Raw genomic sequence first — 57,671 nt, forward strand, 5'->3', positions numbered from 1 at the left:
CATCGAATTTACTCAATGATATTCAGCTTTTCGTCCGAACCGCTTGTCTCTCGCGGCCGGAATAAGAATATACCATGGATTCTAATTCAAGTGCAAGCATTTTTATAAAATTTTATTCATTCCAAAATATTGAAGCATGTCCAACACGGCTTCTCCTGGCGAAACACGGAAGGATTGATGATTCGTAAAAAACAAAAAACTGCGTAAAATAACGCCGTTGGCCGTTAACAGCCCACAAAGCATTGCTCGCAGGAGGTGAACCAAATGTCCAAGCAGCAAGGTCATGCGAATAAAAACACGCAAACCAAGTCTTCCGATAAGAAAGGCAATTCCTCCGGCAACAACCACTAATTAAAAAAGCAGAGATCTATGCGCAAAGATCTCTGCTTTTTTTTTACAAGTCGTACTTGCTTCCATTAAGGGCGGACTTCATATACATGGAAATAGTATCATCTTCCGAAATAAACCCTTACATTAATGGAGGTTAAGCCTGAGGATGCCCTTTCCAAGCAGTTCGCAATTCGTTCCCTTGAAACAGAACAATATAAACGTAGTTGATCCTGTCCGTGATGTTAACCCGGATGAAACAGACATTGTTGGAGACTCCCAGTTTCCCGCTGCTTATTATGCGTATGACGGAACCAACGTTTATTTTCGCATACGTCTAAACACGGACCCCAGGTTCAAAACGAGCTTCCGCAATTTCGCTTGGGGCGTATTGTTCGACACCGACAACAACCCGGCTACTTACGAATGGGAACTCGTCGTAAACGGATTAGACAACGAGGTACAGCTGATCGTAAACACCGTCAAGCTGCCAAATCTGATAACCGACCAGGCGGAAGGAACCGACGGCAAAGGTAAGCCAAGCTTCAACGAAGCGATTTGCAATTTCGATATCGCAAGAGCCCAGCCCGCTGATGACGGCTCCCAGCTAGGCAGCGCAACCAATTATTTTATCGATTTCTTTGTTCCCGCACAAACGTTATTCTCCCTCCTTGGCATTTCCGCTCAGACTTCCATTCGGTTCTTGTTTTTTACAGCAACGAACAATAACAACTTCAATAAAGACTTTATTGGAGTCGGCCAAACCTTAAGCACATTATTCTGCGATCCGGTTACCGTTGCCGGTGGAGACGTGCGGGCGAAGCTGACCGTCACGCAAACCGTACTTCCTTCCGTTTCCCCTGTCGTCGCCGGCCAGAGCTCAAACTTCACGGGAACAATAAACGTTGCAAATACGGGAAGAAGCCAGGCAACTACGATTTTTCTCCAGGCGCCATTCTTGTTCGATAAGACCATTTCATTATCCGTCTCGCAAAAAACGCAAGGTACTACAGCATACAATATTACAGCAAATACATTAACCTGGTACATCGGCAACTTGGCCGCAGGAGCGGCAGCTACGCTGACCTATCAAGCTTCCGTCCAATTCAATGCGGCTGGCTCCAGAACGGTTGATTCCAAAACGGTCACCGCAGTCGACAGCTTTACCGGCGGCACTATCAATACGCCAGCATCCTCGGCTGCGGTATCCGTTGTCGCTCTTGGCGGGGTAACCGGTACAATCATCGACAAGTCTACCGGCTTGCCGCTTACCGGGGTAAACGTCCAAGCCACGGCTGTACCCGCAGGCACAAATACCGGTCAGACTACTTCAAATGGCGGAGGCATATACGGCCTTCCCCAGCTTTCTGCCGGAAACTACAATCTTTCCTTCAGCTTGAATGGCTATCAAACCGCTGCGGCAGCAGCAACCGTTGTCGCTGGAGCCGTTCAAACCGTAAACATCACTCTTGTACCGATTCCGGCTGTCGTCCAAGGTACGATAACGGCTTCGGGCACCGGCGGTCCAATTGCCGGCGCGGTTGTGAGTGTTACGGATTCGATTGGCGTGCTGACAACCCAGACTGTTACGAACGCCGCAGGTTCTTACGTCGTAAACGGATTGACTCCCGGGTACTACCGGGTTAGCTTTTCCGCCGATCAATATCAGGCACAAGACTTTCCCGTTACCTTATCGGTTGCTGAAAACCGGCTATTAAATGCCGCGTTAGCGCCGAATCCGGGAACGATCACCGGAGCAGTCACAAACGCACAGACAGGAACACCATTACCCGGCGTGCTGGTTGAAGCTCTCGATAATCGCAACAGCATATTGGCCTCCACTACCACCGATGCCTCGGGCAATTATACGATTGCCTCGCTGTCTCCCGCTACAAATGACAGGCTTCGATTATCCGCAGATACTTTCGTGGCGCAAGTTATCGGTTTTTCTATAGCCGCAGGACAAACCAAAACCGTTAACGCCGCGTTATCGCCCGTCGCTGGAGCACTGTCCGGTACCATTACAGATGCCGTAACGGGGGCACCGCTAGCAGGAACAAGCATCCGGGTCTTTACCTCGGAAGGCATCACGCTTCAAACCACTTCCACGGCTGCAGACGGAAGCTATACGATTCCTTCGCTTGCGCCAGGCTCCTATTCCATAGTCATCGCCGAGGAAGGTTATGCCGGCCAGACGATTGGCGCCATGATAAAAGCCGCTTCTACAACAACGCTTAATGTCGGGCTTGAGCAGCTTGCCGGCGCAATCAGCGGACGGGTTACGGATTCAGTAACGGGGGCATCCGTTCAAGACGCGATTATCCGGGTCTTTTTAAATAATATTATCGTGGTCAGAGTAGCCACTCTGGAAGACGGGTCTTATGATATCGGGAATTTGGCTCCCGGCGTTTATTTTGTCACCATTAGGGCTGACGGGTACGGCGGTCAATCCTTTAGCGTAACGGTCAATCCAGGCCAGACGACCACCGAAAATTTTATTCTATTCCCTATTCAGGGTTCGCTTACAGGTACGGTAACAAACGCTGCGGGCAATCCTATTGCCGGCGCGATCATCTCGCTTAATGTCAACGTTGCTGGAGGCGGCTTGCTTCTTACCCGCTTTGTGACCCAAACGGACGGCACTTATCTGATCGAAAATTTACTGCCATTGCAGTATCTCGTAACTGCGGCTGCCACCCCTTATCAAAGCACTTTCCAAAGCGTTGCCGTTGTGGCGGACACCCGCTCGGTTCTCAACTTCGTGCTTGAGCCAAACCCCGGCTCCGTTATGGGAACCGTTGTTGATTCAAACGGTGTGCCTGTAGCAGGAGCGGCTGTCGCGATCAAGATGCTGTCGGGAACAGGCGTTGTTATCGCTACTATTTTCTCCGATTCGGACGGACATTTCCTGGTCAGCACCCTTACTCCAAGTATTTATACCATTCTGGCATCTGCCGCCGATTTCCAAACGGCATCCGCTACTCTGGGCGTTACGTCGGATCAGACTGCCAATGTCCAGTTGGTTCTTTACCCGGATCCGGGAAGCATCGCCGGACAAATTACGGATGCGGTCACCGGCACAACCATATTAGGCGTAGCCGTAACCCTCACCGACAGCAATAACTTTCTCGTTGCTTCATTAATTGCGGATACAAAAAGCGGATACCAATTCGACGGCCTGCCTCCGGGCAGCTACACGGTAGCCGTTCACGCTCTGAATTACGAGGGAGAAGTGCTGGGAGGCATCGTTCATTCCAACTCCATTTCACCAATCAATTTTACCCTTCAGCCAAATCCCGGCACCTTGGCAGGAGAAGTCTCGCCGGCCATAGGCGGCGCAGTCGTTCAATTGTTCAACAATAATAACATTCTTATATCTTCCGTCTTCACACGGCCAGACGGTACCTTTACTTTTATCGGGGAAAAAATAGGCTCATATTATGTGACGGCGATTGCCATGGGCTACTCCTCTCAAGCTGCAGGAGCTTCCATTCTTAGCGGACAGACGACCCATGTAACGATTAATCTCTCGCCTAACCCCGGTCAAATATCCGGCACTGTCATTGATCCTGCGGGCAATCCGATTCCGACAGCTGTCGTGAAAGTACTAAACAGCAATGAATCCGTACGCGGAATCGGTCCGACGCAAGGAGACGGCAGCTATGTCATTGATGCAATACCTGCTGGGACTAAAACAGTCATTGCATCCGCTCCAAACTTCAGCACCCAGGTACAAGGCGCATTTGTGGACCCCGGCGAAATCGTAAACGGAGTTAACTTCGTGCTTACGCCGGACCCGGGCACACTTAGCGGACAAATCACCGATCAGTCAACAGGGTTAGTAATACCTGGCGCAAGCGTCGAAATCCGGCTTGGCGAGGCTACCGGCCTCTCGATTGCCTCCGCAACCACAACGCCATTCGGCAATTTCCAAATAAGCGGCCTGCAGCCCGGTTCGTATACCGTTATTGCCAAAGCCAATCATTTTGCAACCGGCGTACTCGGAACATCCGTCGAAAGCAACGGATTCTCTTTGGCAAACCTGGCATTAAGTCCATTATTCGGCGTAATTAGCGGTACGGTAACCGATACGGCTGGCCATCCAATCGGAGCAAACGATACAAGAATAAAGCTCTACTCCAAAGACGGCACCTTGATTGAGACTATATTCGTCGAGGTAGACGGAACCTTTCTCATTAACGGCGTATCGGCGGGTGAATATGTCCTTTCGGTATCTTCTCCTTTCTTCGAGACGGAAACCATCGGCCTTACGGTTAGAGCAGGCACTACAACCTCCGTACAGATTCAACTAACACCGCAGACCGCGACAGTAATCGGGACGGTTAAAAATAGCGCCACCTCAGCTCCAATTAGCGGCGGCCTTATCATTCTTACCGATATTGACGGACTTCCCGTTGATACGGTCTTTACCGATGATACGGGCAGCTTCACGATTTCGGGCGTCCCTGCAGGCAACTTTGTCATCTCGGCTGTGGCATCCGGCTTCGGGACCGGAGTATCGGCCGTTGTCACGCGAAGCGGCCAAACTTCCGTTACGGGTCTGCAGCTTACCCCGCTTCCGGGCGCAGTCGCAGGCTTCGTCAGCGATTTGACCAATGGAGCCAACGTAGCGGGAGCTGAAATCCGGATAACCGACGCTTCTACAGGCGCAGTGGTCGGTACCGTTCTTAGCGATAACGGCGGAGAATACGCATTCCCGGCATTAGCTCCGGGCAGCTATAAAGCAATCGCCAATGCACCCGGATACGCTGCCGAGTTTGGCGGATTTACTATAGCTTCAGGCGAGACTACCCGCTACAGCTTTGCCCTGCAACCATTACCTGGACGGTTAATAGGCAGCGCGATAAATAAGCAAACCGGTGCACCGCTAGCCGGCGTTACGGTCCAATTGCTTCAATACAACAACTTCGGGCCGCCTCTTTCTACGTTGTTAACCGACAATAACGGTCAATTCGATCTTGGCGAAGTAGCCGCCAGCAATTACGCCTTAACTGCTTCGCTGCAAGGATTTACGACCCAGCAATCCTCTACCCTTGTTAACCGGGGGGAGACAACGATCGTCACTTTTGCGCTTGCTCAAATAAAAACCGGAGTCGGCGGTACGGTAACTACCGGTCCGGGACGCCAGCCGCTCCCGAACACCTCCGTCACCATCGTCGATAACAACGGCGTAACCGGAGGCAACGGAATAACTGACAGCAACGGCGAATACGTTATGCCTAGCATTCCGGCCGGCGAGCAGACCATTGTGGTAAGCCAGCCATCCGCGGGTACTTCAACAACGGCCATTCCGGAGCAGCTCGGCCAGACACAAACCGCTAACGTTGCCATATCGGCAGTTGGCCAATCTTTCCCTATAACGGGTATCGTCACGAGCAATGTCGATGCCGCTCCAATACCAGGTTCCGTTGTTCATGTATTGGATGCTTCGACGAAAATAGCGGTTCAAACCGCCATTACGGATCTTAATGGTTCTTACACGACAAACCCTGTTCCGCCAGGCACGTACAACGTTACGGGAACTGCGCCTTCGTACGGCTCTGCAGCAACTTCGCTGACGACTAATGCAACCACTATTTCAAGAGCAGACCTTACGCTAAGCGCAGCATTCGGAACGCTTCGCGGCACGATCAGAGATACTTCGGGCAACCCGCTGGATTTGGCGCTCGCCGAGATTAATACGGCCAACCGTGAATTGATCCGGCAAATCATCAGTAACAGCAGCGGTCAATACGCCTTCTCCAATATTGCGGCAGGCATGCCAACAGCGGAATTTTCCTTCCCGGGCAAGCAAACCGCGGTACGCATGCCAACGATCCTCGACGGTCAAACAACAATCTTGGATATCACTCTTATTGACGAAGAAGAGGAATAGCTAGAGAAATTAACCAGCGGTTCCTGCGCATTTGAATGTTCTTCCGATCGCTGTTGCCCCCGAATTTCTTCATTCCAAACCGCTTTAGCGGTTGAAATTCGGGGGCAAAGGCGAACACTACCGTTTCTCCAGAATCATTCAAAATGCTCCCTCACTCGGTTAATGGAGGGGAACAAAAAAGAAGGACCACGGAAGTTAATCCGTGGTCCTTTCTGCTGCACTACCTCATAATAAGCATCCTGCTTCGGTGGGCCGGAAGGAGATACATCTCCTCATGAGATACTCATCCCCTCCCCAACTAGCCTCCGATTATCGATTATCTACTTTCTCCGGATACATATCATGATTAAACAGCCGCTGCTCGGCCATTTGCTCGTATTTGGTACCCGGCTTGCCATAGTTGCAATACGGATCGATCGAAATGCCGCCGCGCGGCGTGAACTTGCCCCATACTTCGATATAACGAGGCTGCATCAGCTCGATCAGGTCGTTCATAATAATGTTCATGCAGTCCTCATGGAAATCGCCATGGTTGCGGAAGCTGAACAGGTACAACTTGAGCGACTTGCTCTCGACCATTTTTACATCGGGAATATAGGAAATATAAATCGTCGCGAAATCCGGCTGGCCCGTCATTGGGCACAGGCTCGTGAATTCCGGACAGTTAAACTTCACGAAATAATCCCGGTAAGGATGTTTATTATCGAAAGCCTCCAGCACCGCGGGCGAATATTCCATCGGATAACGTGTTCCCTGATTGCCCAGCAGGCTGATTCCTTGCAATTCCTCTTCGTTTCTTCCAGACATTGAATTGTCTCCCTTCTTCCTAAACACCGCGTTTGTTGCCCCATACCAGGGCATGTAGCTGCGGAAGCACTCTCACGTTCGTCATATCTTCGCGTTTCATAACTTGGTCAATAAGCCATTCATAGCGTTCAATCAGCTTGGCCGCCAGCTTCCCGTTATCTCCTTCGATCAGATCGTCATTGCCCATCTGCACAAAAAAAGTGACGTTCGGGTAACGGTTATGCACCTTGGCGGCATAAGCCAAATCCTGTTCATCAAAGACAACAACCTTCAAGCTGAAAGGATTACTTCCACCTGAAAGCTTTTCAACGATTTCGTCAAGCACTTCCCAATTCGTCGTCATGCCGGAGCTTGGCGGCTTCGGCGACAGTGTCAGCTCATCAATAGCAAGCAGCCAATCCTGCCAACGGCTGCCTTGCGTCTCAACCGCAACGCGAACGCCGTCGCGATGAAGGGCTTCCACCAGCTCATCCGCATTTTTCAGCAAGGCCGGATTGCCGCCCGACAAGGTCACATGGGAGAAGGTATTCCCTCCGAGCTCCCGGAGCTCGCCTACAATCTCGCCTGCGGTCAGCATGCGGATATCGTCTTTCCCCGTTCCGTCCCATGTAAATGCGGAATCGCACCACGAGCAGGAGTAATCGCAGCCTGCGGTACGGACAAACATCGTCTTTTGCCCGATAACCATTCCTTCGCCCTGCACGGTTGGCCCGAATATTTCCATGACCGGAATACGTTTCTCAGCCATGGCTTGCCGCCTTCTTCGGACGGTAAATGCAGTAGCTGGTCGGCGTCTCTCTCAGGAAAACCTGTACGCAGGTCGCCTTATTCGGCATTTCGTCGAGAAAAGCTTGGACAATCTCGTAAATCGTTCGGGCGACAACCTCAGTGGTTGGAAAACGGTTCGGGTCGTTGTTGTCAAATACGTCTGTATGATCATTCAAATACGTATGGTCAAAGCGGTTATGAATAAGCTTCTTCACCGCTGCGAAATTCACCAGAAATCCGGACGAATCCAGCACATCGCCGGCAATCGTCACGTTAGCGAAATACGTATGCCCGTGCACGCGCGCGCAATGTCCCGCTTCCTCGGCAGGAATGGAATGCGCTGCGGCAAACTGCATGTCTTTGTTTAATTCATATTGAAAGGAATGCTGGACGCTTGGATAAATTTGCTGAATCATTCCGCTTTCCCCTCCTCTTTGGAGGCTAAGTAACGGTTCAGCCCCTGGCTCCGTAGCTTGCAGGCCGGGCATTCTCCGCATCCATCCGCAATTACGCCGTTATAGCAGGTTAATGTCTTGGTCCGTACATATTCAAAAGCGCCAAGCTGGTCAGCCAGCTCCCATGTCTCGGCTTTATCCAGCCACATCAGAGGCGTCTCGATCACAAACGGGTAGTCCATCGACAAATTAAGCGTTACATTAAGCGATTTGATAAAAATATCCCGGCAATCCGGATAACCGCTGAAATCCGTCTCGCATACGCCGGTTACGATCGCTCTTGCTCCGATCTGCTTCGCAAGCACCGCCGCAAAGGACAGGAACAATAAATTCCGGCCGTCTACAAACGTAGTCGGCAAGCCGCCTTCCTGATGCTCGATCTCGATATCCGAGCGGGTAAGAGCGTTAGGTGTCAGCTGACCTAGCAGCGACATGTCAAGCACATGATGCCTTACCCCTAGCTCTTCGGCAATCTGCGCGGCGCATTCCAGCTCGAGCGCATGACGCTGCCCGTAGTTGAAGGTGACCGCTTCTACCTCTTCGTAGCGTTCCAGCGCCCAGAACAGACAGGTTGTGCTGTCTTGCCCGCCGCTGAATACGACTACCGCTTTTCCTTTTTTCATCTTCCTTCTCCTCCCTTAAATGAGGGAGAGACCCTTCGAACAAAACCCTGTACACATGTCTCAAAACGAAAAAAATGGAATCAGAATAGATTCCAGTTCTTAGTTTTTTATAGAGGGAGTTCGCGAACCTCTCCTGAAGCTTCCGCTCCAGCATTTATTCGAATGTACCTACGTACTATACCATATCTCTAGTTATCCGGCTATATGCCAATTAATCGAAATCCTTGTGATGCCATTCGTCTTCCGGCAAGCCAAGATCTTCGCCGGAGAAACGCTGCTCGCGGAACGGATCGGCATAATTATGGAAGCCGTTTCTTTCCCAGAAGCCCGGACGGTCTTCCTTCATGAATTCAATCCCCCTGATCCACTTGGCGCTTTTCCAGAAATACAAATGCGGAACAAGCAGCCGTAGCGGCCAGCCATGCTTGGCGGTCAGCTGTTCACCGTCGAAGCTATGCGCCAGCAGGATGTTGTCGTGCAGCAGATCCTCAAGCGGAAGATTCGTCTCGTAGTCCTGATCGGCGTGGATCATGACGTATTTGGCTTCCGGATTCACTTGAACCAGCTTCATCAGATCCGTGAATCGGACGCCCTCCCATTCGGTATCCAGCTTCGACCAACGGGTAACGCAATGAATATCGTTCATCTGCTTTATCTGAGGAAGAGCCATCAATTGCTCGTATGTAAACACCTTTTCCTCTTCCACTTCGCCAAATACGCGCAAGGTCCATGTGGACATATCGTACTCCGGCACTTCCCCTTCATGCAGGATCGGGAAGCGGTCCGTCGTTGTCTGACCGGGCGGCACGCGATGAGCCAGCTCGGGAGCGACATTCGCCTTGAGTGAAGGAGCTTTCTTCAAACGTTCCGCTTTCTTGCTTGTGTTCATGTTGTTAGCCTCCTGAAAAGAATGATCACCCTAACAGCTGAGAGTAGGCCGTTCGCGATGATACTTGCTTCGTAAGCCTAAGCTTATGTATTTCCATTCTACTATAGCATGCAAACCGTGACTTGCGCCTTTCGGCTATTGACACCAATTTGTAACAATGATAATATTTCCATACAATTCCGAGTGGATTAATCAAATTAATTTATTCTATTTATTTCAATGGAGGTTTTGAATGATGAATGTACGGAACAAATGGATCTTTTCCGGATCGCTGGCATTATCCCTTCTTTTCTCTGCCGCCCTGCCCCTGTCCGCAGCCCAAGCTGCGGCAACGCCAACAGTCTTGCAATCTTCTACTACATCTATAACAGAATACGAGCAGTTCTTGCAAGAGAAATTCGGCATTGCTTTCCAGCAAGGAACGGTTACTAAGGGACAATTCCTTCAACAGATAGCCAAGGTGCTTCATCTCGGGACTGCCAAATCCCAACCGGTCTTCAGCGATCTTGGAGCCGACAGTCCTTATTATTCATCCGCAGCGGCATTATATGAGCAGGGGATTATCACTTCTCTAAAAATCGAGGCCGATAAGCCGCTCCAAGCAACCAGCGCGCTTTATATCGCCGTAAAAGCAGCCGGCCTGGCCGAGCTTGCCCATTCTTACCCGCAAAGCAAAATAACCGACGCGCTGAAGCAAATCGGCTACTCGCCTGCAGGACTTAGCCTGTCCGCCGCGCAAGAGCTTGCGGCTGCCGTGCATAGCGGACTGCTTCCTTCCTCCTTCTATAAAGAAGTGAAAGGAAAAGCCGCATCGGCTGATCTGGCGGAAGCCCTTCTCGTACAGATTCTTTCCATTAAAGGAGAGTATAAGCATTATATCGGTTATACTTCAGATGCCGATATCTACGGCAAGCTGGCGGATGCCTACAACACCTCCGATATCATTCAGTCGCCTGAGCTCCAAACGGTAGTGGATACGGCCCTTAAGCAAAATCTCGTTACCGGCTACAATCTGAAGGATAACCGTTTCGACGCCAACTTCGTCGATTCGCTCACTCTTACATACGGCCACGATAACCTGAAGCATGCGGTTCAGCTGATCGGCTTGCTCCGCAGCGAAGGAATCCGCGCCAAAGTACAATTCGAGCCTAAAACTTCCGCATTCATTTATTTGAAGGAGTGGGGCGAGCCCGTTCAAACGGAGAACTATAAGGTCGTCCAAATCGAGAACGGCAATTACATCGCTTACGCCAAAGAATACGATCTGAAATTCGAATTCGCGAATGCCGCGGACAAAGCCCGCTTCCAGCCGGTTATTCTGCAGTACGCAAAGAAAAACAGCGAGGACCAGACCGGCCTTATCGCCAGCTCATGGTGGCAGCCGCTCTACTATTCCGCAACCAAGCTGGATGACTATATCCAAATCACAAACAACAAAATTACAGGAGCCGGCCACTATTACGCGCAATCCTTCTCGTTAAACGAGCCGTCCGCCGCTATTGCGGAAGGATTCAAAAAACTTGCCACTGGCCTCGACATCCAATCCTATCCGATTTGGGTCGACAAACCATTCTTTAATTATCTGAACGGCGAATCCCTATAATCCGATAGTAAAAAATAAGGACTGTCCCATAGCCATCTGGCTGTGGGACAGTCCTTTTATGATCATTTATTCTTCCGATGCTTCGCTCTTCGGATCCAGATTCGCTGCCATCCGGATGAAGATATCCGTTGCTTTATCAATATCGTCAAGCTCGAAGCCGTCATACAGTTTAAGCATAATACGCTCGCGCATTTCCATGACATGATCCACCAGCTTGCGGCCTTCGTCGGTTACGCTTAGCATAACGATACGACGGTCGTACTCGCTCCGCGAACGCTCCACGTAGCCCAGGTCGATCAGGCGATCCGAAATTCCCGTTACGGCGCCGCTTGTAATACGAAGCCATTCTGCCATGGCAGATGCCTTCTGGGGTCCATGCTGCGCAAGAATAATAACCATCTTGCCTTCCGTCATCCCAAGGCCGTGAACATTAAACCGGTTATATTCCGCGTTAATCAGCCTGCGCAGCTTGCGGAAAACGTCATCCATCTCTCTTAGTTTAAGAAGCTTCTCCTGATCCAGATTCATCCATCCACCCTCGCTAATACATTCATATCTATAAATATACCGTGTTTTGAACGCATAGCCAAGTCCAGCCCTAAGAATTAAGCAAACCAACCGATTCTTTGCTGAGTACGATCTTCCTTGCGCCTTGCCAGAGAAAGCGCATAGCCTCTTGCAGCGGCCATGCCGCGGTAGACGCAGCTGCAGCGACAAGACCGTAACGGTGCGTGTCGGACAGTCCAATCACAACCGGATGCGAGCCGTATTCTGGCAGTTCCTGAATAAGCTCTTTCATGGACGCAATCTGCGAAGCCGTTAATCGATCGGTAAACAGGCAAAAGGTCGCCATATGCGTCATCTCCTCCCAACAGCCGGGAGCCGCAAGCTTATGTTCGCTAGGCACGATCCGTTGCCGCTGGGCGAATATCAGCTCATCCTTGCAATAAACGGACAAGCTGTTCCGAAATTCGCCGTATTGGAACTTCTCTTGGCGCAGCGTACGTCCCGGACAAAGAATATCCGCCTGCATCCACACGGCTCCGGATTCCAAATAGACATTGGTTTCGCTGCGCAGCCTGGCGTCCTTAAACAGCATAACCGGCTCCGGCATATGTTCAATAACCGCTTCTGGACCAAGCCGGAAGGTCTGACAAATCGAGGACCCCACCGCCCCGCCATCAAGCGGACTGGGATGAACCTTCATATAAGACTGGGTCGTGATATAAGCATGCGAGAAGTCATGCGCCTGCCATTCCATTTCGTACCGGTCCCCGGCCAGCAGACCGGGAGAAGAATCCATAACGATTACAGCCAACTGCTCTTGAAGCGGAAAACTCTTGGCGATCTTAATGGGCGAGGTATGATACTTATCCGAGAGCCGTGTCGCGCCTTCCGTAAAATGAAAGGAAGCGCGCAGCACAGAGTTCCGTACCGCGCGCTCTTCCCGTAAATCTGCAGCCATTCCTAATGCTTATGAGGCATGGAGCCGAGCTGCACGATATGGGTGTGCGCTTCACCTCTCGCATGCGCAAGCTCATGCTCCAGCCAGCCAACGATTTCGGCTACCCCATCGCCGCCAAACATGTTGGAAAAGACAAACGGACGATCGCCCCGCATCCGCTTCGAATCCGCATCCATCACTTCCAGGCTTGCACCGACATACGGGGCAAGGTCGATCTTGTTAATCACAAGCAGATCCGAACGCATAATGCCAGGGCCGCCTTTGCGCGGAATTTTTTCCCCTTGGGCAACGTCGATAATATAGATGAAGAGATCCACCAGCTCCGGGCTAAAGGCAGCTGCCAGATTGTCGCCGCCGCTCTCGATAAAGATCAGGTCCAGCTTCTCGAATCTGCTCTGCAGCTCTTCAATGGCTTCGAAGTTCATCGACGCATCCTCCCGGATAGCCGTATGCGGACAGCCGCCCGTCTCTACTCCTAGAATCCGTTCCTCGGGAAGCACTCCCGTATTTACGAGAATCCTCGCGTCTTCCTTGGTGTAAATATCATTCGTAATAACGGCCAAGCTGTATTTCTCGCAAAGCTCCCTCGACAGCCGCTCCACCAGCGCGGTTTTGCCCGAACCAACCGGACCTCCGATTCCGATCCGAACCGGACGCGATCCATCGATAACCGGCTTCTCCCATTCTTTATGCGTATGACCTTGACCTTGGCACATTGCAATTCCCCGCTTTCTCATTATGGTTATGACATAAATAAACGCGAATACAAACCCTCATGCCGGATCATGGCAAGCTCTGCCATCGGCATATTCGAATACGCCTCCTCGGGTTGCATCGACATGGCCAGCTCCGTTGCTTCGTCTATTCCTAACGACAACCTTGCAATAAGCGATTGCCCCTCGGTCTGCCCGATGGACATAAGCCTTAGGGCGCTGTTCACGCATGTAACCACGCAAGTGTACAAATAGCCTTGAATAGCCCGTTCTTCCTCTACGCCAAGCCGCCAGCAGATATAACCGTGTACAAGCGGATGGGTAGCCTGACATTTCTTATGCCGCAAAGCTTCATTGAATAACGACCAATCAAGCTGAGGATGAATGGCAGCGGCAAGCTGCAGCAGACGGCGGCCCATCTTCTCCATGCCAACTCTCGTCTCTACCGCAATCCGCTGCACATGCACAAGCCGCTCGACGGCAAACAACCGGTTCCAATCGTCATGAGGAGCATCCCTGTATACGGCCCGGATGATCATCGCATCCGAGGTTGCCCAGCTTTGCCGCATCATAACCGAAGCATATTCATATAGCTGCGAGCTTTGAACGATCCGCCCTTCCTGCACCATCGTCTCGAGACCAAACGAGTGGGAAAACCCGCCGATTGGCAGGGCAGAGTCCAACAGCTGCTGCATGGCGAGCCAAGCCGCGGAATAACCCATCAGCTAACCGCCCTTCCTTAGAATAAAAAGTAACGCTGAGCCATCGGCAGCGACTTCGCCGGCTCGCAGGTCACAAGCTCCCCATTCACCGTTACCCTGTAGGTCTCGGGATCAACCTCGATCAAAGGCGTTGCGTCGTTATGAATCATATCCTTCTTCGTAACGGACCGGCAGCCCTTTACCGGCTCGATCCGTTTCTGTAGACCAAGCTTCTGTTCAATGCCGTTGTCAAACGCCGCCTGCGAGACAAACGTAATCGAGCTGCCGTATACGGCCTTGCCGAAGGAAGCGAACATCGGACGGCCAAACACAGGCTGAGGGGTTGGAATGGACGCATTGGGATCGCCCATTTGAGCGTAGGCAATACTGCCGCCCTTCAGCACCAAATCCGGCTTCACGCCAAAAAACATTGGCTGCCAGAGCACCAGATCCGCGAATTTGCCGACTTCGACCGAGCCAACCAAATGCGAAATGCCATGCGTGATGGCCGGGTTGATCGTATATTTCGCCACGTAACGCTTGATGCGAAAGTTATCGCTTACGGTATCGGGCGACAGCGGCCCGCGCTGCCGCTTCATTTTATCCGCCGTCTGCCAAGTCCGTATAATCACCTCGCCAACTCTCCCCATAGCCTGGGAATCCGAGCTGATCATGCTGAAGACGCCGATATCATGAAGAATATCTTCCGCCGCTATCGTCTCCGGCCGAATCCGGGAATCCGCGAAAGCCACATCCTCCGGTATACGGCTGTCCAGATGATGGCAGACCATAAGCATATCCAGATGCTCTTCTATGGTATTGATCGTAAAAGGCCTTGTCGGGTTGGTGGAGGAAGGCAGTACGTTCAATTCCCCTGCCGCTACGATAATATCGGGAGCATGACCGCCGCCCGCGCCTTCCGTGTGGTATGTATGAATCGTGCGGCCGCCAATCGCCCTAAGCGTATCCTCCACGAATCCCGCTTCGTTCAGCGTATCCGTATGAATCGCAACCTGAATGTCGTATTGATCGGCTGCCTTGAGGCACGCATCAATGGCCGCCGGAGTGGTCCCCCAGTCTTCATGCAGCTTCAGCCCAATCGCTCCCGCTTCAATCTGCTCGATTAACGGAGCAGTAAACGAAGCATTCCCTTTGCCCGTAAAACCAAGATTCATCGGAAACTGCTCCGCAGCTTCCAGCATTCTGCGCATATGCCAGGCGCCCGGGGTAACGGTTGTTGCGTTTGTTCCCGTCGCCGGTCCCGTACCGCCGCCTATCATCGTAGTGACGCCGGAAGAGAGAGCCGTCTCGATCTGTTGGGGACATATAAAATGAATATGCGCATCTATGCCGCCAGCCGTAATGATCTTCCCTTCGCCTGCAATCACCTCGGTACTTGCGCCAGCTATCATGCCGGGCGTAACCCCGTCCATAATATCCGGATTGCCTGCTTTGCCAATCCCGACAATAAAGCCGTTTTTAATCCCGATATCAGCCTTCACGACTCCCCAATGATCGATAATAACGGCATTCGTAATAAGAGTATCAAGCACGCCTTCATCCCGAAGAGCGCCGCTTGATTGCCCCATGCCGTCACGGATAACCTTACCGCCGCCAAACTTGCACTCATCGCCGTAAACGGTATAATCCTTCTCGATTTCGGCCCATAGCTCGGTATCTGCCAGCCGTACCGCATCCCCTGTCGTTGGTCCAAACATGGCCGCGTATCTATGCCTGTCAATGACGCTCATCCGCCTTCTCCTTCCCATGCGTTGAGACGCGCGCGGACTTCCTCCGGCAGCTTGCCGGCTTCCGCCTTGCCTTGGGATAGTCCGTTTAACCCGTAGGACAGCTTCGAACCGCCAAGCTCAACCAGCGTAACCGGTTTTTCTTCCCCCGGCTCGAACCGGATCGCCGTACCGGCAGGAATATGAAGCCTCATGCCAAAGGCCGCTTCGCGGTCAAACGATAAAGCCCGGTTTACTTCAAAAAAATGAAAATGAGAACCTACCTGAACGGGGCGATCGCCCGTATTCACAACGATCGATTTCACCGTCCGGCGTCCGGCATTCAGAACAATGGAGCCAGGCATAATCCTGTATTCTCCCGGTATCATTTAAGCTTCCTCCTTGGCCGCGCCAGCTTAGCTGGATATGGGGTGGTGAATCGTAACCAGCTTGGTTCCGTCCGGGAAGGTCGCCTCCACTTGGACCTCGTGAATCATTTCCGGAATTCCGGTCATGACGTCTTCACGCTTTAAAACCTTTGTTCCGTATTCCATTAATTCCGCTACGGTCTTCCCGTCACGGGCGCCTTCCATAATCTCCGAGGTTATAAGTGCCACGCTTTCCGGATAATTCAGCTTAACTCCCCGGTTCAAACGTCTCCTGGCCAAATCGGCCGCAATGGTAATTAGAAGCTTCTCCTTCTCGCGTTCAGTTAGCTGCATGCTACCACCTCTCCCAAGTGTATTAGTTTCATTATAGACAGCTGTCAGTTTGAAGTAAATGGAATTATGTTAGGTAATATGACATAAATATGATCATTTCAAATAGATAACCTCATTCATACAGACATAACTCCCCAAAATATGACATGAACTTGTCGAATTAACGGTTAATTTGTAGAAAATAAATAAAACAAAAAACCCGCTGGAAGATTCGCTTTCATCAAGCGCCCTTCCGCGGGTTTTATTTTTGCTTATTTCTTATTTTTTCGCTACATATTTACGGATGTCGAATGCTACGGCTACAACGATGATCGCGCCTTTGATGATCAGCTGCCAGTAAGGGCTCACGCCGATGTAAGTCAGACCGTAGTTGATTACCGTAAAGATCAATACGCCTGCGATAACGCCTTTCACGCGGCCAACGCCGCCTGTTGTGGATACGCCGCCGACTACGCAGGCCGCGATCGCATCAAGCTCGTACATGTTACCGTAGTTGTTTGTCGCGCCGCCGGTACGCGCTGCTTCCAGAACGCCTGCCAGACCGTACAGAGCGCCGGCAATACCATAGATCCACATGAGACATTTCGCTACATTAATACCGGATACGTGAGCGGCTTGGATGTTGCCGCCGATCGCGTACATGTTTTTGCCGAGAGTCGTCTTGTTGAAAACAACCCATACGATAAACGCTACGAAGATCGCGATCAATACGATGTAAGGCAGAGACCAGTCACCGCTGCCGATCGAACCCGTACCAAGCTCGCTGAAATCTTTGCGAAGACCGCCGATTGGCTGCGATTGGTTAGGCGGCATATCGAAATACAGGGAGTTCGCGCCGTATACGGCAACCATTGTACCCAGCGTTGCGATAAATGGCGGAACGTTAAATTTCGATACGATTATACCGTTGATCAAGCCGACAATGAGACCTACAACGACCGCAATCAGGATCGGAAGAATCAAAGGCAGATGCGGCAGGTTCGGGAAAAACTTGTTCGCGTAATCCGCGCTTTGCAGCATCGATGCGGATACAACCGCCGTCAAACCCACTACGCGGCCGGCCGACAAGTCCGTTCCCGCCGTAATCAGGATAAACGCTGCGCCTAAAGCGATGATAAGACGCGTCGACGATTGGACGAGCATATCCCGGAATGTCGTAATGGACAGGAAGTTCGTGTCCATAATCGTAATGGCAGCGATAAGAAGGATCAGAACGATCCAGATCGCGTTTTGTGAAAATATACTTCTAGCTCTTGAACCTTTTGTAGCTTCCATGAGTTGTTAATCCTCCTTCAAATCCTCATCATTAGCCCGTCTGAGCGGCCAGCCTCATAATGCTTTGTTCTGTCGCGTCTTTGCCGTCGAGGATACCCGTTGCGCGGCCCTCCGACATAACCATAATCCGGTCCGACATACCAATAAGCTCAGGCATTTCAGACGAAATCATAATGATGCTCTTTCCTTGCTTCGCAAGCTCGATAATGATCTGGTAAATCTCATATTTGGCGCCGATATCGATACCGCGGGTCGGCTCGTCCAGGAGCAGAATGTCCGGATCCGTCAGCAGCCAGCGTGCGAGAAGCACCTTCTGCTGGTTACCGCCAGACAGGTTGCGGATCAGCTGGTTGACCGACGGCGTCTTGGTTCTGAACTTCTCGACGCCTTTCTTCGCTTCAACGCGCATTTTCGATTCATTCAAGAAGCCAAAAGGTCCTCTGTACAGACCCAGGTTGGCGATCGCCGTATTCTCGGTGATGTTGAGCACCGGGAAAATACCTGTTACGCGGCGTTCCTCCGTCAGAAGCGCGATTTTATGCTTTTTCGCATCGATCGGAGATTTGATCGTAATTGGCTTGCCGTCTTTGTAGATCACACCGGATTTCACGGAACGAAGTCCAAACAAGGCTTCGATCAATTCGGTACGCTGAGCGCCGACAAGGCCGCCAACCCCGAGAATTTCGCCTTTGCGAAGCTCAAAGGATACGTCTTTGAAAGAATGAGGGAGTATGGAAGTGAGGTTCTCCACCTTGAGCATTACCTCTCCCGGCACGTTCGTGCGTTCCGGGAAACGCTCCGACAGATCGCGGCCTACCATGCGCTGGATGATCATGTCGATCGTCAGCTCCTTGGATTCCCAAGTTCCGATGTATTTACCGTCGCGCATGATCGTTACGTCATCGGAAATACGCAAAATCTCTTCCATTTTGTGCGAAATATAAATGATGGCTACGCCGCGTGCACGCAGCTTGTTAATAATCGCGAATAAATGCTCAACCTCGTTGCCCGTCAAGGAAGAAGTAGGCTCGTCCATAACGATAACTCTCGAGTTGAACGACACGGCTTTCGCAATTTCAAGCGATTGAATTTTGGACACCGACAATTCGCCGACAAGCTGGTTCGGATCAATGTCCATGTTCAAATCTTCAAACAATGCGACTGTGTCTTTGTACATCTTTTTATGGTCAATAAACCGTAACGGACGAACGCCCGTCATCGGAAATCTGCCAAGCCAAATGTTCTCCATTACGCTGCGCTGAGGCACCGGATGAAGCTCCTGGTGAATCATGGATACGCCGCTGTTCAAGGCGTCCTTCGAGTTTTTGATATCTGCTTTTTGTCCATTGAGGAAAATCTCGCCCGCGTCCGGATGATAAATCCCGAACAAGCATTTCATCAGCGTTGATTTGCCCGCGCCGTTCTCGCCCATCAAGGCGTGAACCGTACCCGGCCGAACCTTCAGCGTTACGTTGTCAAGCGCTTTAACGCCAGGGAACGTCTTCGTAATATTGTTCATCTCAAGCAAATAAGGATGCTGCTCTGCCATTAATATAGCCTCCTTTAATCCGGCTCCCATCCAAGAAGCAAGGTACAAAAAAACAGGGGGCGACGGAAGTGCGGTTGTCGCTCCCTGTTTTCGTTTCGTTATTTTTATTTTTCTGAAGCTTGTTAGTGTCTATGCAATTACTTAGCGGACTCTTGCGTTACTTTTTGGTAAGGAATCCAAACGTATTTGCCATCAGTGATGTCGTAGCCCGTGTTTTCTTTGGTAGGAGTTTCGCCTGCTGCCAGAACCTTCATCAGCATAACCGTAGCTTTACCTTGGTTGTCGGCATCGTTCAGAACCGTACCAAGCATCGTGCCGTCTTTCAGGGCTTGCATTGCAGGGTCCGTTGCGTCAACGCCTACAACCGGCATTTTCTTGTCGCCTTTGAAGTAGCCTGCCGCTTTCAGAGCTTCGATTGCGCCGAGTGCCATGTCATCATTGTTTGCGATAACCGCTTCGATCTTGTCGCCATGGGAACCAAGGAAGGCTGCCATTTTCTCTTGACCTTTAACGCGGTCCCACATTGCCGTATCTTCAGCCAGCTTTTGAACCTTGATGCCTGCATCTTCGATCGCTTGAACGGAGAACTTCGTGCGAAGCTCAGCGTCTTGGTGACCCGGTTCGCCCTTCAGCATGACGTATTGCAGAACGCCGTCGCCGTTTTTGTCCGCTTCAGGATGCGACTTCCAGTAGTCGGCGATGATTTCGCCTTCCATTGTGCCGGACTCTTCCGCTTTTGCGCCTACGAAGAACGCTTTGTCCCATTTTGCAAGGTCGTCGGCAAGCGGTTCGCGGTTAATGAACACGACTGGAATGTCGGCTTTTTGAGCTTTGTCGATAATAACGCCCGCTGCCGTACGGTCAACCGGGTTAATCGCCATTGCTTTTACTTTTTTCGTGATGAACAAGTCAACTTTATCGTTTTGAGTCGGCTGGGAGTTTTGGCTGTCAACGATATCGACCTTAACGTTACCCTCAGCTGCTTTGCTGATCGAGTTCCGCACGCCGCTCATAAATGTATCGTCAAATTTGTAAATCGCTACGCCCGTTTTAGGAAGGCTTCCGCCGCCGGTGCCGCCGTTATTCGAGTTCGAGCAACCTGCTGCCGTAAGTGCCATTGCTCCCGCTACGAGAGCCACTGTCCATTTTTTCATCTCTGTAATACCCCCCGAGTGAATTAAGTAATGCGAGCTTGCCGTATTGCTTGCTTGCTGCATCCTTATTATGTCGAAATTTGAAATGGATTCGAATCTAATATTCTCATCTTTTTTATTAATATTCTCATCAGTTTCTAATCACTGAACGACAGGGAATAGAAGCTTCTGGTTATCCTTCCAGAACATGTTTTTCTTGTCGATCAGCTTGTTCTGAATTTCGACCCGGGACGGGACTTTATGACCAAGCGCGGCTTCCATTGCATATTTCATTCCGAGGTACCCCATACTGAAAGGGTTTTGCACGATAAGCTTTTGCAGCTGATTCTCCTGCAGCAGCTCCAGCAGCTCCGGCGAGCTGTCAAAGCCGACAAGCTTAACCCGATTCCCCGCCTGCTCGTTCCTCAGCTCCATGGCAGTGCCAATCGAAGCTTCCGTATTTAAAGCGATAATGCCGTCGAGGTGCCGCTTACGCAGCTCCTCTGCTACCGTCTGGCTGCAAATATCTTGTTCGCCGCCGCATGTCACCTGGTCAACGATACGGATATTCGGGTATCTGGAGGCAGCATCAAGAATGCCTTGGGCTCTTAGCCTGCCGTTAATCCCCCCGGCTGCATGGGCGATAATGGCGATATCACCTTGCCTTCCGAGCTGATCCGCCAATTCGCGGAGTGCTTGCCCGCCTGCCTCGTAGTTATCCATGCCGATATACGATCTCGTCTTCCCCGAAGTAAGCACGCTGTCGATGGCAATAACCGGTATATGCCGCTCTGCGGCTTCCTTCAGGAACGGAGCGAAAATCTCGTCATCGCTGGCGGCAAGCACGATCGCATCGGGTTTTGTTGCAAGCGCCTGCCTAGCGGCTTGCATCTGCCCGTCGGCATCCGTTTCATCGTAAGAAGCGGTCGTGTACATCGTAATGCCGAATTCCTTAACCGCCGCCTGGGCGCCAAGCATGACATTTTGCCAGTAATCACCTTCGCTTGAACGCAAAATAACTTGAATCGTTATATCCGAAGGTTTCTGTTTCCGTTCCAGAATTCCAGGGTTGAAAGCGGAAATAAGCAGAACGAGGGCTGTCACGGCGAGTAATATACTAGCAATCATCCGTTGTCTCCGGTTCATTCTCCCTGCTCCCTCCCTTCCGCCTGCTTCAGTTCCATAGCCGGGAATCGAACCGTAACGGTTGTTCCTTCCTCAAGCTCGCTTTCGAAATGCAGGCCGTAAGCCTGACCGTAAAATAACCGAATCCGTTCCTGTACGTTCATCACGCCTACTCCCGAGCCCTTGGAGCTGGTCACATGGCCGGCATTGACCTGCTTCAGCCGCTCCTCGCTCATGCCAAGACCGTTATCACTTACTTCAATAACGATATCCTGGCCATCGAGCTTGGCAGACACCCGTATTTGGCCTTTGTCTACCGAAGGCTCGATGCCGTGGACAAGAGCGTTCTCGATAAGCGGTTGAACGATTAGCTTCAGAGTGGCGTAACGCAAGACGGCGTCTTCGGCCTCAATGGAAAAATCAAATTTGTTCTTAAACCTCATTTGCTGAATAACGAGGTAATTCCGGGCATGCTCAAGCTCATCGGCGATTGCAATGACGCTTTTCCCTTTGCCGAGACTAATCCGGAACAGCTTCGATAAAGAAGTGATCATCGTGGTCACTTCTTCGTTCTTGTTCATCCCTACCATGCGAACAACCGAATTAAGCGTATTGTATAGAAAATGTGGATTAATCTGGGCTTGCAAAGCCTCAAGCTCATAGGTGCGTTTGCTTTCCTGCTCCGTCACGATCTGCCTCATCAGCTTCTTGATCGTGCCAATCATGATGTTAAACCGGTCGGCCAGCTGCCGGACTTCAAGCGGACCTTCGCCAACGGCCGTCTGTTCAAAGTTGCCGTGCTCCACATTTTTCATGGACAGCTCAAGCTGCTTGATGGGCTTGGATATCCGCCGCGAGACGATGCTCGTGAGCAGCACAACAATCAGAATTAATGCAAGAAGGAGCTGAAACATGGATCTGTTCAGCTCCGAAATGGAAGTCATGGCTTCATCCTTGTAGGACACGCCTACAACCTTCCAGCCTACGTTGCCGATTGTCTGAACACTGATGATTTTGGTAGCGCTGGAGGTTTTGTCGATAAAGCTGCCATACGTATGTTTGAGCGCGAGCTCAACGTTCTCGTTTTTCAATCCGGCATAAATAAGCTGCAGCTGGGGGTGATAAACAATATTGCCCGCCGACTCATCCAGAATGTAGACATAACCTTTCTCGCCGAGACTAACTCTGTCGGACAGCTCGTCTATCGTGTTGAAGTTAACGTCAAGCAGCAGAACGCCTTGGATCGGCTTGCCGTTATGAATCATCGTAATACTCTTGCTAAGCGAAACGACCCATCTGAACTGCTCCTTATACAGATTTTGCACATGCGGCAGCGAGATGGACAAATGGTTGGGCGTATCCAGCGCGCTTTGGAACCAGCTTTCCGTTGTGACGTCCAGAGCGCTCTTCATCGTAACGTCGGGCAGGTCCATGACAAGCTGCCCTTTGTCATCGAACAAAGCAAGGGATACCGTATCCGCGCGGGTAGACATCATCGTCGCCAGCTGGCGGTGGAGACTCTGCGAGTCCACGTCGCCGCTTTGCGTAATCGTGTGGTACATCATGTTGAATAGATCAGATGTCGCCTGCACGTTATTTTCCAGGCTGTAGCTGACCTGGTCGACAATCTGCTGGGAATTGCGGAAGGCGTTCTCCTCCGCCGTTGTGGCAAACCGGCTGTACAGCACCGTGCTTACGACAACGATAATAAAGACCGAGAACAGGATGAGGGAGACCGATAAAATGTATTGAATGCTTCTGCTATTCCCGTTTTTCATCTGGACGACTCCGCTAAGCCGCTGCGGTATTCCTTGGCGGATACTCCCGCGTACTTCTTAAAGCAAAGACTGAAATAGTTCGGATCGGCAAAGCCAACCTTCTCCGCGATCTCGAAGGTTTTCAGCTCCGTCGTTCTTAGATATTCCTTCGCCGCTTCCATGCGCAGCTGCAGCAGGTATGCGCCGTAGGTCATCTTCACTTCCTTCTTGAACAAGCTGCTGAAATAGCCCGTGCTAATATGAAGATGCGCGCAGACAACGTTTATCGAGAGCTCACGGTCGTTGAAATGGCTTCTCGTGAATTGAATCGCTTCCTCTACGATATGCTTGTACGAATGCTGCCTCCGGCTCGCAATTCGGCTTCTTACTTTGCCGCAAAGATCGGTGAACCAGGCTTTGGTTTCATTAAGCGTATTCAGCTTCTGATATTGATCCAATATGCCCACCGCAAAGATAGGGTCGTTGTCTTTGCCGTCGTCGATCATTTTGGACAGCTTGATAATAGCCGTTACCATCTCGAGCAAATAATGCTCGAAGTTATGCACCGGTACCGGCGCCTGCACGCGCGAGAGATCGTCAAACAGCTCATCGATGACATCGGCCAGCTCCTGCTCCGTTCCCACCTTGATGGACCGGACCAGGTTCTGTTCTTTCCATTCGTCAAAGATCAGCTTCTCCTGCACGCGCTCTTCCATATCGTCGATGCAAATAATTTGATTAATCCCGAGAATTCTGCGGTAATCAAGCGCCACCTCTGCCGCCTCATACGAATACTTCAGGCTGCGGATATCCCGAGTGAACGTCCCGACTCCAATCATGACGGGGAGCTTCAGAAATCTTTCGATGCTCTGCAAAATTTCCTTCAGTACATCCTGGGTCGCTTCCATCACTTCATCGTCCCGGCCATCCGGACTAACCGTAAACAGGACAACCTGATCCTGGTGGATAAATACTTTGCCCAGCTTATGTCTTGTCCAAATCTCACCCGCAATGTTCGCAATGGAGAATAATTTCAGATCAAGGTCCTTTATGGAGGAGACGGCATGAAGAGGATCAAGCTCCTCCTCCGGCTTGTCCGAATGAAGAACGGAGATCACCGATACGACATAACCTTCTCCGTCCAGCTCCATTCCGTATTTCTCCGCTTTCTCTCGGATGCTTGCTAACGACTGATGGCGGGTAATCAAGGAAGAAAGGAATTTTTCCCGGACAATCGGCAAGGTCATGCGGTAATGCTCCCGCAGAAGCTCGACGTTGTTCCGCATCTCCCTTTCTTCATCCATCCTCTGCTTCACTTGAAGCACCGTTTCAGTCAATTGGCTCCCCGAAAAAGGTTTCAGCAGGTAGTTTTCCACTTGCAAATTAATGGCCTGCTTGGCATATTCGAATTCGTCATGCCCCGTCAGAATGACGACGCGGGTAATCGGATACATTTTTTTCACCCAATCGGCAAGCTCGAGGCCGTTCATATAGGGCATGCTAATATCGGTAATGAGCACATCCGGCTCCATTTTTTCTATAAGCTCTATCGCTTCTTTCCCGTTCCCGGCGGTTCTAACCTCGGAGAAGCCGCAGCTCTCCCAGTCAATCTCCATCATTAGACCTTCCGTTACTTCCGGTTCGTCATCAACGAGCAGCAATTTATACATGATGTCTGTTTCTCCCTTCATCAAACCAGTACTCATTTTGCCACAAATAAAAAGACGATAACATTAAATTTGTCGAAAATTGTAGGCAGTTAGAGCGTAATGACCATAATAAGCCTTATTTGCTCTGTTTTACAAGCATTTACGGCCTTTCGCGGCTTCTGCTCTTGTAGCCAAGGTTTGTCCGATATGATAAACTCAAAGGTATGACATTACATGGGAGGGACTAGCATGGCGCCTAAGAAAATGAGATCAGACATGATTAAAAAAGGATTTGACCGCGCACCTCACCGCAGTCTTCTGCGGGCAGCAGGCGTAAAAGAAGAAGATTTCGGCAAACCGTTTATTGCGGTTTGTAACTCTTATATCGATATTATTCCAGGTCATGTCCATTTGCAGGAGTTCGGCAAACTGGTTAAAGAAGCAATTCGCGAAGCGGGCGGCGTGCCGTTCGAATTCAACACAATCGGCGTAGACGACGGTATCGCGATGGGTCACATCGGGATGCGTTATTCCCTTGCCAGCCGCGAGATTATTGCGGACTCCATAGAAACAGTAGTTAACGCTCACTGGTTCGACGGAATGGTCTGCATTCCTAACTGCGACAAAATTACGCCTGGCATGATGATGGGTGCCCTTCGCGTAAACATCCCAACCATGCTCGTAAGCGGCGGACCAATGAAAGCCGGCAGAACTTCTGACGGCCGTGCAATCTCCCTGACTAGCGTATTTGAAGGCGTTGGCCAATATATCGCTGGTAAGATTGATGAAGTAGGTCTTACTGAACTAGAACAATTCGGTTGTCCGACTTGCGGATCTTGCTCCGGAATGTTCACAGCTAACTCCATGAACTGTCTTGCGGAAGGCCTTGGCCTTGCAATGCCAGGTAACGGTACGATTCTTGCTGTATCGCCTGAGCGTAAAGAGTTCGTTAAAGAATCGGCTCGCCAGCTGATGAAACTGATCGAACTTGGCATTAAACCGCGTGACATTGTTACAAAAGAAACTATCGACAACGCATTTGCTCTTGATATGGCTTTGGGCGGTTCAACTAATACCGTTCTACACACGCTTGCAATTGCGCATGAAGCTGGTATAGAATACCCAATCGAACGCATCAATGAAATTGCAGAACGCGTTCCGCATCTTGCGAAAATTGCTCCAGCATCCGATTACCATATCGAAGATGTTCATGTTGCAGGCGGCGTAAGCGCTGTTCTTAATGAGCTGCTCAAAAAAGATGGCGCATTGGATGGCACGCGTTTAACGGTTACTGGTAAAACACTTCGCGAGAATGTTGAAGGCTGTGAAATTCTAGATACCGATGTTCTCCGTACGATCGATAACCCGCATAGCGAACGCGGCGGCTTGGCTGTATTGTTCGGCAACCTGGCTCCAGGCGGCTCGATCGTTAAAGTCGGCGCTATTGACAAATCGGTTGGCGGCTACCATAAAGGTCCTGCAATCTGCTTTGACTCCCAAGACGATGCACTGGCTGGCATCGCCGGCGGCAAAGTGAAAGAAGGTCATGTTGTCGTAATCCGCTACGAAGGTCCTAAAGGCGGTCCTGGCATGCCAGAGATGCTTGCTCCAACTTCGCAAATCGTTGGTATGGGTCTTGGCACTAAAGTCGGCCTGATCACCGACGGTCGTTTCTCCGGCGCATCCCGCGGCATCAGTATCGGCCACGTTTCTCCTGAAGCGGCGGAAGGCGGCCCGATCGCCTTCGTTCAAGACGGCGACATCATTGAGCTTGATATGAACAATCGTGGAATTAACCTGTTGATCAGCGACGAAGAAATGGAAAAACGCCGCGCCGCATGGCCTGGCTTTGAACCAAAAATCAAACGCGGCTACCTGGCTCGCTACTCGCACCTCGTTACGAATGCAAGTACGGGCGGCGTAATGAAGATGTAGTTCGCAGAATTAGAGTTGAGCAGCTCCTTTGGGGGCTGCTTTTTTTGTTTTATGTGGGATGTACAGCAGCACTCCGCAGACGTATATCTCTTCCAATCGCTGTTGGTTCCGGATTCCTCTGATTCAACTATTAGCAAAGTTGGAATCCGGCAACCAAAGGCGAACGCTTCGCTTCTCCAGAGATATACGTCTGCTCCATTGGAGCAAACGACAGCAGCAGAGGCGACGTCGCTGACTCCATTCTGCTCCTTTTGGGGAGGAATGGAATGCACCTGTGCCTGATGAACCCGGCACAGGTGAAAGTTTGGCTGACAGCTTTTTAAGCTGTCGCGCCTCCCTGTCGGGAGAAGCAACCTAATCCAAACCTAAACCAAACCTAAACCTAAAACCTAAACCTAAACCTAAACCTAAACCTAAACCATACCTAAACCATACCTAAACCAAATACCCCAACCACCCAAACATCCCAACACCTTACTAAGACCAAAGCTATCCACGTTCCAAGCAACATTTGCATCAAATCTTCTAATTTCAAGCTGATTCACTACAATTGCAGATACCGTCCTCCCCCTATCTACAAATTAACCTGTTAAGAGCAGCATCTCCACAACGTTTACATAGGACACATCAACCTACTCGGCTACCTTCTCTCCCATTGCTTAACGATGTGCGGCATCGTTAAGGTGATTCAAATTGGCGTGAATAAGCGGCTTAACGATATGGCATATCGTTAGGAAGGCGGGATGTCGGGGATTTTCGCAGAAACAGCTGATTTCGGGCTGGCCTTACGATGTGCGGCATCGTTAAGGTGGTTCAGTATGGTGGGAATGAATGGCTTAACGATATGGCATATCGTTAAGCTAGAAGAGGGATAAAAAAGCCTGGCAGTCGTTGACCGCCAGGCTTTGTTTAGTTTAGATAACGGATGGGTTGCTGTCCATTTCGGAAGCATCCGTATTTTCGAGGGAAGGTGCCGACTTTGCCGCCGCTACTTCCTGATGAGGCTTGGCGCCTTTGGCCGTGGAAGCATGCGCTCCGTTTACGGCAAACATCAGAAGCTGCTCCAGCGGCATTAACAGCATATGCGGTTTGATGGAATCCCGCTTTGCTTTGCCCCTTGCGTTGCGCTGTTTATTGGTAAGAACGCTGGCAAGGATTTTTAGATATATCCGCGTCGTCCGCGCGAACATGCCGTCCGGCAGAGGCTCCACCTGGAAGCCTAACCGGTCCGCGCCGCGATGGATCATGGTCACGCCATAGATCGCGCGCACCCCATCTACTTCCGGGTCCTTGGCGAGCGTTCTCGCAAGCTGCGGCAAAGCCTGTTCCATTTCCCGGAGCAGCCTAATTCCCGTCGCTAACGGCGAGCCCGATTGCAAGGCAATCGAAGACAGCATCTTATTGTCGAAATGAAGCTCAACGATTTTGTCCCCGTGCCTCAAGAAGCCGTTATCCGCCAGCTTAACCGGCTCCCCATGGTACTTGATGACACGGTAATGGAATGCCGCATTCTCGCCCCCGACCGTTTTCAACCGGAAAACCACGTGGTACAGCTTCTCGTAGAGCAGCCATGCTCCAACCAACGCATTCTTCATTACAGACTGCTTCGGCGTTTTCTCTGTCAATTTCATCATCTCCGCTATGCCGACAAATCGAAAGCCCCGCTTCGTCGCTACTTCCATATAAGCTTCAAGAGCAAGCAGCATATTCGCCGGTGCCGTAGGATCCGCGCCTGGCGTACGGCCGCAATCATGCAGCAGCAATACTTCTCCGGGGCGCATCTTCTTCATCATTTTCCGCTTGAGATTCTCGGCGCCAAGTTTAACGTTCCAATCCCCGAAAATGGCCGACCACAAGATGATTTGCATCTTATTGCGGTTCATGAAATCAAAGACGTTAACAATCCCCCAAGGCGGCCGATAAAAAGCGGAACGAATCCCGACAGCCTCCCGTATTACGTCTGAGGTACGATCGATCTGACTGCGAACCGTCTTTGGCCTCATAAACCAGTTGGTCTTATGAACATAATTATGAATACCGATTATATGTCCTTCCTCATGCATTCTCCGCAGTATTTCCGGATGCTTCTCTGCATGTGAGCCTACTACAAAAAAAGTGGCTTTCGCCTTATAACGGGCAAGCAGATCAAGCAGCTGGGGCGTATATTCAGGATCCGGACCATCATCGAAGGTTAAAGCGATATCGCTTGTGACACGGCCTTTCTTGAATACGCGAAATCCGAAAACACGGCTGATTAGCGCAGGGATAAAGGCATACAAGGACAAGAAGTAAAATGCCCAAAGCAGCAATTGTAACATTTTCTATACCCCACCGTTTATGAAAGTTATAAACACGATACCTTTAATTGTACCATATGAGCATTAATTATAGGCATCGTTTTAAAAATTATAGTACAATCACAACAGGGATTTGATTCCTGTACGAGAGGAGATTATTGTATGCTTCCGTTTTACAAGAAATACTGGCGTACTGCATTCGACATAGCACTTATTGCCCTAACGGTGTATCTGGTTATGTTCGCCTTCAGCTATCTGTACAAGATCGCGACGCCTATTTTCTTTGCCTTTGTCATTTATCTGTTTATCGAACCGCTGGCCAAGCGGCTGAACAAAATCGGGATCAAAAAATCGATCGCTTCCGGCATATCCGTGCTGGTGTTCTCCCTCATTATTATTGGCCTTTTTTCCGGACTAGCCTACATCATTACAAGCCAAGGCGCCGACTTCATCAAGGTGAAATTGCCACAGTACCAAGAGCTCTTCAAGGAGCAGGTGCAGGATGATTCCAGCGTGTTCCAGCAAAAGCTTCAAGCACTGCCTCCCGAATGGGTCAATAAAATCACCGAGTACATTAACGGAGCAACGGAATATTTGCCGAAGCTGGCCAATATTATTTTCACCGGTCTGATCGGATATATTTCGTCCTTCTCTACTTTTCTCTTCAACTTTGTAATCGGGATTATTCTGGCGTACTTCCTCAGCATTGAGATTAAAGTATGGAAAAAAACCGCCAACGACAAAACGCCTAACACGTTCAAAAAAGCTTTCTTCTTCCTTAGAGAAAATGTATTTAAAGGAATTGGAGCTTACGTGAAGGCTCAGGCAAAAATGATGAGTATTACGTTCCTCGTTATTTTCGCTGCGCTGCTTGTTCTTAGAGTCGAAAATGCTTTCGCAATCTCCTTAACGGCCGGAATCTTCGACGTATTGCCGCTTCTTGGCGTCAGTACGCTGTTTATTCCTTGGATCATTTATTTGTTCCTGGTTGGTCAAACGACGCTTGCCGTATGGCTGTCCGTGCTTTTGGTTGCCGTTGTTCTGACGCGTCATATCGTAGAGCCGAAAATTACGGGCGATACGCTGGGCGTATCCGCCTTCACGATGCTATCCTGCATGATCGTATCGCTGCATTTATTTGGCGTAGCAGGCGTCATTTTGTCGCCAATCATCATCATTCTGATCAAAGCGCTGTACGAGCAAGGCTTCTTCCACCGCTGGATCCGTACGCCGCAAGGCGAGTTCGACGTTCATCCGTTCCCGGCTGCCGCCGAGGAGGAAATCGACGGCAAGCAGCCTTCAACGGGAGTATAAGGCGAGAATGTCCATGACGCCGCGAAACAGCTCCGTTGCCTGATTACTGCTATCAGGCGGACGATTCTCCGCCAGCACCGCAACCGCATAACGGGGCTTTTGGGCCGGACCGTATCCCGTGAACCATTGGTTCACGCGGGGCGCTCCGGCCCTTATTATTTCGGCGGTGCCGGATTTGCCGGCTACCGCCCACAGTCCTTGGCGGATCGACCGGCCTGTTCCATGGTCGACAACCGCCTCCATGCCGCGAAGCAGCTTGCGCGCGGTGGCCGGACGAATCCGGCCATCCGCCGCCGAAGCGCTCTTCGCGGGGATGGTCACCATCCGCTGGCCGTTGGCATAGCGGATTTCCCGGACAAGGCGCGGCTCCATCACGCGCCCGTGGTTAAGCAGCGTGAGGACCAGATTCGCCGCCTGCAGCGGCGTCATCAATACATCACGCTGCCCAATGGCGGAATGCGCCATTACGCCGCCATCCGTCTTGACGCCGGCCACAGCCGGGAATAACCGCCCGGCTTCCTCTTCCTGTAGCAGCCGGAGGGGATGATGGAACGGCCCAAAGGCCCGTTCCGAATGCCACCCGGCCTGCTTCCCAATTCCCAAGGCGGTTGCTGTACGCTGCAGCTGCTGCGCGCTTAACCGTTCCGCGATTGTCGCGAATACGATATTGCAGGACTGCGCGAGTCCCTCCTGCAGCGTAAGCGTGCCATGCCCGCCCTCTTTCCAGCAGGACAAGCCGTATTTGCCGTATTCCCCGTTGCAGGTAAAACGCTCCTTCTCGCTTGTCACTCCAGCTTCCAGAGCGGCAGCTTCGGTTACCAGCTTAAAAATAGAGCCGGGCACGGCCGCCTGAATCGCATGATTGGCCCACTCCTTCTCGTCATCCAGCTGCAGCGGCTCCATCTGCGGCCTGGATATCATCGCCACAATATCTCCGTTTTCCGCGTCCAGAACAACAATCGCCCCTTCCTTGAGCGGTTTGGCATCGATATAGGCCTCAAGCCTGTTCTGCAGCTCAAGATCAAGCGTGGTCTGAACCTGTAGCGGATAATACGGATTTCCCGGCCCCGTAACGCGGTAATTAAGCCCCAGCAACGGCCCCTTGTTGCCGTCCGTAAAATAAGAGACCGATGTAGCGCCAGCGCCATGCAGCAAATTATCCAAAGACTTTTCAAGACCCGAACCGCCTATCAGCTCGTTGATTTTCCGTTTGCCTGACTCAAGCTCCTTCGCATACGCCAGCTCTAGATGCTCCGGATGCTGGCTGATATACCCAAGCGCCTGCTTGGCGGCAAATGCCGAAAAATAACGGTTCCGGTATGGCAGAGCTCTTACTCCGTTCAAATGAAGCAAAGCCAGCTTCTGCAGCTGTTTGTCCGATAAGCGATAAGGAAGCTTGTCCTTCCCCTTATGCCAGAAAGACGGCTCCCGCAGCTCCTGCCACCAGCTTACCAGCTGTCCTTCCGTTACATTCAGCATCGCGGCAAGCTGCCGCACATTCTGATGCCACTTTTTCTCCGTTTCGGCATCTTCAAACCTCATATTCACGGGAAATAAGGCAAGCGTATAATACGTCTCGCCCGTGATTGGCTTATTATATCGGTCTACGAAATCTCCCCGGCCTGAATCCAATACAAGATTCCGTTCCCGCTGCATAACCGACATCCGCTTCCAGCTTGTCCGACTCATGGCAGTAGCGGCATTCTTATGCCCGAAACCGGGAGTCAGCTGCAGCCAGGCAAGCCTCGCAATAAACCCGGACAAAATAAATACGAATAATAACCCGATTACAGCAATACGTCTTCTCATGTAAGGCGCCTCCAGTCATTAGACATTATCACCTTACCGGAGCACAAAAAAACCGTCCAAAAGGATCTTTGATCCAATTGGACGGCTTACGATTAATCGATTTTGAAACGGGACAACGAATCCTTGAGACCGCGGGATACGGCATCCAGCTTCTCGGACAGGTTAACCAGCCCGTTGCTAATGCTGAGCTGCTCCGTGCTAAGCGACGCGACTTCTTCGGAAGTCGCCGAGGACTGCTGCGCAACGGCACTTACATTTCCCATCGCTTCCGTTAACACCGCTTGCGATTGATCCAGCATGGTGACCGAATTCGTTACCGAATCCAGCTTCTGCACGAATTGTCCCATCTGGTTCTGTACGGTGAGGAAGAGCTGGTTCGCTTCTTTAACCGAACCAATCTGCTCCTGGAACAACGGATACGCATCGGACAATACCGTAACCGTCTCTTCGATCTGCGTCATGATCGTCTCCGTAATCTGGCCTACGACATCGATCGATTGACGGGATTGATCCGCCAGCTTGCGGATCTCGTCGGCTACGACCATAAAGCCTTTGCCTGCCGCTCCGGCGCGCGCCGCTTCGATGGTTGCGTTCAGCGACAGAATGTTCGTCTGCTTCGTCAAATTGTTTAATACATCCAGAATTTTTACGATCGAACCGGTGCTCAGCTTGAGGCTATCTACCTTCTCTACCATGGAACGAGTCATTTCTTCCGTCATGCCCGTCTTCTGAATAAGAAGCCCCATGTACGCCGTACCTTGCTGGCTTGCTTTTTCCACTTCGCCGGCGGATTCTACCATATGGCCGGTTGCTTCCATAACCGACTTCATTTGATGATTGATATTGCCTGTCAGATCGCTGCCTCTTTCCGCCTCAACAGCAAGGCTGGATGCGCCGCTTGCGATTTCTTCCGTCGCAACGGAAATCTCTCTTGCCGAAATCGCGGTCTTCTTCGACACATCGGTCAGCTCGCCAGCCGTAGACAAAACATCGTCAGCCGACTGGGTTGTTTGCTTCGCAAGCGCCGTAATCTGTGTCATCATTTTGTTGAAGCTGTCGCCAAGCTGACCGATCTCATCCTGGCGTTTCTTCATATTCGAACGAACCGTCAGATTGCCGCGTTCGCCTTCATTCATCAGATTACGCATCGCCATTAACGGCATTGCAATGGTCCGGATAACCAGCATGCCGATAGCAATTGCAATAAACATCGCAACCAATGCAATCAGCCAGGTCATTTTGTTAATAACGCCGGCGTCTTTCACCAGTTCGTTAACCGGGATTGTTCCGACCAGTCTCCAGCCTGTTGTATCCAGCGTCTTGAATACGGACAGAACCTCTTCCCCGTCAGTGGATTTCTCTTTCAGCGATCCTTCCTCATCAATATTCAGTTTAACGACGTTGCCTTTGCCGATAAGACTGTTGTCCGGAGATGAGATGTACTTATTATCGCTGTCCACTAGGTAAATGCTGCTGCCTTTGCCAAGCGATACGTCTTCATATTGGCCGCGGATATCCTCGAGGTTAAGCTCGATCAGCAGGATATACGAGGCCGCATTCGTTGTCGTGTTGTTCATCTGCCTGCTGAGACCAATCGACGGCAGCTTGTCCGATGTGCCAAAGCCCGTTGGCTGCGTTTCAATCCAGTTCACGCCGCCTTTAGAGGTTTTCGTCTTCTCGAACCAATCCGATTTCATCAGATCGGGAGCAACGGCCACGGAGGCCGTTCCGTACGTAATAACCGGTAGTTTATCGTCCAGCGGCAGCAAATAGGCACCGATAATAGCCTTGTTGGCCATCACCGCGTTTTGCAGACGGTCTCCCAAATTCTTCTCCGCCTCAAACAAATCAAAGGCTTCCGTGCTCTCCTCCAGGGTAGAAACAAGCTTATGGAATTCTTTATCGATCATGATCTGCATCGACAGATCCTCGTATGTCTTCAGAATAATATCCAGGTTCGCCGAAGCCTGTACGATAGTCTCGAAGCTTGCGCTTGAAACTTTATCCTCAACGATACCCTTCGCTTTTGAATAGGCCATTTGACCCACTACCAATACGCACGCGATAATGCTGACGAAAATAATCAGGAATAGCTTTGTACCTACCGACTTTAACGGGTTGGAGAAAATGGATGTGAAAGTCTGCGTTACTTGCTTCGTTGTTTGTGCGGTAACCGCCTGCGCTTTTGATTGCGCTTTCATATTTTGCGGCTTCTCTTTAACTTTTTTAGGTTTGTCCGTTTTCTTCATGCAAGACACCGCCTCTTTATCGTTATGTAATTTGTCTGCTGGATCGGTCTAGTTCTATTACCCTATATTGGTATGTACAGTCCTATTATTTTATATCGGTCGGAAAATGTCAATTGATTAGTAGATTCGAACAACTATTTTTTCCCAATAAAAAACAAGGAAGGACAAATGTCCTTCCTTGTCGAGATTTTCCACCCTATTTCGCAGCGGTTTGATTGCTCGTTTCGATATTTTTCAGATGCTCTTTATACGTTTTGGCAAAGAGATGCGTCTGCGAGCCGTCCTTTTTCGTGACGTAATAGAAGTAGTCGTTTTTCTCCGGATACAAAGCCGCTTTAATCGAAGAGAGACTTGGGCTTGCAATCGGACCCGGCGGCAGTCCGTCAATCTTGTACGTATTATAAGGACTGTCGATCTGCAGATCCTTCTCGTATAACCGTTCCTTTGGCTTATCCAGCAAATACTGAACGGTCGCATCGATCTGGAGAGGCATTCCTTTCGCCAGACGGTTATAGATAACGCCGGCCACAACCGGCCGCTCCTCATCGACAACAACCTCTCTCTCGATCAAGGAAGCAATCGTGAGCAGCTGATGGAGCGTCAGCTTGCGCTCTGCAAGAACATCCGTCCAGCCCTCCGGCAAGGTGTTCAGCTTCGTGTCCAGCTCCGCCATCATCCGCTTGAGAATATCCTCTTCCGTACTACCCTTCTTCAGCTCATAAGTCTCCGGGAACAAATACCCTTCCAGCCGGTGATGAAGCTTGTCGTCGGCAGGTATCGATTTTACGGCCTCCGCGCCTTCCCAGCCCGAGGCGGAATCCGCAAGCGCCAGAAATTTAGCCTTGTCGATCAGCTTTTCTTCCGACAGCTTGTCGGCAATCTGAAGCAAAGTAAAGCCTTCCGGAATCGTGAACCGGATCATGGCCTCGGCTACAGTGTCTCCGCTATTCAGCTTAGCGATAATCTCGTCATTCTCCATGCCGGGGCTTAAATCATAGACGCCCGCCTGGAAATGGGAGCCTTCCTTCTTGGCCTTCAAGTAGTATTTAAACAAAAAGGAGTTCTTGATAACGCCATGCTCTTCCAGCGTATCGGATACCGCAAACGCCGAAGCGCCCTTGGCGATTTCAATTCGGACAGGTTCGCCTGGAGCTGTCGGCTTTAACCCGTTCCAAACATACAAAAAGACACTCCCCGCTCCAATAATGAGGAGAGCCAGGAGCGATAAAATGACCCACAGGACAATACGGCCTGCCGAGGGTCCTGATCTTGAATGCTGCTGTCTCGATTGCACCAACCGCGTTCCTCCTAAAAAATATGATCACGCAAACTATATTTCATCAGATTCATCCATTTTCCGACAATAATTTCCTTCGAAAGCCTGAGAAAAAGAGCGGTGGGAGCCGCTCTTCTCAACTTGCGTATGCAATTAAGGCATTTCGTCGTTTGCGAACAGAAGATCATCGTAAGCTTCCGCCGCAAGTTCCCACTCATCATCGTCCTCAATCGTTTCAAGCTGGGGTTCGCCGTTATCGGTCAGGATGACGCGGAACAGCTCAACCTCCTGCTCTTTCTTCATGTCAGGCGACTGCAGAGCGGCATAGACGTACGGGCCAAGCAGGAACTCCGCCTTGATCTCGAATTTGTCGAGACTTCCATGCTCGGAGACCAGCTCGATTACATTCCCGAACACTTCCCGAAGCCGCTCTTGCGGAACCGGAATAATGCGCTCGTCATCTGCCATTAATTTTCCTCCATCTCGCCGAGAAGGGTGTTGAAGGTTTCTTCAACCATATTCCACTCTTCTTCGTCTTCGATCGTATACAGCTTCAGGTCGTCGCCTTCTTCTTCGTAACGGAAAGCGTATACTTCATCTTCCTCGTCATTTTCGCTTGCAAGCGGAACAACCATCATATATTTCGAATCAGAGCCATCCACTTCAAACTTCATGATGACTTCGAATTCTTCTTCGTTGCCGTCTTCATCCGGAATATAAATAATTTCCGGTTCTTCGAACTGCAGGTCATCCTTTGTCATCGCAACCCTCACCTTTTCGTTTTAGAATCGAGATAATTTTGCAAAATAAGCGTTGCCGCCATTTTGTCTATTACTAGCTTTCGCTTCTTCCGGCTAACATCCGCCTCAAGCAAAGTCCGCTCGGCGGATACCGTTGTCAGCCGTTCATCCCAAAGGTGAACAGGCAAGTTTAGTGTTTGCTGAAGCTGCTCTGCGAATGCCATACTTATTTCGCCGCGGGGGCCAATCGTATTGTTCATATTTTTCGGCAGTCCCACAACGATTTCCGTTACTTCATGCTCTTTCACCAGCTCGGCAATCCGATCCATTTCGCCGCCGTCCCTGCGCCTGTGAACGGTTTCCAGTCCCTGCGCAGTCCAGCCGAACGCATCGCTGACCGCAACTCCGATGTTGCGGTCACCGTAATCCAAACCCATTGTCCTCATATCCGGCTCCCAATTCTTATTTCTTGTTGTTCAGATAAAACCGGACAAGCTCTTCAATGAGTTCATCACGTTCTTTCTTGCGAATTAAGCTTCTGGCGTTGTTATGCCGTGGAATGTAGGCGGGATCTCCGGACAGCAAATACCCAACAATCTGATTGATCGGATTGTACTCTTTCTCCAGAAGCGCCTCATGCACCGTAAGCAAAATGTCTTGTGAGGAAGATTCGCCTTCCGCCTTCACATTAAACTTCATCGTGTTGTCCATGGAATTCATCGCCAGCACCTCGCTTTCCAACCGCATTTATTAACTAGTTTATTACATTTACACTGCTATCATATCACATTTGATTGGTTAAGAACCAGTTCTTCGGCAAGTTTCAAAGCTTCGTCCAGCTTCGAAGCGTCTTTGCCGCCGGCTTGTGCCATATCCGGACGTCCGCCGCCGCTGCCGCCGCAATGCGCAGCCGCTTCTTTGACGATCTTGCCGGCATGGAAGCCTTTCTTCACCAGGTCGGCGGATACGGCTGCAACTAGGCTTACTTTGTCCTCTTGCACGGCGCCGAGGATAATAACGGCCGAAGGCAGCTTCGCTTTCAGTTCGTCCGCAATGCCGCGGAGAGCATCCATGGTTGGCGCGCTGACTTTCGCGCTCAATACGGTTACGTCGCCAACCGTCTTCGCGCTTTGCTCAAGGGAGCCTGCTTCGATGCGGCTCAGCTTCGCCTGCAGCGATTCATTCTCGCGGCCCAGCTCTTTCACTTGCGCGAACAGAGCTTCAATCCGTTTTGGAACATCGTTGTTGTTTGCTTTAAGAAGCGCCGAAGCCTGCTTCAAGAGATCAAGCTGACCTTCCATATAGCCGTAAGCATGGCGGCCGGTTACCGCTTCGATGCGGCGTACGCCGGAGCCGATGCCGCTCTCGCTTACCAGCTTGAACATACCGATCTGGGACGTATTCGCGACGTGGCAGCCGCCGCACAGCTCGATGCTGTAAGTGCCGACTTGCACGACGCGCACAATGTCGCCGTACTTCTCGCCGAACAAGGCCATAGCGCCCATTGCTTTTGCTTCCGCAATCGGCTTGCTCTCGATAACAACGGGAGTTCCAATCCAGATTTGCTCGTTGACCTTGCGCTCGATTTCCGTCAGTTCTTCAGGCGTGATGCTGCCGAAATGGGAGAAGTCGAAACGCAGACGGTCTGCTTGCACCAGCGAGCCTGCCTGATTAACATGGTCGCCAAGCACTTCTTTCAGTGCTTTGTGCAGCAAGTGAGTTGCCGTATGGTTCTTGATGACATCCTCGCGTACCGAACGGATTACGACCGCTTCCACGGTCTCTCCCTTACGAACGGTTCCGGAAGCAACCACGGCATGATGCACGCTTTGGCCATGCGGCGCCTTCGTGACGTCTTCAACCTGCAGCGTAAATCCGTTGCCTACGATCGTGCCTTTGTCGCCGATTTGACCGCCGCTTTCCGCATAGAACGGAGTGCGGTCGAGCAGCACAAGCACGCGGCTGCCTTCGCCTACGAGGTCTACCAGCGAATCTTCATGGACGATAGCTGTGATTTGGGCTTCTGTTACCAGTTCATTATAGCCAACAAATTCACTTTTAACCGTAAAGTCGGCCAGCGGACCGCCCTGCACGTTCATGCCGCCCGTATCCTGGCGGGCTGCACGTGCGCGTTCGCGCTGTGCTTCCATCGCGGAGTCAAAGCCTTCGCGGTCAACGGTCATGCCGTTCTCGGAAGCAAAGTCCTCCGTCAGGTCGAACGGGAAGCCGTACGTATCGTACAGGCGGAATGCGTCCTCGCCGCCGATCTCTGTTGTGCCCGCTTTGCGTGCCGCCGCAACCAGATCGGACAGCATTACCAGACCTTCGGACAACGTTTCGTGGAAACGTTCCTCCTCCGTACGGATAACGCGCTCGATAAACTCGCGTTTGTCGACAACCTCCGGATAGTAGACGCCCATAATCTCGCCAACAACCGAAGTCAGTTCATAGAGGAACGGACGGTCGATGCCGATTGTTTTTCCGTAACGCACGGCACGGCGGAGCAAACGGCGGATGATATAGCCGCGGCCTTCATTGGAAGGCATAACGCCGTCGCCCACCGCAAAGGCAACCGTACGGATATGGTCGGCGATTACTTTCAGCGCAACGTCATGCTCATCATTGACATGGTATTTCACGCCCGCGATTTCGCAAGTACGTTCAATGATCGGAATGAACAGATCCGTATCGAAGTTGGAGTCCACATCCTGCAGGATGGAAGCGAAACGCTCGAGACCCGCGCCTGTATCGATGTTTTTGTTCGGAAGCGGCGTGTAGCTGCCGTCTTTGTTATGGTTGAACTGGGAGAATACAAGGTTCCACACTTCGAGGAAGCGCTCGTTCTCGCCGCCAGGCCAGCATTCCGGATCGTTCAGATCGCCGTATTTGTCGCCGCGGTCATAGAAGATTTCGGTACAAGGTCCGCATGGGCCTTCGCCGATATCCCAGAAGTTCTCGTCCAGCTTGTAGATGCGCTCAGCCGGAAGGCCGATTTTCTCGTTCCAGTACTTGTACGCTTCTTCGTCTTCCGGATAGACCGTAACGGAGAGGCGGTCGGGATCGAAGCCGATCCATTCTTTGCTCGTCAGGAACTCCCAAGCCCAAGTGATGACTTCTTCTTTGAAGTAGTCGCCGATGGAGAAGTTGCCCAGCATCTCGAAGAACGTATGGTGACGGCGGGTTTTGCCGACATTCTCGATATCGTTTGTACGAATGCATTTTTGCGAATTCGTGATGCGTGGATTGTCGGGAATGACGCGTCCGTCAAAATAAGGCTTGAGCGGAGCCATGCCCGCATTGATCCAGAGCAGCGACGGATCGTTGTGGGGCACAAGCGATGCGCTTGGCTCGATATGGTGTCTTTTGCTTTCGAAGAAGGAAAGCCATTTGGAACGAATTTCACTTGCTTTCATTGTTTTACGCCTCCGTTTAACATTGAGCTGTACGCACTATGAGAAATTCCGAGCCTTCGGCCGCTGTTGTTTTTGAATTTCTTGAACGATATGTACAAGGTTGAAATTCAAAAACAAAGGCGGGCGCTACCGCTCCAAAAGCTTCGAATTTTCTCTCCGTGCAGAAAGCTCTGATTTTTTAAAAAGTGTCTAAAACATGTTTTTAAACATAAAAAAGTCCCTGTCATAAGACAGGGACGAATTTAATATCGCGGTACCACCCTGGTTATTGCCCGAATGCACGCTTGCCGCCGCATTCAAAAGCAATCTCCTCGTATGGACGATAACGGGTCCTCCCGGTGAAGTTCGTTCACACTCCGAAAGTAGCTTTCGGCCATTCTTCGTCCCAAGAGCTCTTACAGCCGACGCCCGAAGGCGAAGAAGCTCTCTCTCTGATTGACGGGCTATGGCTTACTTCCTTCCATCAACGCTTTGCATGTAATAGTTGCTGCAACTGTCTAAAGTATATCGGCCAACGCGACGTCTGTCAAATGGTCTTTCGCCTGACGTAATAAGCGAAGATATGCTGGACGATCACTTTAAGCGCCGCAAAGATCGGAACCGCCAGAATCATTCCGACAATGCCGGCTATCTCCCCTCCGACCAGCAAGGCGAAGATGATCGCCAGCGGATGAATATGGAGCGTGCGCCCAACCACCTGCGGGGACACGACATTGCCCTCAAGCACCTGGCAAGCCATGTTGACGATGACGACAAACAGCACCATTTTCATCGAAATCGTGGATGCAACGAGAAGGGCCGGAGCCGCGCCAAAGAATGGACCCAAGTACGGAATAATGTTCGTAACCGACACAATGCTGGCGAGCAGCAGCGGATACGGAAGCCCGACAATGATGTAGCCGATATAAGCGAGTATGCCAACGATGATACAGACGATAAATTGCCCCCGAATGTAGCTCCCGAGCGCCGTATCGATATCCTTGAGCAGCCTGACGGTATGCTTGCGGTGCGACTTCGGAACGTAGGTAATAACCGTCCGCTCGAACAAATCGAAATCCTTCAATATATAAAATGCCAGGAACGGGATGATAAAAGCGATAAATACCGCATTTACGACAGACCCGATATTGTTGATGAAATGGGATACGGTATCCGACAGCTTCTTCTCCATCTGATAAATGGACTTGTTCATCCCGTCTCGGATGCTGTCCGGAAGGAAGGAGGTATTGTTCAAGTCGCTCACGAGGCTTTCCGCGCGATAGGTCAGATCGGGAACATGACGGTTCAACTCGTCCATTTGTTCCTTGAACATCGGGATCACATTAACCAATATGACGGCGAGCACCGCGCAAAACACGGCATAAATCAGCAGTACCGCCGCGGTCCGGGGAACCTTCCGCTCATGCAGCATCGTCACAACCGGATTCAACACGTAGGATATGATCATTGCGATAATAAACGGGGCGAGGATCGACCTCAAGAACACGTAAAGATGAATAAAAATAGGCTTTACCAACAGCAGCAGATACAGGGCAAGAAGCCCCATAATGATATAAACCAGCCACACAAACAGACGGCTCTTCGTCAACCGTTCCACCGTCTTCACCCCCGCTTGTTTCATTCCCGTAAGCCATAGATTGACAGAGCAATCTGCTTCAGTATATGTACAAGCGGTCCTTTTCATCCATAAATGCCTAATTCGTATTTATTCCGCCACGATCCACTTCAGCTTCTTATCGATATGCTCCGACCATTCCGCAGGGAGAGGCTCCTCGCAAACAACCGTATCAAGCTGCGCCAGATCCGCAATCTTGTACAGCCGGTTTGCGCCGAACTTGCTGCTATCCGCAAGAATGATGCTTTGCTCGCTCTTTTGCATCATGGTCTGAACGAGAAGCGCCCGGCTGGAGTCAAAGCTTGTTATTCCCTGCTCCGGAGAGATTCCGTCAATGGAAATAAAAGCTTTGTTCACGAAAAAGTTCTCCATGAACTTCTCCGCCAAGGAGCCGGATATCCGGTAATGCCTGGGGTCAATCTTTCCCCCGATAAAAAAGACGTCACCCGAGAACATTTCTTTGTTCTGATAGTCCAGAATCATATTCAAACCGGAAACGGAATTGGTTATGATCGTCAGATTTTTCTTGTACAGAAGATAGGGAATCATCTGCAGCGTTGTGGAACCGTCATCGATAACGATCACGTCATAGTCCTCTACCAGTGCGGCGGCAGCACGGCCAACCCTCTGCTTCTCCTCTACCCTTAATACCTCGCGTTTCAGATGGGAGAGCTCCTCGTAGACAAGGGTCATCTTTACCGCCCCGCCGTATACGCGCTTAAGGCGGTTCTCCGACTCCAGCTCCTCCAGGTAACGCCGGATCGTTTCCGACGAAACGCCAAAGCGTTTCACCAGATCATTCGTCTGAACCTTGCCCGCATCATTAAGGATGTCCAGTATCTCTCTCTTTCGCTCTTCTCCAATTAGCGACATAACGGGCGCCCCCTTCTTCCGATTCTCTTTGCGATACCCATTTCTACTTTTTCCCCGCGGACGGACAAACTCCTTCCATCGCAGGATCGTCTTCTTGTTATTACCAAAACATCTCGTTATTGATCACCTGCAGCAGCTTCACGATATCCTCTTTGTAGATCTCGCCGATATTGCCGATCCTGAATGTGTCGGCCGAGCTGATTTTGCCGGGGTAGACGACAAAGCCGGCAGCTTTCAATTTGTCATACAGCTCTTCGAAGCTGAACCGTTTGCTGGACGGGTAATAGAAGGACGTAATGATCGGAGAATGAAGCTCCTTCGGAAGCAGGGCGCAAAAGCCAAGCTGAGCCATTCCTTCCGCTAGCAGCTGCTGATTCGTCTTATACCGTTGATGGCGCGCTGTTATACCACCCTCTGCCTCCAGCTCGACTAAAGCCTGGTCAAACGCCCGCACCACATGGGTCGGAGAGGTAAAACGCCATTTGCCTCCGCCTTTTTCCATCACCGCCCACTGATCATACAGGTCGAGGGACAATGAACGTGCCTGGCCTTTGCAGGCGAGGAGCGCTTCCGTCCGCGCAATAACAAATCCGAAGCCGGGAACGCCTTGAATGCATTTGTTTGCGCTGCTGATCAGAAAATCAATCGCAAGTTCCGCCACGTCGATCGGAATCCCGCCAAAGCTGCTCATCGCATCCACGATAAAAATTTTGTCGCGAGCTTTAACGATTTTCGATATGTCGGCGATCGGGTTCAGCATGCCCGTTGTTGTCTCGCAATGGACCATGGCAACGTGAGTAATATCCGGCTCGGCCCGAAGGCGTTCCTCAACCGCGGAAGCTTTCACGCATTCCGTCTCGCCGAAGTCCAGAACGGAGGTGGAAATCCCGTACAGGGCGCCCATTTGAGCAATCCGATTGCCATAAGCCCCGTTGGTCAGCACAAGCAGCTTGCCGTCTTGCGGAACAACCGTGCCGATAACGGACTCCACACTGAAGGTGCCGCTGCCCTGCATGAGTACCGAAGTATAAGACTCATGCGAAGAGGTCGCCATCTTCACCAGACGGGTTCGAATGCTCTGCACCAGTCCGTTATAATCCTGGTCCCAAGTGCACCAGTCGCGAAGCATCGCCTCTTTAACCGTGTCCGAAGTCGTAAGCGGTCCTGGAGTCAGCAGCAAATAAGGGCGGTTCATGGACGTTCTCCTCTCTCCATACGAGCGTTGATTTGCGCGATGACGCTATCCAGCTCTCCGATTCGGTCAATGACGTAATGGGCGCCTGCGGCTTGAAGTCTGGCCGCAACGGCGGATTTGCGTTCCGCGAGCTCCGCTTCTGCGCATCCGGCTACTTCCTCCTCTGTCATGCCAAGCTCGCTGCTGCCTACAATTACGCCGACCGTCCAGCAGCCCGCATTTACGCCTTCCAGCATATCGCTTACGGTATCGCCGGCTTTAACAATGTGATGCATCGGATATACGCCAAGCATTTCCGCGTTCCGGTAGATCATCCATGGATAAGGTCTTCCAGCAGAGACTTCCATAGGCGTAACGAGGGTATCCGGCTCATAGCCTTGTTCCTTGGCCCCTTTGCACACCACGTCCATCATCGCTCTTGTATAACCGGTTGTAGAACCAATGGCAATTCCTTGGCTGCGCAATCTATCCGCAAGCTCAACCGCTCCCGGGACTGGCGTCGCATAGTCCTTTAAGGTGCTGAACAACAGCGGTTCAAAGTCCGCGTACAATTCATCGATATCCGCTTCGCCTGGCTTTCTTCCGTAAAGACCTTCCCAAATACCGGCGATCCGCTCCATTTGGCACATAGCCGCGATATGATCCCGCTTCAGCATGCCCATCGGCTGCCTGGCTTCCTCAACCGTTACCTGAACTCCCTTGCGCGCAAAGACCTCCACAAAAACGTTAAGCGGCGCAAAGCAGCCGAAATCAACCATGGTGCCTGCCCAATCCAGCATGACTGCTTTAATCATGATTCATCTCTCCTTATTGGTTTCTCGGTTATTGATTTCTCATTATTGCTCTCTCGTTTGCCAAGCTTGCGTTCTCTTCTTAATCTGATGGGTGACCGCTTCATAGAGCAGCCGTACCCCTATATTCGTCATTACAATCAAGGTCGACATCGCGGCTGCAGGCGCTATATCCCCCGCATCCTCCATATTTACGATGGATACGGAGGCCAGCTTCAGATCTGCCGCATAGAGGAACATTACCGCCGACACGGTTACCATGGAATTGATGAAGAAATACATCGCCATCTCCAGAACGGCCGGCAGACATAAGGGAAGCGTCACTCTCAGCAAGGTTTTGTACCTAGGAACGCCTAAAGAGTCGGAGGCCGTTTCAATCTCGCGGTCCAGCTTCTTCAGTGCGCTTGTTGCCGTAACAAAAGCTACGGAGTAGAAATGTGCAATATTTGCCAGCACCAGAATCCAGATCGTTCCGTAAATGCCGTGCATCGGATTGCTTGCTTTGTTGAAGAAAAAGATATACGACAGGCCAAGCACGATGCCCGGCAGCGCCAGCGGAAGGATCGATAGGAAATAACCCGCCTGCCGGAGTACCGGCAGGGTCTTCGTCTTCTCAATCAGATAAGCGCCTGCGAAAGTAACGGCCGTTCCGATTACCGCAGTCCAGGCGGACATCCGCAAGCTGGTCCAGAACGGCTGCAAGCTGCCTCCGGCTACTTTGCTGAAATCGTAATGCTTCAAGGATAGCGAAAGATTATACGGCCATATCTTGATGACCGAAGCTGCGAAAACCGTCCCGATTAAGAGCAGGATCATCCCCGAGGAAGCGATGCAGAAGGCTAGGAAAAACCCGTCTCTTTTCCGGCTGGGCGATATGCGGTACGGCACCGCTCTTGCGCTGATGGCATGCTGTCTGCTCGTTATAAACCGGTCGACGATAAAAGCAAGGATGGCGGGAAGCGTCAGAATAATGCCGACCGTAGCTCCCATCCCCATATTTTGCTGGCCGATAACCTGCTTATAGATTTCCGTTGCCAGCACATTATAGCTGCCGCCGACAACCTGCGGTGCTCCGAAGTCCGTAAAGGCCAGCGTGAAGCAGACAAAGAACGAAGAAATAAGGCCATATTTCATGTTGGGAAGGGTGATGGTGAAAAAGATTCTCCCTTTTCCGGCCCCCATGGTTTTGGCAGCCTCGTACAGATTGAAATCCGCGAAGCTTAAGGAAACAACAAGGATAAGACAGGCTTGCGGAAAGGTGTACATGACCTCCGCCATAACAATGCCCGTTGGGCCGTACAGACCAATATCCCAATGGAAGGGCAACGCGTCAAAAAAGCCGGTTGTAACCAAACCCTGGTTGCCGAACAAGTAGGTTAATCCGATCCCCAGCATCATCGTTGGAGCGAATAGCATAAGTAGCGATACCGTTTTGAAAAACATTTTCCCGGGAACGTTCGTCCGGGTAAGGGCGAATGCGAACAAAAAGCCCAGTACGACGGACAGGATTGCGGTCAAAGCGGAAACGTATACCGTGTGCTGCAAGGAGCTCAGCAATGCGGGCGTGGAGAAATAATCGATAAAGTTCTCTAATCCGTTATATTCGCCTTGTTTGTCCGTAACCGCTTTGCTGAACAGCGAGAACAAAGGAAGCAGAATCATGACGCATAATCCCGCAAGCATCAGCAGCATTGCAATACGTTCAAACCAGCTGCCATTTCCCCGTTTGAGGAGCATGGCTGTATGCCATTTCGCGAGTCTCATCCAACCACCTCAAGTCGCTCCCGGCGGTTTGCGCCAAAGCCTATCAAATGCTCCTCGGGCAATTGAAAAAAGACGCGGCGGTTCTTTTCAAGTTGATACTGCTTAACGATGGAGCGGTTCACGTCCGCCATCATTCCATTCGGGAAATAACGGCTCATCGGACCTTGCGCCTTCATCGTTACCCGGTAGAAGGAGCCCCGGAATTCCAGGCTTTCCACCACCGCTTCATAGTTTCCCGTCTCCTGCACAAGAACAAGCCTTACATGCTCCGGTCTAATCGCCAGCGCGTCTCCGCCGTCCATAGGTTCAAGAAAGTTGACCGCACCGATAAAATCGGCGACAAACCGGCTGTTTGGCCGTTCGTAAATCTCTTCGGGGGCTCCGGACTGAATAACCTTGGCGTTGTTCATTACAACAACGGTATCCGCCATCGTAAGAGCCTCCTCCTGATCATGGGTAACCATAATCGTCGTCATGCCAAGCTGCTCATGCAGTCTGCGAATCTCGAGGCGAAGCTTCTCTCTCACCTTGGCGTCAAGTGCGGACAACGGCTCGTCGAGCAGCAGGAAATCGGGAGATAACGCAATCGCGCGGGCTAGGGCTACCCGCTGCTGTTGTCCGCCCGACAGTTGGGCGGGATATTTCTTCGCAGAGGACAAAAGATCAACCATGCCGAGCACTTCCTCTACCTTGCTCTGCATTTGCGGCTTGGACATTTTTTTCTCCTTTAATCCGTAAGCAACATTCTGGGCTACCGTTAAATTCGGAAAAAGGGCATATGACTGGAACATAAACCCTACATTGCGTTTAGCGGGAGGCAAGGATGTAATATCCTTGCCCTCTACCGCCATCCGGCCGCTATCCGGCGTTTCGAGTCCCGCAATCATCCGAAGCAAGGTCGTCTTGCCGCAGCCGCTTGGCCCCAGCAAGCATACGAATTCATTTTTTGGAATCTCGATGTGAATCGGCTCAAGCGCTGTAAACGATCCGAATGTCTTGCGGATGCCTTGTATGGATAAATAGCTCTGTGGCATAGAACCGTGTCCTCCTTCGGATCAGCTTTTATTTCTTTTCGCTTTTGGCTTCATAACGTTTCGACCATTCCGCAAGCGTTGCGTCACGGGTCTCCGCGGCTTTGTTCAGATCAAGCTTGACCAGCTGGCTGATTGGATCCTTCGAGTAACCTTCCGGAATAACGGAAGAATCGGTCTTCATCGCAAGAATCGCGTAGTTCTCGTTGTATTTCTTCATAGGCTCCTCGGAGATTGCCCAGTCGAGGAATTCTTTTGCTTCCGGCTTGATGTTGTCTTTCTTCATCAGCGCATTGGCTTCAACATCCCAGCCCGAGCCTTCGGCCGGAAATACCACCTCTACAGGTGCTCCGCCTTTTTTCTCTTGAATCGCGCGGTAACCAAAGGAAATGCCAATCGGGTATTCCCCGGTGCCTGCCATCTTCGCCGGCTTGGAGCCGGATTCGGTGTATACGGCAATATTTTGATCCAGCTTATCCAGGTAGCTCCATGCATCGCTGTCGCCCATTAACTGCTGAAGGCCGTTAACCGTCAGGAAGCCCGTGCCGGAGGAAGCCGGATTCGGCATAACGATCAAACCTTTGTATTCCGGTTTGATCAGATCGGCATACGATTTCGGAATTTCAAGCCCCTTCTTCTTCAGCTCTGCCGTATTGACGGCAAAGGCCGTTTCCCAAGCATCGATGCCCACCCAGTGTGCCGGTTCTTGCTTATCCTTGAATTCCGGCTGAATGTTCTCAATCCCCTTTGGCGAATACCCTTCCAGCATATTGTTCTGGTCGAGGACAAGCAGGCTTGTTGCGGCCGTTCCCCATACCACGTCGGCAACCGGATTATCTTTTTCCGCCAGCAGCTTTGCCGTAATAACCCCCGTCGAATCGCGTACGATATTCACTTTCACATTTGGATGAGCGGCTTTGTACGATTCAAGATAAGTTTGAATCTGGTCATCCTCGAGCGCGGTGTAAACCGTAAGCTCTGCATTTGCTTCTGCTGCCGCTTTGTTGCCATTAGCCCCTTGCTGTGCATTCGTATTGTTTTTGTTACCGCCGCATGCTGTTAACGCAGAGATGATAAGTACTGTCGTAAGTGCTGTTCCTACCCACTTCTTCATAAACTCTTTCTCCTCCACCTCATCGTAATCGCCTTGTTTAAGACAGTTATAGCTTAACGCCCATTTGTAAAATCAGTATTAATTCCATGTTAATAAATTGTTTTTGTTTGATTTTTGTTGTTTTTAGTTGCGTTTCAATATAAGCCTCTATCATGAACCAACTTAACTCTTCACTGTTCGTGCGGTATTATCGCAACGTAAAATAAGCGTCCTTCTTGGCATTCCCTTTGTTTTGGTTGGATTTCAACCTATAAAAACAGCAAAAAGGACGGCCCTAAGCCGTCCTGAAGTCGTCAACCGATCTATGAAACCGCTAATTGATTTGAATTTGCGGCATTTCCTCTTCAAAGAACAAATCGTCGAGCGAACTTAACGTTCCGTCCTCTTCCACTTGATAGACCGACATCTTCTCACCGTTGACCGTCAGCTCTATGAAGCAGCCCCAGCAGTAGAACTGATGGGAACCGATTTTACCAATATCCTTTGAATTGCAATTGGGACATCTCATCATCTTTCATTTCTCCCTATTTATCGAATTGGAAGCTGCGACAGGCTCCAATTCCGCTTCACTGACAGCAGGAACGATAATCGCGTCTTCCCCGAGCAGCACGGCATCCGGATCATCCGGGGCCTTCAGCCATTTGCGCCCTTCCATCAGATCCGATATAAAGCCATCCGTAAGCTCATAGCCTACTATTTGTGTACCCTGAAACGGGTAAAAATAAACATCGGATACTCTTCCTAGCTGTATGCCTTGCACCGTTACGACAGGCAATTCCTTCAGCTTTACCACGCCGGTCTCAAAAGAACGTCCGATTTCGGCCGCTTTAACCGGCTTTATGGCGGATTCCCTTGATATAAATATCGCGTCTTCGCCGCAGGTTAATACTTCTGCCCATTCCACGGTTTTAACCGATGTCGCAAACCATTTTGCGCCTTCCACGATAAGACCGATTAACCGCCAATGTTCATCGAACCAAGCGTCCTTGACAAAGCCGACATGCTTGCCGGAATGAATGACAAGCACCGGCAGCCCGATTAATTGCTGGAGTTTGATCATGGCGTGCTCGGGGCCTCCTACTGATTGGTACGGATCCGCTCCACGATTGTCGCGATTTTGCGTGCAGCGTCTTCCAGTTCCTCCACAGTATTCCCCAAACCAAAGCTGAATCGTACAGCCGAATTCAAACGTTCCTCCGGAAGGTTCATTGCCTTCAGCACATGTGACCTTTCGAGCGAACCCGACGTACAGGCAGAACCGCTAGCCGCGGCAATGCCTTCCATGTCGAGGTTCATAAGCATCGTCTCCGTATCAATCCCGATAAAGCTGATATTTACGATGTTCGGAAGATAATGCTCTGCGTTTCCGTTTATAACGATCTCCGTTTGCCCGGCCAGCGCGGATTTCAGCTTGTCTACCCATTCTGTACGAAGCTTGTCCAGGAAAAGTTTCTTGCTCCCCGGATTGTTCACACAAATTTCAACAGCTTTAGCGAAACCGGTAATGCCGGCGACATTCTCCGTCCCCGGTCTCCGCTTTCGCTCCTGCGATCCACCGTGAGCGATAGGCTCAAACGGCGTGCCGTTTGCCAAATATAAAGCGCCTACGCCCTGCGGACCGTTTATTTTATGCGCGGAAAAGCTCATCAAATCAACCGGCAGCTCGGACAGCCGGTACGCAGCCGTGCCAAAGGATTGAACGGCATCCACATGGAACAATATGCCATGGGCATGGGCAAGCTCGCCAATCTCTTCGATTGGCTGCAAGGTGCCGATTTCGTTGTTCCCGTGCATAATGCTGATAAGCCCCGTAGTTGGCCGAATCGCTGCGGCAATCTCGTCCACCGAGACGCGGCCTGTCTGATCTACCGGCAGGTACGTCACTTCATAACCTGCCTCGGCTAACGCCTCGCAGGTATGCAGGACGGCATGATGCTCCGCGCTTGATGTAATGATATGGGTTTTGCCCTTCTTCCTCATCGCCGCCGCTGCGCCGATAATAGCCGCATTGTCGCTTTCCGTTCCGCCGGAGGTGAAGATCAGCTCGGATGGCTTGCATCCGAGCGCGGCCGCGATCAAATCGCGGGCCCGGTTCACTCTCTGCTTCGCCGCGCGCCCGAAGGCATGCATGCTGGACGGGTTGCCGCCGGCCCCCGTCATCACTTCCAGCATCGCTGCGGCTACATCCGGGTGCATCGGCGTTGTAGCTGCGTGGTCAAAATAATACTTTTGCATACGAATCCCTCATTAAATATAGAACATATAGCTGTCGGCAACGCCGGCATCCTGGTAGTTCACCAGATCGGCCAAGGTTGTCTGATCAAGCACGCTTGCGATACTGTCGCGGATGCGCAGCCACAAATCGCGTTTGGCCGGGTCATCCTCTTCCGTGAAATCTACCGGGGAAATCGGGCCTTCCAATATACGAATCACGTCACCGGCCGTAATCGTCTCCGGTTCCTTGGACAAGATATAACCGCCATAAGCGCCGCGAATACTTTTTACGAGTCCGGCATTGCGAAGCGGTGCAACCAATTGCTCCAGGTAGTGTTCGGAAAGCTGATTGCGCTCGGCAATGCTCTTAAGTGAAATCGGACCTTCGCCGAATTTTCCCGCAAGCTCCATCATAATGGTGAGGCCGTAACGGCCTTTCGTCGATATTTTCATATTCGGGCACCTCTCTTAAGTAGTAGTTGTTCCAATCGATAGCGCGTATGTTAGCGTATTGTTTGTTATAATTACGGGTATTCCCATATCATATCTATGTTAACACAACCTTTTGCGACATGCGAGAAAAGGATTGACTTTTCATGAAAAAGTTTCTCGACTATGTTACAATAGTACGAAGTCCGTTCGCGGAGAGCAACTCTTGCGAGACGGTCTTAGAAGTGTGAAGAACAAGGTGGTGCGCGTGATGGTCAAATCGAAGCAGGAAACACGCGTCGTTGTCGGGATGTCCGGCGGAGTTGACTCCTCCGTAACGGCTCTGCTGCTCAAGCAGCAAGGCTATGACGTGGTTGGCATATTTATGAAAAACTGGGATGACACCGATGAATTCGGGCATTGCACGGCGGAAGAGGACGCTGAGGATGTGCGCCGGGTTTGCGACCAGATCGGGATCCCTTATTATACCGTAAACTTTGAGAAGCAGTATTTCGATAAAGTGTTTACTTATTTCCTCGATGAATACAAGCGCGGCCGGACGCCTAATCCGGATGTGATGTGCAACCGGGAGATCAAGTTCGGGGATTTCCTCAAAAAAGCGAACGAGCTTGGAGCCGATTATCTGGCAACCGGCCATTATGCCCGGGTTGAACGGACCGAAGACGGCGAGACAAGGCTGCTCCGCGGCGTTGACGGCAATAAGGATCAAACTTATTTCCTGAGCGCTTTGAATCAGAAGCAGCTCGAGAAAGCCATGTTCCCGATCGGGCATCTGCCTAAGCCGGAAGTACGCCGCATTGCGGAAGAGGCGGGTCTGTATACCGCGAAGAAAAAAGACAGCACCGGCGTTTGCTTTATCGGAGAGCGCAACTTCAAGGAATTCCTGAGCGGTTATCTGCCTGCACGCCCCGGCGATATGGTTGATATCCGTACCGGCGAGGTAAAAGGACGACATGACGGCCTCATGTATTATACGCTAGGCCAGCGTCAAGGCCTTGGAATCGGCGGATCCGGCAACGGCGAGCCGTGGTTTGTGGCTGACAAGGATCTGGAGCGCAACATTCTTTACGTTGTGCAGGGCGAATCCCATCCAAGCCTGTATTCCACGGGACTTACGGCAAGCGGCATGAACTGGATTGCGCCTCATCGACCGGAAGGCACCTTCCGCTGCACCGCGAAGTTCCGTTACCGCCAGCCCGATCAAGGCGTAAGCGTAACGCTGCAAGCCGACGGCACGGCAGAAGTTGTATTCGACAATCCGCAAAAGGCGATTACGCCTGGGCAAGCCGTTGTTTTGTACGATGGCGATCTCTGCCTTGGCGGCGGCACGATTGATGTCGTTCACAAGATTGATGAAGCCGCGTTTGAAGCGTTGGCCAAATAAAAGAAGCGAACCCCCTTGCCCGAGTGGACAAGGGGGTTTATTTTTTCCTCATGAATGTCCCTCCGCTTTACCTTCCGGACCGGATCTCCCTTTCCATACGCCCTGCTGCGCCTGCATGTTGAGCTTATGCAACAGAACGCGCGAAATCCGCAAGTGATCCGTTTCCTCGATAATAAACGCATATTCCCCGCCATAGTCAATTCGCTGCCCGCTTGTTGGCGGAATTTCGATCTGTGAGTAAATCCAGCCGCCAATCGTATCGTAATTGTCGCTTTCGATATCCATGCCGAAATAGCTGTTCACTTCCTCGATCAGCATCATCCCGCTGATGGAGTAGACCGAATCGTCCCGCTTCTCGATCTCCGCCCGCTCTTCGTCAAATTCATCCTGAATCTCTCCAACTATCTCTTCCATAATGTCTTCCAGCGTTACGAGACCGGATGTTCCTCCGTATTCATCGATGAGCATGGCGATTTGCGCTTTTCTCTTTTGCATCAGGATAAGCAGATTGCTGATTTGCATCGAATCGGGAACCGTCGTAATCGCCCTTGTAATCTGCCGGATATCGGTCAGGCTATGCGTCGTGTCCTTCAGCAAGTCTTTTATATGAACGAAACCGATAATATTGTCCTTGTCATGATCGCAGACGGGATATCTCGTATGCATCTCGTTTAACGCGATAGCCTTGTTGTCTTCCAGAGACAGATGAACATACAGGCAGACCATCTCCGTGCGCGGAATCATAATCTCTCGGGCATTGGTCTCGGCAAATTCAAATATATTATCGACAAGAGTCAGCTCCGTATTGTTGATCAGTCCGCTCTTATGGCTCTCCTGCATGAGAATGCGGATTTCTTCCTCCGTATGGGCGGAATGCTGCTCGGATGCCGGCTCGACGCCAAGCCGCTTCAGGAGCTGGTTCGCCAGACCGTTTAATACCCAGATAAACGGATACATCAGCTTGTGGAACATGACGAGAGGCGTTGCGGTAAGCAGGGTTACGGTTTCCGCCTTGCGGATAGCCAGCGTTTTGGGGGCGAGTTCACCGAGGACGATATGGAGAATGGTAATAAATAAAAAGGCGATGATGAAGGAAATCGAATGAATCCACACCGGATTGCCCCAGCCAAGCGCGAAAAACCACGGCTCGATCAAATCCTTGATCGCCGGTTCCCCTATCCAGCCAAGACCAAGCGAGGCCAGTGTAATCCCCAGCTGGCACGCAGACAAATAGGCATCGAGATTGCCCGTCAAATGCGAGGCAAGCTTCGCCCGCATATGACCCTCGGCCGCCAGCGTTTCGATCCGGGTGCCCCGGACCTTGACCATGGCGAATTCCGCGGCAACAAACAGACCGTTCATAAACACCAGAAAAACGATAAGAACCAGCTGCATAACCATCGGAAGCGGATCACTCAATACAGTCCCCTGCAGCCGTGCGACCTGCACAGCAGCAGGTGCACCTCCTTCGAGAAGGGAATTTGCGATTCTGTAAAGATACGGTAATTTAAGTTTATTCCGCGTAAACCTTGCATTATGACGATTTATTGCCTTCGAATATTGTTCAAAAAGGCAAAGTCGAAACGAATGCCCGATCTGTTATAATGACATCAATTCATCCAATAAAACAAAGGGGAATTTTCTGATGAAACGTATCCTTTTTATCTGCTTGGCCGCCTTATTCTTGGTGCCGGGCATCGCAATGGCTCATTCCAAGATTACCGTATCCACCCCTGCCAATGAGGAGACCGTTACCGTCTCTCCTGCCGAGATTTCCATGACCTTCAACACCAATATCGAAAAGCTGAGCCAATTTAAGCTGCTCGATGAATCCGGCAATCAAGTTCCGACCGGAGATATTTCCGTAAGCAAGGCGACCATGAGCGGTTCGGTGACAGAACCCCTGAAGAATGGGGCCTATACGGTAAAATGGACGATTATCGGCGCTGACGGTCATGCGGTTGACGGCGAATACGCCTTTAAGGTTAATGCCCCGGAAGCAACGCCTTCTAAAGCGCCGGAAGCCGCGGCAACCCCGGCTGATTCGTCTCCGTCTCCAAGTGCCGAAGTTACGGAAGCACCGGATGCAAGCGCATCTGCGGATGATAACGCCTCCGAGGAGCCTTCTCCTTCGGCTCCGGCAGAGGACGCTAAGGCTGAGTCCGGCAATAACAATGGTGTCAATGCCGCGGTTTGGGTAATTGCCGGCGTGATTGTGATTGCAGGGGTAGCTATCGTGATCCGGAGGGGCCGCAAATGAGTTACGTCAGCGAGGCTCTGCTCTATGTCTGCTTCGCCATCCTGACCGGAACGTTAATTCTGCGGGTTGTACCGGAGCAAAGACGCCCGGAGATACATATCCCGAGCTGGCTGCTACTCGTTTGCGCGCTTGCGATTCCGGTACTCGAATACGTGCCTATTCATGATTCCGCGGTGCTATTTGCCAAGGATACGGACGTTACGTATGGCGAGATGGTGAAAAGCATCCTGTTGGACTTGAACAACGGCAAAGCCTGGATCTGGTCGGCTGTGGCTTCCGTCGGCCTTGCTTTCCTGCTTGGCCTGCCTTCCTTCCGCAACGATAAGCATATGCCGAAGGTCAGCTTGTTCATTATGTTCCTGTTAATTCTCTGGCTTGGTTATGCCAGCCATGCGACTTCGCTTTACGGCACCAAGGGGTGGCTTGTGCACTCCGCCCATTTCCTTGCCGTAACCGTGTGGATTGGCGTGCTGATGATTGCCAGCTGGTTCTCCGTGAGCGGTCGCAACTGGGAGGCGTTCCTGACCTGGTTCTCGCCGCTTGCCATCGGCTGCATGCTGATTACTTTTATCGCCGGCATTACGCTTATGACCTTTACTACGCCGCAGTACGTCAATTCGTGGATGCTTCCTTACGGGCAGATGCTTCTGCTGAAGCATTTGCTGCTTGCGCCGCTTCTTTTATTTGCTTATACGAACGGCTTCGGCTACCGGAACAAGCTTAAGGTGAACAGCGGCTTTAACCCCCTCCCGTGGCTCAAAGCGGAGAGCATCATCGCGTTGCTGCTCTTTATCGTCACCGGAGTGCTGGGCCAGCAGACGCCTCCCCATAATGTGAAGGAAACGCTGCAAGGGGTCTCTCCTTCCAAGCTGTTCACGACAGTCTACAACGGACATTTCAGTCCCGATCTGACTCTAAAGCTTTCCATCGGGCTGGACAGCATTCTTATGCTTGCCGCGGCTCTCGTCATGATCTACGGACTCATTCAGATGTACAAGGAAAACAAAATTTTACCGGCTTTTGTTATGGGGCTGCTGACGACGGTATTTGGTTACTTTGCCCTCATGTTCGGTATTGGTTAATGGATAGAAAAAAGCGCCACTTCGTCATGGAAGCGGCGCTTTTTCGTCCTATTATTTTGTAAGCGTAATGCCATAGTTGTCAGCAAGCTGATCAAGCATCAGGTTAGCTGCCTTGATGCCGCCGGCCGTATTCCAGATCGCGTCGTCCACCCGGTAGGCATGGCCTGCTTTTACCGCGCTGAGACCTTTCCAGATCGGATCGTTTGTCCACTCCTGCTCTTGAGCGGAGCCCTTGCCGTCACCCGTATCGTAAGTGAAGTAGAAGATCCGGTCCGCATCCGCTTCCGGCAGGCGTTCCTTCGTTATTTCGTCGGCAAACGTTTCCTTCGAATTCAGCGTCATCTCGTTGCGTGCCAATCCGATCTGAGCCGCGATAACGCCAGAGAAGGTATCCGTATGATAGACGCGCGTTTTTCCGCCCATGAAACGGACGAACGACACGGTTTCCTTCAATTTGTCTCCCGCTTGCGCTTTGAAATCCTCAATTCGGGCGTCAAAGTCGGCAAGCAGCTTGTTGCCCTCTTCGGTTTTGCCAAGCGCTTCAGCGTACAGTTTAAAATTATCCTTCCATGCGCCGCGGAGCGTTTCGGCTTCCACCGTTGGCGCGATAGCCTTCAGCTGTTCATAAATTTCCTCATGTCTCATTTTGTTCGCGATAATAAGATCCGGCTGCAATCCGGCGATAAGCTCCAGATTCGGCTGGCCTTCTTCGCCTACCACTTCCACGCCTTCCATGTCCGCCGCGATATGGTTGTACCACGGGTTGCCCGTAAACGATTTGACGGCGCCAACCGGCTTTACGCCAAGCGCCAATACGGCTTCCGTTCCTTCATTCGTAAGAACCACAACCCGCTTCGGCGTACCTTTAATTTCGGTTTCGCCCATTGCATGCTTCACGATACGGGTCTCGTTCGAAGCGGCCTGCTCCGAATTCCCTGCTTGGTTATTGGATGTATCTGTACCTGCGTTATTGTTGGAATTCGATCCGCAGCCTGCTGCCAGAACAGCGATAATCATTGTACAAAGCATCAGCCAAATCATTTTTTTTCCGTTGAAACGGTTCTTCATGTAAATGAGTGCCCCCCGATGATAATATTTCTCACTTGGACAATATAAAAGAAAACCGCTGCATAGTCAACATAAATTTGATAACGATTCTCATATTCATTGACAGGGCAATAACTCCTCTATTAAAATTCACTAGGTACATAAATATAATAAGTTGCCATCCGAGATAAAGGAGTTCGCAAACAGCCATGAGACTAACAGGATTCATAATATCTCTCCTGCTCCTTGGAGCAGCGATTATATGCAGCATTGCATTCGGCATAACGGATATCCCGCTTGCAACGGTATTTGATGCCATCTTTCATTATCAGCCCTCTAACCAAGAGCATTTGATCATACAGACGGCAAGGGTTCCGCGGGCTCTAATCGCAGCTGCTGCCGGTGCCAGCCTGGCTGTCGCTGGCGCCCTGATGCAGGTCGTTACCCGCAACCCGATTGCTTCGCCAAGCGTATTCGGCGTCAATTCCGGAGCTTCCTTTATGGTTGTTGTGGCATCCGGCTGGCTTGGCATTAACGGCATGCAGCCCCTTACTCTTCTTGCTCTGCTCGGCGCGGCAATCAGCGGTGCAATCGTATTCGTCCTTGGCAGCATTGGGCGGGACGGTATGACGCC

General features: G+C 51.1%; 48 protein-coding genes and 1 riboswitch (1 of these 49 running past the window's edge). Of the genes, 8 read left to right on the forward strand and 40 right to left on the reverse strand.

What is annotated here, in order from left to right; all coding sequences use genetic code 11:
• The first annotated feature begins 496 nt into the window (after positions 1-496).
• Positions 497-6,223: a carboxypeptidase regulatory-like domain-containing protein gene (locus PGL01S_RS10865; protein WP_127494417.1), complete on the forward strand. Its 5,727-nt coding sequence runs from the start codon at positions 497-499 to the stop codon at positions 6,221-6,223.
• Between the two features lie 309 nt (positions 6,224-6,532).
• Here PGL01S_RS10865 and queF read toward each other — a convergent pair whose 3' ends face one another.
• The 5 genes from queF to PGL01S_RS10890 all read right to left on the reverse strand — a co-directional run bounded on the left by queF (position 6,533) and on the right by PGL01S_RS10890 (position 9,765).
• Positions 6,533-7,030 carry a preQ(1) synthase gene (gene queF, locus PGL01S_RS10870; RefSeq protein ID WP_015845875.1) on the reverse strand — a complete coding sequence of 166 codons (498 nt, stop codon included), beginning with the start codon at positions 7,028-7,030 and terminating at the stop codon, positions 6,533-6,535.
• Between the two features lie 19 nt (positions 7,031-7,049).
• The gene (gene queE, locus PGL01S_RS10875; RefSeq protein WP_127494419.1) at positions 7,050-7,778 is read right to left on the reverse strand and encodes a 7-carboxy-7-deazaguanine synthase QueE; all 729 of its coding nucleotides are present in this window, start codon (positions 7,776-7,778) and stop codon (positions 7,050-7,052) included.
• Positions 7,771-8,214 carry a 6-carboxytetrahydropterin synthase QueD gene (queD, locus tag PGL01S_RS10880; protein WP_127494421.1) on the reverse strand — a complete coding sequence of 148 codons (444 nt, stop codon included), beginning with the start codon at positions 8,212-8,214 and terminating at the stop codon, positions 7,771-7,773. The genes queE and queD overlap by 8 nt, the downstream gene beginning before the upstream one ends.
• Positions 8,211-8,876 (reverse strand): 7-cyano-7-deazaguanine synthase QueC, encoded by a 666-nt coding sequence (gene queC / locus PGL01S_RS10885; protein WP_127494424.1) that lies wholly within the window; start codon positions 8,874-8,876, stop codon positions 8,211-8,213. Before queC ends, queD begins: the two co-directional genes overlap by 4 nt.
• 93 nt (positions 8,877-8,969) lie before the next feature.
• Positions 8,970-9,013, reverse strand: a riboswitch (PreQ1 riboswitch).
• Positions 9,014-9,087: 74 nt separating this feature from the next.
• Positions 9,088-9,765, reverse strand: coding sequence for a sulfite oxidase-like oxidoreductase (locus PGL01S_RS10890; RefSeq protein WP_127494426.1), 678 nt, complete (start codon positions 9,763-9,765; stop codon positions 9,088-9,090).
• A gap of 232 nt (positions 9,766-9,997) precedes the next feature.
• On the opposite strand from PGL01S_RS10890, the gene PGL01S_RS10895 reads away from it, so the two are divergent.
• A complete protein-coding gene (locus tag PGL01S_RS10895; RefSeq protein WP_127494428.1) occupies positions 9,998-11,368 on the forward strand; it encodes a hypothetical protein in 1,371 nt (456 codons plus the stop codon).
• A 66-nt stretch (positions 11,369-11,434) separates the two neighbouring features.
• Here the strand turns inward: PGL01S_RS10895 and PGL01S_RS10900 are convergent, their stop codons facing one another.
• From PGL01S_RS10900 to PGL01S_RS10960, 13 genes are all read right to left on the reverse strand, one after another.
• Entirely contained in the window at positions 11,435-11,896 is a 462-nt protein-coding gene (locus PGL01S_RS10900) for a MarR family winged helix-turn-helix transcriptional regulator (protein ID WP_127494430.1), read from the reverse strand.
• Positions 11,897-11,966: 70 nt separating this feature from the next.
• Positions 11,967-12,833, reverse strand: a complete 867-nt coding sequence (locus tag PGL01S_RS10905; protein ID WP_244935564.1) for an urease accessory protein UreD — start codon at positions 12,831-12,833, stop codon at positions 11,967-11,969.
• 2 nt (positions 12,834-12,835) lie between these two features.
• Positions 12,836-13,549: an urease accessory protein UreG gene (ureG, locus tag PGL01S_RS10910; protein ID WP_127494432.1), complete on the reverse strand. Its 714-nt coding sequence runs from the start codon at positions 13,547-13,549 to the stop codon at positions 12,836-12,838.
• 26 nt (positions 13,550-13,575) lie between these two features.
• A complete protein-coding gene (locus PGL01S_RS10915; RefSeq protein WP_127494434.1) occupies positions 13,576-14,268 on the reverse strand; it encodes an urease accessory protein UreF in 693 nt (230 codons plus the stop codon).
• A gap of 17 nt (positions 14,269-14,285) precedes the next feature.
• Positions 14,286-15,998 (reverse strand): urease subunit alpha, encoded by a 1,713-nt coding sequence (gene ureC, locus PGL01S_RS10920; RefSeq protein ID WP_127494436.1) that lies wholly within the window; start codon positions 15,996-15,998, stop codon positions 14,286-14,288.
• Entirely contained in the window at positions 15,995-16,363 is a 369-nt protein-coding gene (locus PGL01S_RS10925; RefSeq protein WP_127494438.1) for an urease subunit beta, read from the reverse strand. The genes ureC and PGL01S_RS10925 overlap by 4 nt, the downstream gene beginning before the upstream one ends.
• A 27-nt stretch (positions 16,364-16,390) precedes the next feature.
• Positions 16,391-16,696, reverse strand: coding sequence for an urease subunit gamma (locus PGL01S_RS10930; protein WP_127494440.1), 306 nt, complete (start codon positions 16,694-16,696; stop codon positions 16,391-16,393).
• 258 nt (positions 16,697-16,954) lie between these two features.
• Positions 16,955-17,971, reverse strand: coding sequence for a galactose/methyl galactoside ABC transporter permease MglC (gene mglC, locus PGL01S_RS10935; protein ID WP_127494442.1), 1,017 nt, complete (start codon positions 17,969-17,971; stop codon positions 16,955-16,957).
• A gap of 31 nt (positions 17,972-18,002) precedes the next feature.
• Positions 18,003-19,520: a sugar ABC transporter ATP-binding protein gene (locus PGL01S_RS10940; RefSeq protein ID WP_127494444.1), complete on the reverse strand. Its 1,518-nt coding sequence runs from the start codon at positions 19,518-19,520 to the stop codon at positions 18,003-18,005.
• Between the two features lie 137 nt (positions 19,521-19,657).
• A complete protein-coding gene (locus tag PGL01S_RS10945) occupies positions 19,658-20,674 on the reverse strand; it encodes a galactose ABC transporter substrate-binding protein (protein WP_127494446.1) in 1,017 nt (338 codons plus the stop codon).
• A 141-nt stretch (positions 20,675-20,815) separates the two neighbouring features.
• Entirely contained in the window at positions 20,816-21,799 is a 984-nt protein-coding gene (locus PGL01S_RS10950; RefSeq protein ID WP_127494448.1) for a substrate-binding domain-containing protein, read from the reverse strand.
• Positions 21,796-23,556 carry a cache domain-containing sensor histidine kinase gene (locus PGL01S_RS10955; protein WP_127494450.1) on the reverse strand — a complete coding sequence of 587 codons (1,761 nt, stop codon included), beginning with the start codon at positions 23,554-23,556 and terminating at the stop codon, positions 21,796-21,798. Before PGL01S_RS10955 ends, PGL01S_RS10950 begins: the two co-directional genes overlap by 4 nt.
• The gene (locus tag PGL01S_RS10960; protein WP_164775441.1) at positions 23,553-25,205 is read right to left on the reverse strand and encodes a response regulator; all 1,653 of its coding nucleotides are present in this window, start codon (positions 25,203-25,205) and stop codon (positions 23,553-23,555) included. The genes PGL01S_RS10955 and PGL01S_RS10960 overlap by 4 nt, the downstream gene beginning before the upstream one ends.
• A gap of 243 nt (positions 25,206-25,448) precedes the next feature.
• On the opposite strand from PGL01S_RS10960, the gene ilvD reads away from it, so the two are divergent.
• Positions 25,449-27,119: a dihydroxy-acid dehydratase gene (ilvD, locus tag PGL01S_RS10965; RefSeq protein WP_127494685.1), complete on the forward strand. Its 1,671-nt coding sequence runs from the start codon at positions 25,449-25,451 to the stop codon at positions 27,117-27,119.
• 914 nt (positions 27,120-28,033) lie between these two features.
• Here ilvD and PGL01S_RS10970 read toward each other — a convergent pair.
• Positions 28,034-29,437, reverse strand: coding sequence for a polysaccharide deacetylase family protein (locus PGL01S_RS10970; protein WP_127494454.1), 1,404 nt, complete (start codon positions 29,435-29,437; stop codon positions 28,034-28,036).
• A 141-nt stretch (positions 29,438-29,578) separates the two neighbouring features.
• Between PGL01S_RS10970 and PGL01S_RS10975 the strand changes: the two genes are divergently transcribed.
• On the forward strand, positions 29,579-30,730 hold the full coding sequence (locus tag PGL01S_RS10975; RefSeq protein WP_127494456.1) for an AI-2E family transporter: 1,152 nt from the start codon (positions 29,579-29,581) through the stop codon (positions 30,728-30,730).
• Here PGL01S_RS10975 and PGL01S_RS10980 read toward each other — a convergent pair.
• The 19 genes from PGL01S_RS10980 to cymR form a co-directional block, all read right to left on the reverse strand.
• On the reverse strand, positions 30,716-32,539 hold the full coding sequence (locus PGL01S_RS10980) for a peptidoglycan D,D-transpeptidase FtsI family protein (protein ID WP_127494458.1): 1,824 nt from the start codon (positions 32,537-32,539) through the stop codon (positions 30,716-30,718). The two genes, PGL01S_RS10975 and PGL01S_RS10980, sit on opposite strands and share 15 nt — an antisense overlap.
• 92 nt (positions 32,540-32,631) lie before the next feature.
• Positions 32,632-34,788 (reverse strand): methyl-accepting chemotaxis protein, encoded by a 2,157-nt coding sequence (locus tag PGL01S_RS10985; RefSeq protein WP_244935565.1) that lies wholly within the window; start codon positions 34,786-34,788, stop codon positions 32,632-32,634.
• A 196-nt stretch (positions 34,789-34,984) separates the two neighbouring features.
• Entirely contained in the window at positions 34,985-36,082 is a 1,098-nt protein-coding gene (gene mltG, locus PGL01S_RS10990) for an endolytic transglycosylase MltG (RefSeq protein WP_127494689.1), read from the reverse strand.
• A gap of 135 nt (positions 36,083-36,217) precedes the next feature.
• On the reverse strand, positions 36,218-36,532 hold the full coding sequence (locus PGL01S_RS10995; RefSeq protein ID WP_127494459.1) for a DUF1292 domain-containing protein: 315 nt from the start codon (positions 36,530-36,532) through the stop codon (positions 36,218-36,220).
• Positions 36,532-36,825, reverse strand: a complete 294-nt coding sequence (locus PGL01S_RS11000) for a DUF1292 domain-containing protein (RefSeq protein ID WP_015845905.1) — start codon at positions 36,823-36,825, stop codon at positions 36,532-36,534. Before PGL01S_RS11000 ends, PGL01S_RS10995 begins: the two co-directional genes overlap by 1 nt.
• 8 nt (positions 36,826-36,833) lie before the next feature.
• Entirely contained in the window at positions 36,834-37,250 is a 417-nt protein-coding gene (gene ruvX / locus PGL01S_RS11005) for a Holliday junction resolvase RuvX (RefSeq protein ID WP_127494461.1), read from the reverse strand.
• 16 nt (positions 37,251-37,266) lie between these two features.
• Positions 37,267-37,524 (reverse strand): IreB family regulatory phosphoprotein, encoded by a 258-nt coding sequence (locus tag PGL01S_RS11010; RefSeq protein WP_015845907.1) that lies wholly within the window; start codon positions 37,522-37,524, stop codon positions 37,267-37,269.
• A 59-nt stretch (positions 37,525-37,583) separates the two neighbouring features.
• Complete coding sequence (gene alaS, locus PGL01S_RS11015; protein WP_127494463.1) at positions 37,584-40,217, reverse strand: alanine--tRNA ligase; 2,634 nt, start codon at positions 40,215-40,217, stop codon at positions 37,584-37,586.
• Between the two features lie 526 nt (positions 40,218-40,743).
• Positions 40,744-41,814: an AI-2E family transporter gene (locus tag PGL01S_RS11020; protein ID WP_127494465.1), complete on the reverse strand. Its 1,071-nt coding sequence runs from the start codon at positions 41,812-41,814 to the stop codon at positions 40,744-40,746.
• 108 nt (positions 41,815-41,922) lie between these two features.
• Entirely contained in the window at positions 41,923-42,705 is a 783-nt protein-coding gene (locus PGL01S_RS11025; RefSeq protein ID WP_127494467.1) for a DeoR/GlpR family DNA-binding transcription regulator, read from the reverse strand.
• Positions 42,706-42,805: 100 nt separating this feature from the next.
• Positions 42,806-43,900, reverse strand: a complete 1,095-nt coding sequence (phnW, locus tag PGL01S_RS11030; RefSeq protein ID WP_127494469.1) for a 2-aminoethylphosphonate--pyruvate transaminase — start codon at positions 43,898-43,900, stop codon at positions 42,806-42,808.
• Positions 43,897-44,694 (reverse strand): phosphonoacetaldehyde hydrolase, encoded by a 798-nt coding sequence (gene phnX / locus PGL01S_RS11035; protein WP_127494471.1) that lies wholly within the window; start codon positions 44,692-44,694, stop codon positions 43,897-43,899. The genes phnW and phnX overlap by 4 nt, the downstream gene beginning before the upstream one ends.
• Positions 44,695-44,736: 42 nt before the next feature.
• Positions 44,737-46,455: a putative 2-aminoethylphosphonate ABC transporter permease subunit gene (locus PGL01S_RS11040; RefSeq protein ID WP_127494473.1), complete on the reverse strand. Its 1,719-nt coding sequence runs from the start codon at positions 46,453-46,455 to the stop codon at positions 44,737-44,739.
• Entirely contained in the window at positions 46,452-47,489 is a 1,038-nt protein-coding gene (locus tag PGL01S_RS11045; protein ID WP_127494476.1) for an ABC transporter ATP-binding protein, read from the reverse strand. The genes PGL01S_RS11040 and PGL01S_RS11045 overlap by 4 nt, the downstream gene beginning before the upstream one ends.
• A gap of 28 nt (positions 47,490-47,517) precedes the next feature.
• On the reverse strand, positions 47,518-48,600 hold the full coding sequence (locus PGL01S_RS11050; RefSeq protein ID WP_127494478.1) for a putative 2-aminoethylphosphonate ABC transporter substrate-binding protein: 1,083 nt from the start codon (positions 48,598-48,600) through the stop codon (positions 47,518-47,520).
• A 313-nt stretch (positions 48,601-48,913) separates the two neighbouring features.
• Positions 48,914-49,111 carry a YrzR-like zinc ribbon domain gene (locus PGL01S_RS11055; RefSeq protein ID WP_015845916.1) on the reverse strand — a complete coding sequence of 66 codons (198 nt, stop codon included), beginning with the start codon at positions 49,109-49,111 and terminating at the stop codon, positions 48,914-48,916.
• Between the two features lie 3 nt (positions 49,112-49,114).
• The gene (locus PGL01S_RS11060) at positions 49,115-49,660 is read right to left on the reverse strand and encodes a PRC-barrel domain-containing protein (RefSeq protein WP_127494480.1); all 546 of its coding nucleotides are present in this window, start codon (positions 49,658-49,660) and stop codon (positions 49,115-49,117) included.
• Between the two features lie 17 nt (positions 49,661-49,677).
• On the reverse strand, positions 49,678-50,835 hold the full coding sequence (locus PGL01S_RS11065) for a cysteine desulfurase family protein (protein WP_127494482.1): 1,158 nt from the start codon (positions 50,833-50,835) through the stop codon (positions 49,678-49,680).
• A gap of 12 nt (positions 50,836-50,847) precedes the next feature.
• The gene (cymR, locus tag PGL01S_RS11070) at positions 50,848-51,267 is read right to left on the reverse strand and encodes a cysteine metabolism transcriptional regulator CymR (RefSeq protein ID WP_015845919.1); all 420 of its coding nucleotides are present in this window, start codon (positions 51,265-51,267) and stop codon (positions 50,848-50,850) included.
• Positions 51,268-51,511: 244 nt separating this feature from the next.
• Between cymR and mnmA the strand changes: the two genes are divergently transcribed.
• A complete protein-coding gene (gene mnmA, locus PGL01S_RS11075) occupies positions 51,512-52,648 on the forward strand; it encodes a tRNA 2-thiouridine(34) synthase MnmA (protein ID WP_268960390.1) in 1,137 nt (378 codons plus the stop codon).
• A 48-nt stretch (positions 52,649-52,696) separates the two neighbouring features.
• Here mnmA and PGL01S_RS11080 read toward each other — a convergent pair whose 3' ends face one another.
• Positions 52,697-54,049: a hemolysin family protein gene (locus PGL01S_RS11080; RefSeq protein WP_127494693.1), complete on the reverse strand. Its 1,353-nt coding sequence runs from the start codon at positions 54,047-54,049 to the stop codon at positions 52,697-52,699.
• 244 nt (positions 54,050-54,293) lie between these two features.
• Here PGL01S_RS11080 and PGL01S_RS11085 point away from each other — a divergent pair, with 244 nt between their 5' ends.
• Positions 54,294-54,908: a copper resistance CopC family protein gene (locus PGL01S_RS11085; protein ID WP_127494484.1), complete on the forward strand. Its 615-nt coding sequence runs from the start codon at positions 54,294-54,296 to the stop codon at positions 54,906-54,908.
• Complete coding sequence (locus PGL01S_RS11090) at positions 54,905-55,990, forward strand: CopD family protein (RefSeq protein ID WP_127494487.1); 1,086 nt, start codon at positions 54,905-54,907, stop codon at positions 55,988-55,990. The genes PGL01S_RS11085 and PGL01S_RS11090 overlap by 4 nt, the downstream gene beginning before the upstream one ends.
• A 51-nt stretch (positions 55,991-56,041) precedes the next feature.
• On the opposite strand, the gene PGL01S_RS11095 is transcribed toward PGL01S_RS11090, so the two are convergent.
• Positions 56,042-57,058, reverse strand: coding sequence for an ABC transporter substrate-binding protein (locus PGL01S_RS11095; RefSeq protein ID WP_127494489.1), 1,017 nt, complete (start codon positions 57,056-57,058; stop codon positions 56,042-56,044).
• A 188-nt stretch (positions 57,059-57,246) separates the two neighbouring features.
• Here PGL01S_RS11095 and PGL01S_RS11100 point away from each other — a divergent pair, with 188 nt between their 5' ends.
• A protein-coding gene (locus tag PGL01S_RS11100; protein ID WP_127494491.1) for a FecCD family ABC transporter permease crosses the window boundary here: on the forward strand, positions 57,247-57,671 show its start. 562 nt of this gene lie beyond the right edge of the window; the window shows 425 of its 987 coding nt (coding positions 1-425); the start codon lies at positions 57,247-57,249; the stop codon falls past the right edge of the window.

Source organism: Paenibacillus glycanilyticus NBRC 16618 (assembly GCF_004000805.1).
GTDB lineage: Bacteria > Bacillota > Bacilli > Paenibacillales > Paenibacillaceae > Pristimantibacillus > Pristimantibacillus glycanilyticus.

What these genes read in the sequence shown, in the direction of transcription:
- PGL01S_RS10975 (WP_127494456.1), top strand. Translation starts at nt 29,579, where the DNA reads ATGCTTCCGTTTTACAAGAAATACTGGCGTACTGCATTCGACATAGCA.
- PGL01S_RS11055 (WP_015845916.1), bottom strand. Translation starts at nt 49,111, where the DNA reads ATGATGAGATGTCCCAATTGCAATTCAAAGGATATTGGTAAAATCGGT.
- PGL01S_RS11045 (WP_127494476.1), bottom strand. Translation starts at nt 47,489, where the DNA reads ATGCCACAGAGCTATTTATCCATACAAGGCATCCGCAAGACATTCGGA.
- PGL01S_RS10925 (WP_127494438.1), bottom strand. Translation starts at nt 16,363, where the DNA reads ATGATACCGGGAGAATACAGGATTATGCCTGGCTCCATTGTTCTGAAT.
- PGL01S_RS11090 (WP_127494487.1), top strand. Translation starts at nt 54,905, where the DNA reads ATGAGTTACGTCAGCGAGGCTCTGCTCTATGTCTGCTTCGCCATCCTG.
- PGL01S_RS10955 (WP_127494450.1), bottom strand. Translation starts at nt 23,556, where the DNA reads ATGAAAAACGGGAATAGCAGAAGCATTCAATACATTTTATCGGTCTCC.
- ureG (WP_127494432.1), bottom strand. Translation starts at nt 13,549, where the DNA reads ATGTGCCAAGGTCAAGGTCATACGCATAAAGAATGGGAGAAGCCGGTT.
- PGL01S_RS11080 (WP_127494693.1), bottom strand. Translation starts at nt 54,049, where the DNA reads ATGGTTATGCAGCTGGTTCTTATCGTTTTTCTGGTGTTTATGAACGGT.
- PGL01S_RS10960 (WP_164775441.1), bottom strand. Translation starts at nt 25,205, where the DNA reads ATGTATAAATTGCTGCTCGTTGATGACGAACCGGAAGTAACGGAAGGT.
- alaS (WP_127494463.1), bottom strand. Translation starts at nt 40,217, where the DNA reads ATGAAAGCAAGTGAAATTCGTTCCAAATGGCTTTCCTTCTTCGAAAGC.
- PGL01S_RS10930 (WP_127494440.1), bottom strand. Translation starts at nt 16,696, where the DNA reads ATGCAGCTAACTGAACGCGAGAAGGAGAAGCTTCTAATTACCATTGCG.
- PGL01S_RS11085 (WP_127494484.1), top strand. Translation starts at nt 54,294, where the DNA reads ATGAAACGTATCCTTTTTATCTGCTTGGCCGCCTTATTCTTGGTGCCG.
- PGL01S_RS10970 (WP_127494454.1), bottom strand. Translation starts at nt 29,437, where the DNA reads ATGTTACAATTGCTGCTTTGGGCATTTTACTTCTTGTCCTTGTATGCC.
- PGL01S_RS11095 (WP_127494489.1), bottom strand. Translation starts at nt 57,058, where the DNA reads ATGAAGAACCGTTTCAACGGAAAAAAAATGATTTGGCTGATGCTTTGT.
- PGL01S_RS11010 (WP_015845907.1), bottom strand. Translation starts at nt 37,524, where the DNA reads ATGAATTCCATGGACAACACGATGAAGTTTAATGTGAAGGCGGAAGGC.
- PGL01S_RS11050 (WP_127494478.1), bottom strand. Translation starts at nt 48,600, where the DNA reads ATGAAGAAGTGGGTAGGAACAGCACTTACGACAGTACTTATCATCTCT.
- PGL01S_RS10895 (WP_127494428.1), top strand. Translation starts at nt 9,998, where the DNA reads ATGATGAATGTACGGAACAAATGGATCTTTTCCGGATCGCTGGCATTA.
- queD (WP_127494421.1), bottom strand. Translation starts at nt 8,214, where the DNA reads ATGATTCAGCAAATTTATCCAAGCGTCCAGCATTCCTTTCAATATGAA.
- PGL01S_RS10905 (WP_244935564.1), bottom strand. Translation starts at nt 12,833, where the DNA reads ATGGCTGCAGATTTACGGGAAGAGCGCGCGGTACGGAACTCTGTGCTG.
- PGL01S_RS11000 (WP_015845905.1), bottom strand. Translation starts at nt 36,825, where the DNA reads ATGACAAAGGATGACCTGCAGTTCGAAGAACCGGAAATTATTTATATT.
- PGL01S_RS11025 (WP_127494467.1), bottom strand. Translation starts at nt 42,705, where the DNA reads ATGTCGCTAATTGGAGAAGAGCGAAAGAGAGAGATACTGGACATCCTT.
- PGL01S_RS11040 (WP_127494473.1), bottom strand. Translation starts at nt 46,455, where the DNA reads ATGAGACTCGCGAAATGGCATACAGCCATGCTCCTCAAACGGGGAAAT.
- phnX (WP_127494471.1), bottom strand. Translation starts at nt 44,694, where the DNA reads ATGATTAAAGCAGTCATGCTGGATTGGGCAGGCACCATGGTTGATTTC.
- PGL01S_RS10995 (WP_127494459.1), bottom strand. Translation starts at nt 36,532, where the DNA reads ATGGCAGATGACGAGCGCATTATTCCGGTTCCGCAAGAGCGGCTTCGG.
- ureC (WP_127494436.1), bottom strand. Translation starts at nt 15,998, where the DNA reads ATGAGCGTCATTGACAGGCATAGATACGCGGCCATGTTTGGACCAACG.
- PGL01S_RS10900 (WP_127494430.1), bottom strand. Translation starts at nt 11,896, where the DNA reads ATGAATCTGGATCAGGAGAAGCTTCTTAAACTAAGAGAGATGGATGAC.
- PGL01S_RS10945 (WP_127494446.1), bottom strand. Translation starts at nt 20,674, where the DNA reads ATGAAAAAATGGACAGTGGCTCTCGTAGCGGGAGCAATGGCACTTACG.
- ruvX (WP_127494461.1), bottom strand. Translation starts at nt 37,250, where the DNA reads ATGAGGACAATGGGTTTGGATTACGGTGACCGCAACATCGGAGTTGCG.
- mglC (WP_127494442.1), bottom strand. Translation starts at nt 17,971, where the DNA reads ATGGAAGCTACAAAAGGTTCAAGAGCTAGAAGTATATTTTCACAAAAC.
- phnW (WP_127494469.1), bottom strand. Translation starts at nt 43,900, where the DNA reads ATGAACCGCCCTTATTTGCTGCTGACTCCAGGACCGCTTACGACTTCG.
- PGL01S_RS10865 (WP_127494417.1), top strand. Translation starts at nt 497, where the DNA reads ATGCCCTTTCCAAGCAGTTCGCAATTCGTTCCCTTGAAACAGAACAAT.
- queF (WP_015845875.1), bottom strand. Translation starts at nt 7,030, where the DNA reads ATGTCTGGAAGAAACGAAGAGGAATTGCAAGGAATCAGCCTGCTGGGC.
- PGL01S_RS10890 (WP_127494426.1), bottom strand. Translation starts at nt 9,765, where the DNA reads ATGAACACAAGCAAGAAAGCGGAACGTTTGAAGAAAGCTCCTTCACTC.
- PGL01S_RS10980 (WP_127494458.1), bottom strand. Translation starts at nt 32,539, where the DNA reads ATGAGAAGACGTATTGCTGTAATCGGGTTATTATTCGTATTTATTTTG.
- PGL01S_RS11060 (WP_127494480.1), bottom strand. Translation starts at nt 49,660, where the DNA reads ATGATCAAACTCCAGCAATTAATCGGGCTGCCGGTGCTTGTCATTCAT.
- queE (WP_127494419.1), bottom strand. Translation starts at nt 7,778, where the DNA reads ATGGCTGAGAAACGTATTCCGGTCATGGAAATATTCGGGCCAACCGTG.
- PGL01S_RS10985 (WP_244935565.1), bottom strand. Translation starts at nt 34,788, where the DNA reads ATGAAGAAAACGGACAAACCTAAAAAAGTTAAAGAGAAGCCGCAAAAT.
- cymR (WP_015845919.1), bottom strand. Translation starts at nt 51,267, where the DNA reads ATGAAAATATCGACGAAAGGCCGTTACGGCCTCACCATTATGATGGAG.
- queC (WP_127494424.1), bottom strand. Translation starts at nt 8,876, where the DNA reads ATGAAAAAAGGAAAAGCGGTAGTCGTATTCAGCGGCGGGCAAGACAGC.
- PGL01S_RS11065 (WP_127494482.1), bottom strand. Translation starts at nt 50,835, where the DNA reads ATGCAAAAGTATTATTTTGACCACGCAGCTACAACGCCGATGCACCCG.
- PGL01S_RS10915 (WP_127494434.1), bottom strand. Translation starts at nt 14,268, where the DNA reads ATGGGTTATTCCGCGGCTTGGCTCGCCATGCAGCAGCTGTTGGACTCT.
- ilvD (WP_127494685.1), top strand. Translation starts at nt 25,449, where the DNA reads ATGAGATCAGACATGATTAAAAAAGGATTTGACCGCGCACCTCACCGC.
- PGL01S_RS10940 (WP_127494444.1), bottom strand. Translation starts at nt 19,520, where the DNA reads ATGGCAGAGCAGCATCCTTATTTGCTTGAGATGAACAATATTACGAAG.
- PGL01S_RS10950 (WP_127494448.1), bottom strand. Translation starts at nt 21,799, where the DNA reads ATGAACCGGAGACAACGGATGATTGCTAGTATATTACTCGCCGTGACA.